We start from the raw sequence: 57,671 nt of genomic DNA on the forward strand, positions 1-57,671 counted from the left end.
TTATACACCTTCTCTCTTTTACTTATCTTTATATTTCTCATCCACTTCTTCATATTTCTGTAAAAATTCTATCAATGCCATTTCTACAATTTTAGATTTATGCATCCCTTTGGAAGCAGAGACAACGTCTAATTTCTCTAAAATTTCCGTACGAATAGAGAAAGTGCGTTTTTTCTTTTCATTGCTTATAATCGGTTCCGTTATGATTGGTCTCTCTCGTTTTCGAAGCAATTCGTAAATTTTTTGCAATTGTTCATATATTAAAACTTGATAATCTGTTTTTACATATTGAAGTGCAGTAGCTTCTTGAAGATACAAATGCCGCGGTTCTTCTCCCTCTCCAATGAATATTCGTTTCTTCAGTTCGCCGTCGTATTCATATCCAAGCACCCTTAACTTTTTTGACAATGCATATGGGCTCATGTCGAGGCGTTTCGCAATAATAGCAAGTGGTTCCCGTTTGTTTAAGCGATCTATAATTTCTCCAACTGTCACTTTCTTCCCCCTTCTCTCTGAGCGCTCATAGTTGAAACATAGCCTACATGTTATGATACAATAATTTCTTAACAGTATATGCAAAATTGTACATCCGTGCGATACATGCCATTAGAGAAAAGGAGGTTTTTTTATATGCTTTTTCGTAGCTACACTCCACCGTTTTGCGACGAATTAAAAAATCCAATTTCAAATAGCGTTGCTACGATAGAAAGCGTTACGATTAACAACCGTCAACAATCTCTACTTATTCGTGGTCAAGACGTAAATCAACCTATTTTATTATGCTGTCACGGTGGCCCTGGTATGGCACAAATTGGGTTCATTCGTCATTTTCAAGAAGACTTAGAAAAACACTTTATTGTTGTCAATTGGGATCAAAGAGGAGCAGGAAAATCCTTTTCCTGGCGGGATATAAAAGCACCTTTTACAATTGAACAATTTGTTTCAGATGCATTCGAAGTAATAAAATATCTTCTTTCTCGTTTCAAAAAACAGAAGCTATTTCTCGCTGGACATTCTTGGGGAAGTATTATCGGCTTACAAATTGCAAATAAATATCCAGACTATATCGAAGCTTATATTGGTATAGGTCAGATTGTACATATGAAACAAAATGAAGAATTGCTCTATCAACATTTAATTCACTCCGCAAAAAAACATGGACACGAACGTGCATTAACATCTCTAACCAAACTTGGAAAGCCTCCTTTTCTAGATATGCGGCGCCTTATTATTCAAAGAAAATGGCTTGGTACGTTTGGAGGAGCGGTTCAAAATGGGACTTCCTTTTCTTTCATTCGAAAAGGGTTGTTTTCTTCAGAATATACATGGTTAGATTGGGTGAGATTTCTCGCAGGAAATATGAAATCTGGGGCATTATGGGAGGAAATGCTCACAGTAGATTTCTTTTCTACAATCTCAAAACTTTCCGTACCTGTCTATTTCTGTTCTGGTCGTTTCGACTACCAAACACCTTATGCACTCGTTCAACAATATTGTGATACAATTCAAGCACCCATCAAAAAAATGATCTGGTTCCCAAACTCTGCTCATTCACCAAATTTAGAAGAACCTGAACTGTATGCACAATCTATATGCTCTATCAAACAAGAGTTACCTTTTCAACATAGGTAACAATCGTTATGTCTTTTACATTTCATAGAAAACATTTTATAATTACATGTCGTAACTTTACTTGGTTCGTCTATATACTTACCTAGGATAAGTTACAAAACAGAAAAAAATCAGGGAGATTACATTTATTATGAACGCTGTACTCGTCGCAGTAGCAATGATGCTGCTGCTTAGTTTATTACGTGTCCAAGTCATTGTCGCTATTATCGTCGGCGCCTTAACAGGTGGACTAATTGGCGGACTTGAGATTTCAGAAACAATCTATACTTTTACCACAGGTCTTGGAAGCAGTGCTCCAATCGCTTTAAGTTATGCCATGCTCGGGGGATTCGCTATTTCGCTTTCCAAAACGGGGCTACCCGACGCGATGATTCATACTGCACTGAATGTAATTGGCAACGAAAAAGACACAAAAAAGCAAACATATTCCAAAGTACTTATTTTATTTATCATTTTAGCAATGGCTTGTTTTTCGCAAAATGTTATACCGGTTCACATTGCTTTTATCCCTATTTTAATTCCAGCGCTTTTAAAAGTTTTAAATGAATTAGAAGTGGATCGTCGTCTTGTTACATGTCTCATTACATTCGGATTAATTACTCCTTATATGTGGATTCCAGCTGGATTTGGAAAAATTTATCACGACGTGTTACAAACGAATGCACAGCAAAGTGGGCTTACATTTGATGTAACCCTTATTCCAAAAGCGATGACAATTCCAGCAATAGGTATGATTATCGGGCTATGTGTCGCTGTTTTCATTACGTATCGTAAACCACGCACCTACTCTACCGAACCGATTCATTCTTCAACTGATGAAATAGCTCCTTACACAAAAAGAAGTATTACGTTCGGATTGTTATCTATTATCGCAACATTAAGCGTGCAATTAGCAACAGAATCAATGATTTTTGGTGCATTAGCAGGGATTATTGTATTATCAATTAGTGGGAGTCTCCCGCTAAAAGAAGCTGATGCTATTTTAACAAGCGGTATGCGTATGATGTCATTTATCGGTTTCGTTATGATTTCTGCCGCTGGATTCGGAGCAGTTCTTCGGAAAACAGGGCATGTTGCATCACTCGTTCAAACAAGTGCGGATTTAATTGGGAACAGTAAGCCACTTGCTGCATTTCTTATGCTTGTTATCGGTCTACTCGTTACAATGGGAATCGGTTCTTCCTTTTCCACCATTCCGATTTTAACAACAATCTTCGTTCCGCTATGTATGCAGCTTGGCTTTAGCCCAATGGCAACCATTGCTATTATCGGTACAGCTGGTGCATTAGGTGACGCTGGTTCTCCAGCATCTGATAGTACGCTAGGACCTACTTCAGGTTTAAATGCAGATGGTAAGCATCATCATATATGGGATACATGTATTCCAACCTTTCTTCACTACAATATTCCGCTACTTATATTTGGGTTTATTGCTGCCATAACATTATAAAAAAGGTGTGTTTTACTTGGACGCACCTTTTACTTTGTCGATTCTCGTTCAATTAATAGAAACTCTTCTTGCTGTACTTCTTCAAAGTTTACTTGTTTCTTTTTTATTTTTCCTACCAACTTTTGTACAGCTACCACTCCTTGCTTTTCAAAGGGACTTCCAATCGTTGTTAAAGATGGCGTAACCCATTCACCTTGTAAACTTCCTTTAAAACCAACGACTTGCAAATGCTCCGGTATATGAATACCAAGATAACTTGCTGCACGAACGGCTGCAATTGCAGCAGCATCACTAGAAGTGACAACACCGTCAATATATGGATACTTTCGTAATAATTCAATAATTTGTTTTTCTTCAGGCCCTTCTATTTTTTCTTCTCGATAAGCAAGCCCTTCTTCCCAAACTCCATCTAAAAATCCAGATACATGTTCTTCCATTGTCTCATCTTCTGCCTCTTCCCCAATATAAGCAAGAAAATGACAACCTTTTTCTTTTAGCAAAACAACTGCCTTTTTAGCACTGTCATAATACGTAGAAAGCGCTCCTGCTTCATCAAGTACAACAAATGGAATAGAAAGATTATCTAGACGCTTATATATGTCTTTTGTCATAATTACACCAGCAATATTATTTTGCATCAGTATATCTATATAACCACTCTTATTTTCTATATTACAAATAACAATTTGATATCCCTCTTTATATGCAGCCTCTTCTACTGAACGAAGCAATGTTATATAGGATGGATCTTCTAAATTTGATACTAATACGGCAATCATTGTCGAAGATTTTTTAAATAACGCCTTTGCTACGGCATTCGGTTTATACTGTAACTCTTCAATTGCCTGTTTTACTTGTTTTACTGTATCCTCATGGACATACCCTTTTTCATTAATAACTCGTGAAACGGTTGCGACTGAAACACCGGCCAATTTTGCAACATCACGTATGGTTGCCACATCGTCACCCCTTAATATGGTAATCGTTTACAATTCAAACCTAAAACAAAGTAGATCATTCGTCAAGGTTATTGTTTTATATTTCTGAAAATTGTTACATAAGATTCTCTTACTTCTAATTCTCCCCATATATACAAACTGATCTTATATATTCATTTTTTCTAATTGAATTTCATGTGAAATCGCGATGTTATCATAGCCAATGAACGGAATTTCTTTCTTTATCCTTCTCGCTTCCTTGACCGCATCTATATATAAGTTAGTCATTATAAAACCACGTTTCTGATAGAAGCGAAGTGCATTCGTATTATCGTTTGTCGTAATGAGCCACACCTTTTTACAACATTGTTTTTTCGCAATATCAATTACACACTCTATAAGTTTCGTTCCGATTCCCTTTTTCTCCTTAAAGCTATCTAATGAAACAATCTCACAATCATTTTCGCTTATTTCATATGTAATAATTCCTATTATTCTGTTATCTTCAATTGCAATAAAACCGGGTAATTGATCTAGCTGATGCACTCTTCCACGTGAAACCATCAGCGCGCTTCCCCAATTTTCACGCATAAATAACGCAATTGTTTTTCTCATTTCTTCTGTAATTTTTTGCATTTGAACCATGCTCCACTCTCTCCCCTTTTTACATCATTATGATACAATATAAGCGTATCACATGTAGAGGTATTTGGAGGATGAGGTATGAAACGTTTTTTTACAGCATTGCTAACCATAATAGGAGTATTAATTGGTATCGGTATTTTCTTTACGAATAAAGTAATGTACTTAAAGAAAAAAACAGAAGAAGAAATTTTAGAACGTGAAACGAAAAAACATTTTCGCTTAGAGGATTTTAATGCCATTCCAAAAGAAGAAGTTTGTATTCCATCTCAATTTAAATATGATATTCACGGCTATTACATTTCTGCAGGTAATTCTAATAAGTTTATGATTTTTTGTCACGGTGTAACCGTAAATAAAATAAACTCTGTCAAATATGCAAATTTATTTTTAAACAGAGGATATAACGTATTTATTTATGATCACCGTCGCCATGGTAAAACAGGTGGTAAAACGACAAGTTATGGCTATTACGAAAAATATGATTTAAAGACGGTAGTTGATTGGCTAAAGAACCGTTTTGGAACAAATATTACACTTGGCATTCATGGAGAATCGATGGGGGCTGCCACACTCCTTCAATATGCAGGAATGGTGGAAGACGGCGCTGATTTTTATATTGCGGACTGCCCTTTCTCTGACTTTTATGGTCAGCTACAGCATCGCTTAAAAGTCGAATTTCATTTGCCAAAATGGCCGCTGCTACCATTAGCAAATGCCTTTTTAAAGGTAAGGGACGGTTATACAATAAGCGAAATTTCTCCAATCGATTGTGTAAAAAACATAAATAATCCAGTCCTTTTTATTCATAGCAAAGACGATGACTATATTTTATGTGATATGACAAAAGCTCTTTATGAAGCGAAAGAAAACCATAAACAGCTCTTTATTGCGGAACACGGTGCACACGCTTGCTCTTATAATGAAAACAAGCAAGAGTATGAAGCTGCCGTGGATCGATTCTTAAACACATATGTGAAAGATACAAAAAACAGGCTTGCATAAGCCTGTTTTTTTCACGTTATTGCGCTAACACGTCTGTAACTTGTTCCATATTTTCAGAAATCCATTTTACCGCTTCATCAAGCGTTTGAAATTCTGTCGTTTGAAATGTAACTTCGTCTTGAAGAAGCCACACATCTTTTGGTTCTTGTCCTACACCAGCAATTGACCAATGCAGTAAACTATATGGATGATTATCATTTAAAAAAGATGCCCACGTGCGCTCATTTGCAATATTTTGCAGTGTACGTAATTGTTTATTCATGTTTCGTCACCTTACTATATGTCAACTATAAACGTTATTATAACACTCTCTTCTTCTACATACAAAGTACTGTTTTTTATTGTCAAGCACTTCCTGTAATTATATGATGAACATAAGCGTTTTGGAAGGAGGGATACCGTTGGCTAAAGTACAAATTAAAGTGAATGATAATGGTTCGTTTCGCATTACAGGGGATGTGGAACTAATCGACTCACAAGGGAATGCTTTCCCGGCAAAACCTGCATTTTCTTTATGTCGCTGTGGGTTATCAAAAAACATGCCTTATTGCGATGCTTCGCATAAGGGAAAATTCGAATCTATCGTTCGAGCACCAAAGGAAGAATAATAATACGAGAAGCACGCACAATGATTTGTGCATGCTTCTTATAAATGTCCTATATAAAAACCTATCAGTGCAGAAAAAATACCTAGCATATAACTCATTACTAAATATAATAGCGCCTTTTGTCCCTTACGTTTATGTATCAATTGAACAATTTCAAGCTTACATGTTGAAAATGTCGTAAATGCCCCCATAAAACCTGTTCCACATAATAATAACCACGTACTATCCACATCAACTCCATACAATAGACCTAATAAGAATGAGCCGACTATATTTACAAATAATGTTTCATATGGAAATAAACTTCCGTACTTTTCTTTTATTGCACTACTAATAGAAAATCTAGCAATAGTTCCGAAAAAACCACCAATTCCTACAAGCAAAATATTCATCGTGCTCCTTCTTTCTTCACGCTTTTTTCATATAATGCATTTCCAAGGTAAAATCCAAATAAAGATAAGAGCAATCCTCCGACTATACTCGTACTTACATAATAAAACGCCATAAAGAATGCTTCGTGTTGCATTAGTTTCAATGTCTCTATGCTAAATGTTGAGAAAGTAGTAAAAGAGCCAATTATTCCTATTCCAACGCTATTCATTACCACTTGTGAAACTTGTTTCATACGAAAGAAATACATCGTTAAAAATGCCAATAAAAAACTACCAATCATATTCGCTAACCATGTTGCCAGCGGAAAAGCGTCGACTGAAGGAGTACCAATCCATTGCTCTAATCCATACCGCACTAAAGCTCCCACGATACCACCGATTCCCACTGCAATATATTTCATATCTCCACCTCATTTATGTCTATACTGAAATCTTTCCCATACTAGTATAACAAACTTTATTCTCCCCTTCATTTTCATACAATTCTTCACATTCGAATATTTTTTACTATCCTTTTTTCTTTTTTGTGCTATAATGTGAGCAAACAGCATCCTTCGGGGTCGGGTGAAATTCCCAACCGGCGGTGATGAAGTGCACACTTCTAAGTCCGTGACCCGTTTCTAAGCTTAGAAACGGTGGATCTAGTGAAATTCTAGGGCCGACAGTATAGTCTGGATGGGAGAAGGATATGTTTTCTAGTGCTTATATAGCGAATACACTTTTATTTTGGCGTACACATTTTTACTGATTCGTTTTAAATAAGTGTATATGTTTTATTTCATATACCTATTTTCCTATGCTAAAATAAAAAGATACGACTAGCGTATAAAAAATTGATAGTTTGCTAGGTTTTTTCTCGTGCAAAAATATCAATCATCGTTAGGTTTCTTTCCTATACTCTCGTATTCGAACTATATTTCTAGAAATCACGTCTCCCAAACCCCAAGGATACTATTATCCTTGGGGTTTTTTGATTTTTCTTAGGAGAGGTGAAAAGAATGACTGATCAAGAATATATGAAGATTGCCTTACAGTTAGCCAAAAGTGCTACAGGGCAAACAAGTCCAAATCCAATGGTCGGTGCTGTTGTTGTAAAGGATGGAAACATCGTAGGAATGGGAGCGCATCTACGCGCAGGTGAAGGACATGCTGAAGTCCATGCCCTTCGTATGGCTGGCGAAAAAGCAAAAGGATCCACTGTATACGTGACACTAGAACCATGTAGCCATTTCGGAAAAACGCCACCGTGCTGCGACCTACTCATTCAAAAAGAGGTGAAACATGTTGTAATCGCTACCCTTGATTGTAATCCGCTTGTTTCAGGTAACGGTGCAAAACGTTTGCAAAAAGCAGGTATTCATGTAACTACTGGCATTCTCGAAAAAGAAGCTATCCAATTAAACCGATATTTTTTCCATTACATGAAAATGAAACAGCCGTTTGTAACAATAAAAACTGCAATGAGTTTAGATGGAAAAATAGCAACTGCTACTGGAGAAAGCAAGTGGATTACAGGTGAAGATGCTCGCGGGGATGTTCACCAATATCGTCATACGCACGATGCCATCCTTGTCGGAGTGAATACTGTTATAGCTGATGACCCATCTTTAACAACACGTCTTCCAAACGGTGGCAAGCATCCGATTCGAATCATTTTAGATACACATTTACGAATGCCACTTTCCTCTCGTGTCATTACAGACGGGATTGCACCAACATGGATTATTGTTGGAAAAGATGTACAGAAAGAAAAAATAGCAAGATATGAATCTCAAGGAACATCTGTACTTCAAATGCAGACGAGCCAAATTGAAATACGCGAGCTTCTCCTCCTTCTCGGTGAGAAACAAATTCTTTCACTCTTTGTTGAAGGAGGACAATCGATACACGCGAGCTTTTTAGAAACAAAGTGTTTTAATGAAATTGTAACTTATATAAGCCCTAAATTAATTGGTGGAAAAGATGCCCCAACTATGTTTGGTGGCACCGGCTTTAACAAGCTGCAAGATGCACTTTCCTTGCAAATTCAAGAGATGAAACAAATTGGCGATGATATAAAAATCGTTGCTACAGTGCGAAATGAGGTGCCTGCATGTTTACAGGAATTGTAGAAGAGCTTGGAACTGTTTCGAATATAAGGCAAAGCGGAGAAGCAATGAAGCTAACAATTACAGCAAATACAATCTTATCAGACGTAAAGCTAGGAGACAGTATTGCTGTAAATGGAATTTGTTTAACTGTTACTTCTTTTACAGCGTCTTCCTTTACTGTTGATGCCATGCCTGAAACGATGCGAGCAACATCACTACGTATGCTTGGCAACCGTTCTAAAGTAAATCTAGAACGGGCAATGGCTGCAAATGGGCGCTTTGGTGGACATTTCGTCACAGGACATATTGATGGAATTGGAACCATTGTAAGTAAAAAACAGCACTATAATGCGATATATTACAAAATTGAAATTCCAAATAATTTGCTCCGTTATTGTTTACACAAAGGATCAGTATCTATTGATGGAACAAGCTTAACGATATTTGATATAGATGAATCTTCCATTACCATTTCACTCATTCCGCACACTGTAAGCGAATCTATTATCGGTGAAAAAGTAGCTGGAGACATCGTGAACATTGAATGTGACATGATTGGAAAATATATTGAGCGTTTTATTTCAAAGCCCGCGAAACAGAGCAATTCAGTTACAGAAAGCTTTTTACAAGAAAATGGATTTCTATAAGGGGGAAGCACAATGTTTCATCGTATTGAAGAAGCACTAGAAGATTTAAAACAAGGAAAAGTCATTATTGTATGTGATGATGAAAGCCGTGAAAACGAAGGAGATTTCATCGCTTTAGCAGAGAACATTACACCTGAAACAATTAATTTTATGATTACACATGGCCGTGGTCTTGTTTGTGTACCGATTATAGAGCAATATGCAGACCGCTTACAGCTAGAACCTATGGTTTCTCATAATACAGATTCTCATCATACTGCGTTCACAGTAAGTATCGACCACATTTCTACAACAACAGGTATTAGCGCTTACGAACGTGCGACAACTGTACGCGAGTTATTAAATCCAGCATCAAAAAGTACAGATTTTAATCGCCCAGGCCATATCTTCCCCTTAATTGCGAAAGAAGGCGGCGTTCTGCGCCGCGCTGGCCATACAGAAGCAGCGGTTGATTTAGCAAAATTATGCGGTGCAGAACCAGCAGGAGTCATTTGTGAAATTATAAAAGAAGACGGCACGATGGCACGTGTTCCTGATTTAGTACAAGTGGCAGAACAATTTGATATAAAAATGATTACGATTGAAGATTTAATTGCTTATCGTCGCCATCATGAAACACTCGTAACAAGAGAAATTGAAATTACATTGCCGACAGACTTCGGTACATTTCATGCAATTGGTTATTCCAACTCGCTTGATCAAAAAGAACACATCGCTCTCGTAAAAGGAGACATCTCTACTGATGAACCTGTTCTCGTTCGTGTTCATTCAGAATGCTTAACTGGCGATGTTTTCGGTTCATGCCGCTGCGACTGCGGTCCACAGCTTCATACTGCTCTTGCGCAAATTGAACGCGAAGGAAAAGGTGTTCTTCTTTATATGAGACAGGAAGGTCGCGGCATTGGATTGCTTAATAAACTTCGTGCATACAAGTTACAAGAAGAAGGATTCGATACTGTGGAAGCAAATGAAAAATTAGGCTTTCCAGCAGATCTTCGCGATTACGGTATTGGCGCACAAATTTTAAAGGATTTAGGTTTACAACAACTACGATTATTAACAAATAATCCAAGAAAAATCACCGGCTTGCAAGGGTATGATTTAGAAGTTGTCGAACGCGTACCATTGCAAATGCCAACAAAAGAAGAAAATAAAGCATATTTACAAACAAAATTAGAAAAATTAGGTCACTTACTAAGTTTATAATATATAAAGGGAGAGATAAAATATGGTATTCGAAGGTCATTTAGTTGGTACAGGATTAAAAGTTGGTGTTGTTGTTGGACGTTTTAATGAATTTATTACAAGCAAGCTATTAGGCGGTGCATTAGACGGGTTAAAGCGCCATGGGGTAGAAGAAAACGATATTGATGTCGCATGGGTTCCAGGTGCATTTGAAATCCCATTAATCGCAAAAAAAATGGCTAGTAGCGGTAAATACGATGCTGTCATTACACTAGGAACAGTCATTCGTGGTGCAACAACTCATTATGATTACGTTTGTAATGAAGTTGCAAAAGGCGTTGCCTCTTTATCACTACAAACAGACATCCCAGTTATTTTCGGCGTATTAACAACTGAAACAATTGAACAAGCCATTGAACGTGCGGGTACAAAAGCTGGTAACAAAGGATATGAATCGGCAGTTGCTGCAATTGAAATGGCTCATTTATCAAAACAATGGGCATAAAAAAAGAGGCTTCGGCCTCTTTTTTATTTCCTCACTTTTTTTCGCACATCTTTTATCAATTCCTCCATCGTTTTTCCTTCTGTTTTAATACGAAGATTTTGAGCGGTTCTCCACACATTTTCCCGCTTCTTTTCTTCCTCTACAATATGAAGCTCTTTCCGCACTTCCTTTAAGTCTTTTCCCTCTGTCTCAATTCCAAAATGCTCGGCTTTCGTTCGAAAATGTTGTTCAATTCTTTGCTGCATTTCTTTTTGCGCCGGATTTTCAGCTGCTTTTACTGGATCAGAACTAATTGCTTTTAACAAAATAAGAGTAGTCATAATGGCTAGTATGTATTTGTGCATGTAAGATCCTCCACCCAAGATAAATTACATCTTTACTATGTACAATTACTGGGTGGAAAATTCGTCCACGCAATTAATTTTTTAGTACAAAAACGCTTACTTAAAAGCTTGAAGGTACTTTATTACATTTTATTTACAAAAGTAAAATATATCCAAGTTAGCATATATTTTATTCATTACGGAATGGAATAATGTTCTTAAGAAATATGGATTAATTATGCTGTTTGTTAGTAAAAAGGTGCTTGCACAAAAAGAGGAATATTATATTTTCCCTATTAAAAACAGCCACTCTTCCACGGAATATCCATGAAAGAATAGCTGTTTTGGTATAACCTTTATTCGATTATTTTTAGTCTACTAAGGGTCTTCCCCCTCATTTTTCTACAGCGCACATTCCTCAATTTCAAATCCTAAATCTTCAATCATACCCCAGTCAGCTGTTGGCTCTTGTCCTTCTGTTGTTAAATAGTCACCAACGAAGATCGAATTTGCTGCAAATAAGCCAATTGGCTGTACAGAGCGTAAATTAATTTCGCGACCACCGGAAATACGGATTTCTTTTGATGGATTCACAAAACGCATCATCGCTAGCACTTTTAAACATTCCACTGGCGTTAATTCTTTCTGCCCTTCAAGCGGTGTCCCTTTTACAGCTACAAGAAAGTTACATGGAATAGAGTCCGCATCTATACGTTTTAATTCAAGCGCAATTTCAACTTGTTGCTCTTTCGTTTCTCCCATACCAAAAATCGCACCAGAACAAGGAGAAATCCCTGCTTGCTTTGCTTTTTCTACTGTATCTACGCGATCATCATACGTATGTGTTGAACAAATGCTATCGTAATTATTTGCATGTGTATTTAAGTTATGGTTATAACGGTGAACACCCGCTTCTGCTAAGCGCCCTGCTTGATCTTCATTTAAAAATCCTAAGCAACAACAAATTTTCAAATCTGTTGTTTCCCGAATTTCTTTCACTGCACCAATAACATGATTTACTTCTTTATCCGTCGGACGACGGCCAGATGCAACAATGCAGTATGTACCTGCTTTACGGCGAATTGCTTCGTGAGCTCCCGCTACGATTTTTTCTTGTGTTAACCATGCATACTTATCTATTGGTGCTTCTGAAACGATAGACTGTGAGCAATATCCGCAATCTTCTGGACATAATCCGGATTTCGTATTAATAATCATATTTAATTTCACTTTTTTACCAAAGTAATGATGACGAATGATATAAGCTGCGTTCATAATTTCCAATACTTCTGTATCGTCAGCTTCTAAAATTGCTACAGCTTCTTCTTTCGTTATACTTCTGCCCTCTACTACTTCAGATGCAATTTTCTTCCAATCTGTTTTTGTTTGTACTTGTTTCATTTCTTCTCTTCCCCTCTTTTTCAATATACGCAAATAAAGCATGGTACGTTGTTACAATTTGCCCTTCTTCCGTGAAATCTCTTTCGTATATACGAAGCATGGTTCGAAAGATAGAAGGACTTTGACAATAAGACTCTGCATTACTATTCGTTGCTCCCACCTTCCGAATGGATTGTAGAAACTCCCGAACTGTAGCAAATTTCTCTATGTAACATGTTTCAGAAACATGAACATCCCCTGTTATACTTTCACATACATCTTGCAACTGTTCTCTCATTAAAAAACGTTGTCCAACAGATGAACTACTTTGTATATTTTTTTCTTCTTTAGCACTCTGAAATGCTGTATGAAGTTCTTGGAACGTTTGCTCCCCAAATGTTGAAAATAACAATAAACCACCTTCAAACAAATAACGATATAAGTTTTTCAGCGTTATTTGCAAATCATTTAGCCATTGAAATGTTGCGCTTGAGATGATGACATCAAATGACTCACTTAATGTAAGGTGTTCGATATCTTCACATCTAAATGTCACAGATTCTACGTGATTTCTCGTTTTAGCAACAGCAATCATACTTTCAGCAAAATCAATTGCTATAATTTCTGCATTTGGAAAAAAAACGGCTAATTGCTCAGTCAAATAACCTGTGCCACATCCGAGTTCCAAAATACGGATGGACGACATTTTGTGGTAGTGTTTTTTCATTATAGAAAGTAATTGTTGCGCCATCTTTTTTTGTACACTTGCATATTGATCATAGGATACAGCTGCTCCATTAAATCGTTTTTGTAATAACGTTTTGTTGATCATTTTGTATCCCCTCTATAAACTGAATCATTTCATTTGCACAATATTCAAAATTAGTTACACAAAGCGCATGCCCAGCCCCACTTATTACTTTAAGCGCTCCATTCGTATTTTCTTGTATATAGCGAGCAGCAGATAGTGGACATATGGCATCCTGTTCTCCATGAATAAGTAACATCGGCATCTTCACCTGCTTTAACTGACTTCTCATATCCATCTCTATTAAATAATCAAGCCCGAACTGTAAAGATTCTATAGAATCACCTTGAAAATGCGCTACAATACTTTCAAATTGTTCACTATCTTTTATCTCCTGTTTTGCAAACATACTTTTATAGAAGCACTTCAATGTATCTTCCTTTCGTTTCAACAAACTTCTTTTCATCCGCTCTACAAAAGGAAGTTTCCATCCACACTCATAAGTTTCATCCACTGTAAACTTTGCTGTACCACCTATTAAAATCAATCCTTTTGTTTGTATCCTGTCACACACTTGAAGAGCGGCTAATGCACCGAGTGACCATCCAATCAAAATTACATCTTTTCCTTGTGCGGCTTCTTCTACACGCTCTGCAAAATCAGTACGTTCTGTTACACCACGCCATTCAACATGCTGGACAGAATATTCTTGAAAATACGGAAGTAATGAATCCCATACTTGTTTTTCCATCCCCCATCCGGGAATAAAAATAAGCTCGGGCTGTTTCATCTCAAGACCCCCTCTTCTTTTCCAATTCGAATGATCTGCCTAGTAGCCCATTGCAAGTCAGTTTTTGTATGTTCAGACGTAACTGCAAATCGAATTCGCGAACTATTATGTGGAACCGTTGGTGGTCTGATAGCAATTGCAGCAATTCCCGCTTCCTGCAACTTTTCGCTAAAACGCATCACCACTTCATTTGATTTTGTAATAACTGGAACAATATGCGTTGCACTATCACCAATATGAAAACCCGCTTCCTCTAAAGTATTACGGAAATACATTCCATTTTCTAAGAGCTGCTGTCGTCTTCCCGCATCTTCCTTCACAATTTCAATTGCACGTTTCATTGCACCGAGCGTCCCTGGTGGCAATGCTGTTGTGAAAATGAAACTTCTCATCGTATTTTTCATATAATCCATGCAAATTGCATCACCTGCTAAATAAGCTCCATAACATCCTAACGCTTTACTAAACGTTCCCATATGAATGTCAATTTTCTGAGAAAGCCCTTGTTCGATGTGAGCTAATCCTGCACCATTCCTACCATATATTCCGCCTGCATGCGCTTCATCAATCATCAATAAAGCTTCATACTTTTCTTTCAGCATAATCAACTCTTTTAAATGAGCAACATCTCCATCCATACTGAAAACCGTATCTGTAACGATCAACTTCCGCTTTGCAGAAGGCGCTGCTCGCAGTAATGTTTCCAAATGTTCCAAATCATTATGTCGGTATCTTTTATGTTCTGCACCACTGAGCATAATTCCATCGACTATGCTAGCATGATTTAACTTATCGCTAAAAACAATGTCGTGACGACCTACTAAAGAAGAGATTGCACCTACATTTGCTGAATACCCACTGTTCACAATGATTGCTTTTTCAGTTTCTTTCCAGTCACAAACACTCTGTTCGACCTCTTCATATAATGAATAGTTTCCTACAACAAGCCGTGACGCCGTAGCTCCTGCTCCATATTGCATTGTCGCTTCTATAGATGCTTCTTTTAATCGTTTATCTCCTGCCAAACCAAGATAGTTATTCGAGGCTAAATTCAACATACGCATTCCGTTCCTAATCAACCACGATTCTTCAGCTTGCTCAGTTACTACTACATGTCGATATTGTGATTTCTCCTTTAAACGATTTAAGCTAGAGTGAAAGTGTCGATCCCACATTTGATCCATGTTTGATAAGCTCCTCTAAATTTGAAATCATAATATTCTCTTCTGCTGCTGTTAATAGTTCATCACGTGTAAATCCTTCTTGAAGTTCAGGTAGTAAACCTAAAACCGGCACGCCACTTAATTCCTCAATCATCTCTTTATTTTCTTGTACACGCTCTTTCTCACATTCTTTACAGCCCGATAAAATAACACCAGCAACTGTTAAGCCATGTTCTCTCGCATAAGAGATTGTTAAAACGGTATGATTAACAGTACCTAGCGCTGGACGCGCGACAATAATAAGTGGTAATTTCAATTTCTTTGCAAAATCAACCACTAATGCGTCTTCTGTATACGGAACAGCAAGACCACCGGCACCTTCTACAAATAAACTATCAAACTCTGCCATTAACTCATTATAATGAGCTGTAATTTGTGCTAGCTTCACAGTTCTTCCTGCTCGCTGCATTGCCAATCTTGGCGCAAGAGGTTCTTCAATAGAATACGGACAAATTTTATTCGTCTCTGTCGTTACTCCTGATGCAACTTTCAATCTAGCTGCGTCACCTTCTGGATTCGAATCGACATGACCACTTTGCAATGGTTTATATACACCTATATTATATCCACGATTTCTAAGCACTCCTGCTAATGCACCTGTAACAACTGTTTTTCCAACTTCTGTATCGGTTGCAGTTATGAAAAAGCCGCTCATTATTCTACCTCCGTAACATCTGCAATTGCTTCATATAAAATGCGCAGCATTTCGTCAATCTCATCTATCCGAGATGCTAACGGTGGCATAAATACAATCGTGTTACCAAGTGGACGTATAATCATTCCTAATTCTCTAGATCGTTTACACACTTCCACGCCTACTCGCTCCGTCCAATCAAACGGCTCTTTCGTTTCTTTATTTTTCACAAGCTCAATTCCTACCATCAATCCGCACTGACGAATATCCCCAACATGCTTGTATTCGTAAAGTGCTTCCAATTGTTTCCCTACATATTCTGCTTTATGTGCAACATCTTTTACTAGATTTGTTTTTTCATACAGTTCTAAATTAGCGATCGCTACTGCGCAACCTAATGGATTTCCAGTATAACTATGACCATGGAAAAATGTTTTCTGTTCTTCATAGTCACCTAAAAAAGCATCATAAATTTCATCTGTTGTCACAGTAATAGCTACTGGTAAATACCCACCTGTTAAGCCTTTTCCAGCTGTTAAAATATCCGGTGTAACATTTTCATGTTCACAAGCAAACATTTTTCCAGTACGCCCAAATCCCGTTGCTACTTCATCTGTAATAAATAAAACATTATATGTTGTACAAAGATCTCGAAGACCTTTTAAATACCCTTTCGGCATTGTAATCATACCGCCTGCACCTTGCATTAACGGTTCTACAATAATCGCTGCAATTTCATTGTGTTTTTCTTTTAATAACTCTTCCATTTCGTCCAAATGTTTTTGAACAATTTTTTCTTTGTCATCCCCATAAGGAGAACGATATGTATATGGATATGGCATTTTTATCGCATCAAATAAGAGCGAACTATACACTTGGTGAAACAAGTCAATTGCTCCTACTGAAACAGCCCCAATTGTATCTCCATGATATGCTTCTTTTAATGTAACAAACTTTTGTTTTTTAAGTTTCCCTTTATGCTGCCAATATTGAAAAGCCATCTTGATTGCAATTTCAACAGCTGTAGAACCAGAATCTGAATAAAATACTTTTTTTAAGCCTTCTGGAACAACTTCAATGACCTTTTCTGCAAGTAAAATCGATGGTACATTGGCAAGCCCTAACATAGTAGAATGTGCAACCTTATTTAACTGTTCACGAATCGCATCATCCAATTCTGGCACTTGATGTCCATGAACATTAAGCCAAATTGATGAAACACCATCCCAATAACCATTTCCATTTACATCATATAATTTACGCCCTTCTCCTCGTTCAATGATAACGGGATCTTCAGCTAAATAATCTTTCATTTGTGTAAATGGATGCCATACATACGCTTTGTTTTTTCCTGCTAACTCTTCATATGTATAAGCTTTCTTTTCACTTTTATTACGACTAACAGTCACAATTGTCACCCCTAATGTTAACTTTTATATAAATATAGTTAACATTAAAAACGAAGTACTGTCAATTTTTTTTAGATAATTATGTTCTCAAAAAAGAACGACTTATCATAAGATAAGTCGTTTTATTTGCCATGTTGAATCTTTCCAATTTCCAAAATAATCTCTTCATCTGTTTTTCCTTCCGTATCAATTCCAAGTTGTTTTGCGTGTTCTATTAACAATTCATGCCGCTTCTCAAATCTAGCCTTATCTAAATCTTTTTGAATCTCTTTTTCCGTTTTCCCTTCAAGAGAAACTCCTAATTTAGCAGCTGTTTTCTCTCTACTCTTTTCCTCTTTGACTTTCTCTAATTCCTTTGTTTCTGCCTTTTGTACATTCTTTTGCTTCGGCTGATCTGGTGATGCTGCAAATGCTGTATAAATACCAGCACCACCACCTAAAATAAGTAAGGTTGTAAAAAGAAATATTTTTTTCTTCATTCACTCCCCTCCTTTCTATTTTCATTATAACGCACAAATTAAGAATTAAAAAAACATTCTCCCATTATTTTCTTGAAAAAAAATAATCAACATATATGTTGACATAAGAGCCCGATGTGTGATAAAAATTTAACTAACATCATATGAATCGGCAATGATAGGATTTAGTAGTATTTCGTTTTTTGCTTTCAGAGAGCTGGTGGTCGGTGCGAACCAGTACAGAACGATTTATGAATTACCCCCTGGAGCTTCTTTTACGAAACGTTTGGAGTAGTGAAAGACGGTTATGGACCGTTATTTCTACAGAGTGGTGAAATGAAACTGTTTCACAATTTAGGGTGGTACCGCGATTTTTTCGTCCCTGCATGTATTGCAGGGGCGTTTTTTATTTTCTGTTGGTGCATATTATACGACCCTTTATTTTGTGCTACGTTCATTTCACAAGCTAGGGTGGTACCGCGATTTTTTCGTCCCTGCATATTTATATGCAGGGACGTTTTTTTATGATGTTAAACAATTACCGGTAATTTGTCACAAAATTCTAAATTTTAGAAGGAAATACACAATATTGGCGAATTTTATATAAAAAAGAACTATTTTAGATTATTAGGAGGGACAAACAATGGTTTCAAAAATCGAATCTATTCTTTTAACATTTTTAATCTTTTTCTGCATTGGCTTCAGTGTTATTCAATTAGAAACATCACCACACATTCCAATTTTATTTGGTATTATTGTATTGTTAGCATTTGGATTTATAAAAAAAATCTCTTGGTCTACTATGGAAAAAGGAATGATAAGTAGCATTTCAGCTGGCATTCCATCCATCTTCATTTTCTTACTTGTTGGTGTATTAATTAGCGTTTGGATTGCAGCTGGAACGATTCCAACATTAATGGTATACGGCTTCGAACTTGTATCACCAAAAATTTTCATTCCGACAGTCTTTGTTGTTTGTGCAATTGTTGGAACAAGTATTGGTAGCGCCTTTACAACCGCAGCAACGGTAGGTCTTGCCTTTATGGGAATGGGCACTGCTCTTGGATACGATCCAGCGCTAATTGCAGGAGCAATTATTTCCGGAGCTTTCTTCGGAGATAAAATGTCGCCTTTATCTGATACAACAAACTTAGCGCCTGCTGTAACAGGGGTGGATTTATTTGAACATATTCGCAACATGCTTTGGACGACGATTCCCGCTTTCATTATTGCCTTTATTGCATTTTTCATTTTAGGAAGCGGATCTACAGGAGATGTTGATTTTACTACTTTTACAAGTACATTAGAAAAGAATACAACAATCTCGATTGTCACTCTGATTCCGATTTTATTACTGTTCTTATTTGCTTTTAAAAAGGTACCAGCTGTCCCAACTTTACTTGCTGGCATTGTAGCTGGCATTATCATCCTATTTATTTTCAAGCCAAGTACTTCACTTGCTGATTTAATGAAAATTATGCAAGATGGTTATGTATCTAAGACAGAGATAAAAGATATTGATAGCTTATTATCACGCGGTGGCCTACAAAGTATGATGATGTCCATTGCACTTATTTTCCTTGCACTTTGTATGGGTGGACTATTACAAGGAATGGGTATTATCGCGCAGCTTATGAACATCATTTCTAACTTCGTTAAAACAAGTACACGTTTAATTGTTTCTACTGCATCAACAGCAATTGGTGTTAATTTCTTGCTTGGTGAGCAATACTTATCCATCGTATTAACAGGACAAGCATTTGCCAACAAATACGATGAAGTTGGTTTAAAACGTCGTAATTTATCACGCGTACTAGAAGACGCTGGCACAGTTATTAATCCGCTTGTACCATGGGGCGTAAGTGGTGTCTTCTTAGCAAACGTACTAAGCGTTCCAACAATCGATTACGTTCCATACTCAATCTTCTGCTTAGCGTGCCCAATTGTTACAATTATCGTTGGATTTACAGGATTTGGACTTTCATGGCAGAAAGAAAAGCCTATTACTGTTTCTTAAATTATATAAAAGAGGATTACCGATACTGGTAATCCTCTTTTACTTTATCGACTTGTTTTTTTTCTTCTAAAGAGCATGAAAATACCTGCTCCAATAAACGCAACTCCTGCTCCAATTGTAGAAAAGACGTTTGCTCCTGTTTTCGGAAGATCTCGTTCTACTTTGTTTGTTTCTTTATCTTCATTTACATTTGTAGGTACTGTTGTATCTTTATTTTCACCTTCACTAGGTGATGTTGGTTTATCCCCATCGTTTCCTTCGCCTGTTGTTGGCGGTGGTGTTGGGTTTTCTCCATCGTTTCCTTCACCTGTTGGCGGTGTTGGTTTGTCTCCATCATTCCCTTCACCTGTTGGCGGTGTTGGTTTGTCTCCATCGTTTCCTTCACCTGTCGTTGGTGGTGGTGTTGGGTTTTCCTCATCATTCTTTCTCGTTAAATCAATGGCATATTTCGCAAACTCATTTTCAGACGGACCAACATATGAGATTTTTCCATCTTTCGTAATATATTTCTGCGCATTTGGTGAAGAGTCAAATGTAGTATTTAATTTTTCAGCAGCAATTGGTTTAAACGCCCAGTTTTGGTCTGCTTCCGGATTAATAACAGGTGTTTCTTGCATATATTTCACAATGATTTGACGCGTTTCATCTTGAGATTGATATACAACTTCACCTTTACTTACTCCAGGGAATGTTTGACTACTACCACGATAATTATTTGTAGCAACAATAAATTCTTGGTTATCAGCTATCGGCTTTCCATCATATGTTATATTCACGATGCGATTTGCATTTTGGTTTACTACTTTTCCATCTTTATCATATTTTGCCGGTTGTGTAACATCAATTTCGTATTTTACGCCATCTAAAATATCAAAGTTATATGTAGGATAGTTTATATTTACTAATGACTGTTCTTGTACTTTAGTTGGATCAATTTGATTGAACTGACCTGCAGACATTTCAAGCCATTCTTTTATTTGTGCGCCGTTTACTTTTACAGCATAAAGTGTATTTGGGTACACATATAAGTCAGCAACGTTTTTAATCGCTAAAGTTCCAGCTGGAATATCTGTATAATAAGTTGCACCATTTCGGCCCCCTGCTTTAAAAGGTGCCCCTGCAGATAATACTGGGAGTCCCTTATATTTGCTGTACTATCCATTTTCAGCAAATAACTTTTCTACATACCATTTCTGAGCATTCGTAACGAGTTGGACAGATGGATCATCTTGTACAAGTGAAAAATAACTATTGATTGGTGCTGTTGTTTTACCAACAGGTGTATTTACATATTTAATTGTCGCTTCATGATCATCTTTGATTTCATCAACTAATCTCTTATCAGATTCTACTAACGCATTTCCTTTGCTATCAGAAATTGGACGAACACTTGGAACCGATTTATCTTTTTGTACTTCCCACTTGTCGTTTACCTTTTTCAGTTCCATATCAATGATACCTAAATTACTTCCAAAAACACCTGGCATCACAACTGGAACACCGTTAAAATTGTCCGTTATTACTGTATGTGAGTGTCCCATTAACACTGCATCAACGCCAGGAACTTCCGTTGCTAAATAATACGATGCGTTTTCCATACCAGCATTATAACCATTTTTATCGACGCCAGAGTGCGCTAATGCAACAATGATATCCGCACCCTCGACTTTCATTTTTGGAACCATTTTCTTCGCCGTTTGCACAATATCTTTCGCTTTTACTTTTCCTTCTAAATTCGCTTTATCCCACCCCATAATTTGCGGTGGTACAAAGCCCATTACACCGATTTTCACTTTTTGCTTTTGACCAGACTCATCTTCTACTTCTTTTTCAAAAATATGGTATGGTTTAAAGTAATTTTCATCGTTTTCTTCATTATTATCGCCATCTTCTTTGTATACATTTGAATTAATAACTGGGAACTGTGTTTTACTAATTGCCTTATTTAAGTAGTCCAAGCCATAGTTAAATTCGTGGTTCCCAAGAGAAATGACGTCATACTTCATTAAATTCATTAAACGATATAAAGGGTGAACATAGTCTCCATCCAAACCTTTTTGCGCCACATAATCCCCAAGTGGTGTCCCTTGTATCGCATCTCCATCATCAAATAACACAGAGTTCTTCGCTTCTTCACGTGCCTTGTTAACAAGAGTCGCAGTTTGAACAAGGCCTACTTTATTATCCGTTTTTGTTTGATAATAGTCGTAGTTCATTAAGTTAACATGAATGTCAGAAGTTTCTAAGATTCGTAATTTAACTGTACTCCCCTCTGCTTTTCCCTCTGCATGAGCAACTGTTGGCAACACTTGCGGAGCCATAATACCTAATGCAAGAGTTGTCCCCGCTAGCACTTTCTTTGACTTCTTCACAAAAAATCCCCCTTATAAAATTGTCCCTTAAATACAAATAAAATGATTTTCTCATCAAACTCTAATAAGGTAGTCTCTCTACATTACTTCTCTTCTTTCTTCATATTAGAGTGACGTATCTTCACTTATCTGACATTATCATATCTAACACTCTTTCATAACGTCAATAATTTTTGACATACTTCTACAAATTTTCTGTAAAGTTATTGTAAACTTTCCATAAAGATATAATAAGCCCTTCCATTGCTTATACAACTGAATATGATACAATTACCAATCATAAGGAGGATGGATTTATGAAAAAAGTCATCTTAATTATTGTTTGTCTCCTCCTTCTAATCATTTCTTATTCGCATTTTGAAAAGAACGATGAGACAAAAAAACAAAAAGAAAAATCAGCATCATCTACTCCTCATTGGATTGATAAACAAACGAATGACTCGTTTTATCATCTTGTGTTAGGTGATTCGCTTGCAAAGGGATATGGCTCGACACAAGGAGGGTTTGCTGAATTAGCTTCCAAACAAATAGAAGAACAAATTCATAAACCGATTAGAGTGGAAAACCTTGGAGTAAACGGACTTACAACAGATCGTCTCGTTCAAAAAGTTCAGGCAGAAGAAGTGCAACAAAAAATTAAAGAAGCGAATATAATTACCATTAATATTGGAGGAAATAATTTATTTCGTTTAAATCGCGATGTAGGTGTTATAGATGGTATTAAAATGTTAAATAAAGAAAAGGCTCATTTTGAAACAGACGTAAAAAACATTGTAAAGACTGTTCGGACCCTGAATCCGAATGCTTTACTCATTCTATCTGAACTCTATAATCCTTTACAACTCGATGATTCAATTGCTTCTTATGCAGATATGTTTTTAGATGGCTGGAATGATGCAGTTTACGCAATTTCGAAAGTGAATCAACCATCCATTGTTTTACCAATTCGAAAGTTAATATCAAATGATAAGAAAGATTTGCTATACGACCAAGTACATCCAAATGATAAAGGCTATGAGATTATCGCTAATGCATTTAAAAAGCAAGTATTATCCTATAAATATTGAGGCTAAGCCGAACAATTCTATTTTTATACGATACCTTTTTTGTTACAATGATAATGGAAGGGGGCCTTTATATGGAATCACGTGAGTGGGAACGTATTGTTGATCATCTTCTTTCGTTAGTGCCTCTTTTTTATCGCAAATTTATGCTTCCTGGAGAGTTTTCTTCACAAAGGCACATGCCACCGTCACATACACAGGTGTTACTGCTATTGCATGAACGTGACACATTAGCAGTGTCAGAAATCGGAAAGCGGTTGGCGATTTCAAGGCCAAACATGACACCTCTATTAAATAAATTGATTCAGGAAGAACTCATAGAGCGTCATTATAGCGAAAAAGATCGACGGGTCATTTTAATTTCTCTAACGGCTGAAGGGAAAACATTAGTAAGTCAATATCAACAATTTATTTTAGACAAATTAAAAGAAAACTTTCAAGCATTATCTGAAAGCGACCGTGAACAACTCATTCACTCGCTTCAAACCATTCAAAATTTAATTTTGAAAACAAATATGTAAAGCTGCTTCCAAAAGAAGCAGCTTTACGATTCATAATAATTTCCATAATATGAGTTTGAATATGGCCATGTCATTAAATATGGTCGTCTTGCCTGAGAAGGTTGTGCCTGCTGATATACTTGAACCTGTTGCCGTGTATAAGGAGCGGGATAATAATTCACATATCGATATACTTGAGGTACATAGTAATAATACATTTATCTTCTCCCCCTTTTTCTTAAACATATTCAAGGTAGAAAATGAATGTGACATTCTTTATATTTGTACAAGTAATTTACATACTATAACATGTGTTTTTTCATAAATTATATACGGAAGCCCCCCTCTATTTAGAAATTCCTTTCGCATTTTGAAATAAACTTACCAATAATGCTTTCTGAGCGTGCAATCGGTTCCCCGCTTGCTCAAAGACAACGGAAGAAGGCCCGTCTATAATTGCTCCTGTTACTTCCTCTTCACGATGAGCAGGTAAACAATGTAAGAAACGATACGTCGCTTTCGCATGTTGAACAAGTTTTTCGTTCACTTGAAACGGCTTGAATACATTATATTTCCCTTCCATATCTTCTTGCCCCATACTCATCCAAACATCAGTATAGATAAAATCCGCATCTTTCGCTGCCAACTCCGGTTTATTCAAAATTTCAATATTCGCTCCCGTTTCATTTGCAATTTCTAGTGCACGCTTTACAATTTGTTCATTTGGTTCATATCCTGGAGGAGTGGCTACTGTCATATGCATACCGACTTTTGCACTTGCCAAAAGTAAAGAGTGGCATACGTTATTTCCATCACCTACGTAAGCTAGTTTAATTCCTTTAAATGTATGGACTTCTTCATAAATTGTCATCAAATCTGCTAATGCCTGACACGGATGATGATCATCTGTCAATCCATTGATAACAGGAATACTTGCTTCTTTCGCAAGCTCCTCTACATCCGCGTGTGAAAATGTACGAATCATAATTCCATCAATGTAATGAGATAATACTTTCGCCGTGTCTGAAACACTTTCTCCTCTGCCAAGCTGCATTTCTTTTCCACTTAGAAACATTCCATGCCCACCGAGTTGTACCATCCCTGCTTCGAAAGAAACACGCGTACGAGTTGAATGTTTATCAAAAATGAGTCCTAATATTTTCCCGTCCAATAAAGGTTCATGTTTATTCTTTTTCAAATAAATAGCAAATTCAATTAGCGCAATTAATTCCTCTTGTGTTAGTTCTTCCAATGTTAAAAGATCTTTCGTTTGTAATTTCGGTACTTGAATAGTTGACATAGAAAATCCCCCTTATACTATTGATGATTTTTGCGAACACATGACTTTTTTCATTATATTTATTGCTTTATCTATTTCTTCATTCGTTACAATAAGCGGTGGTAAAAGTCGTAAAACATTGGTTCCAGCTTGTAATACAAGTAGCCCTTCTTGTTCTAACTGTTCTATCATTGATGCGACGTCACACTTACAAACGACTCCAATCATAAGGCCTTTTCCGCGAATAGCAGTAATCCATTCCATATCATGTAATTCTTTTTTTAGTTTTTGTAATAAATATTCCCCCTTTACATTAACTTCTTGTAAAAAAGATGGTTGCTTTATAATTTGTAGCACCTCTTTCGCTGCTGTCATTGCCATATAATTTCCACCAAAGGTAGAGCCATGCACTCCGGCTGTAAATGCATCCATAAGCTCTTTCCTTCCAAGCATTGCCCCAACCGGAATACCATTTCCAAGTGCTTTTGCCGCTGTAACGATATCTGGGGATGTTCCCGTCTGTTCATAAGCAAACAATGTCCCTGTTCTTCCTATTCCAGTTTGTACCTCGTCTATTATATAGAGAGCTCCATATTGTCTACATAACTGTTCTATCTCTTGTAAAAAAGAAATATCAGCAGGTAAAACGCCACCCTCTCCTTGAACAACCTCCACCATAACTGCAGCTACTTTTTCATTCATTGCCTCCTTAAGCGCTTCTATATCATTAAAAGGAATATGTAAAAAAGACGGTAGAAGTGGTCCGAACCCTATTTTAACCTTCTCTTGTCCAGTTGCACTCATTGTTCCAAACGTTCTACCATGAAAAGACTGCTGAAATGTTAAAACAAGAGATTTCCCTGTATGCTTACGTGCTAATTTAAGTGCTGCTTCATTCGCTTCCGCTCCGCTATTACAAAAGAACACATAATCTAAATCACGTCCCTCTGTTAATAGTGCAGCTACCTTTTCTTGTACCTTGTGTGGAAAAAGGTTAGATATATGCCAAATTTCCTGTAATTGCTTTGTCATTGCTTCTACAAGCACAGGATGACAATGTCCTAAATTACATACAGCGATTCCAGAAGTAAAATCTAAATACTCTTTCTCATTTTCATCTATAACCGTTGCTCCAGTTCCTTGAACAATTTCAATACTGCGCCTCCCATATGTCGGAAATATATGGCTACTCATCCGATACTCACCCCTTTTGTTACTGTCGTTCCAATCCATTCGCCCGATGTTCCGATAAAAATTTTTGTACCATTTACAATGCTGGCATGCTTGACTCCCATCTTTATTGAGGTAAGAGCAGCCTGTATTTTCGGAATCATTCCCCCTGTAATAACTCCTTCTTCTATGAGCTGTAAAAGCTCTGTTTCATCCGTATTTTTTAATAATTCTCCTTCACACAATACACCGTCTACATCCGTAATAAAGAGCAGTTCTTTTGCTCCAAGCGCATATGCAATTCCTGCTGCAGCAGTATCTGCATTTATGTTATAAACTTGATCTCCTCTTATTCCAATCGGAGCAATGACCGGGATATAATTTAAATCTAGTAATCCTTTTAATAGAGAAGTCTCTACACTGCTAACTTCACCAACATATCCAATCCCCTCATCAAGCGGCTGAACTTGAAGTAATTTCCCGTCACAACCAGATACTCCAATTGCATGCAAACCATGCTTTTGAAAATTCATCACTATTTTTTTATTCGTACTTCCACATAAAACCATTTGAACAATATCCATTACTTCTTTTGTTGTCACACGTAACCCATTCTTTTTTTCAATTGGAATATTAACTTGTTTTAGCTTTGCATCAATGTCTGGCCCACCACCGTGAACAACAATAACTTGATATTTTTTCTTCAGTTGCTTTATACAATCAAAAAACATATGGTCTAAACGATCTAACATACTACCACCACATTTTACTACGATATACTCGCTCATCTTTTCTCTCCTTACGTACGATAACAAGCATTTATTTTCACATATTCATAACTTAAGTCGCAGCCCCAGGCTCTCCCTTTTTCCTCTCCAAGATGCAAATAAACATCAATAACAATTTCAGATTGCTTTAATTTTTGTTTCATTTCCTTTTGGGAGAATATTTGTGGCTCACTGCTTTGTAAAACAAAAATAGACTGAACAGCAATATCGACAGCATGAGGTTCAATAGCAACTCCACTTTGCCCAATCGCACTAATAATGCGGCCCCAATTCGCATCTTCACCGTACATTGCTGTTTTCACAAGACTTGATCCAACAATTTGTTTGGCAACCTTATTCCCTTCTTCTACTGTTCGTGCCCCATATACATTCACTTCCACTAACTTAGTAGCACCTTCACCATCTTTAGCAATTTGCTTCGCTAAATCCTCACATACCTTTTGCAAAGCAAACATAAATTTTTCCCACTCTGCATGATCGGCATGAATAACAGTTGTTCCTGATAACCCACTTGCCATCACAACGACCATATCATTTGTGGATGTATCTCCATCCACAGTAATTTGATTAAATGTATGATTCGTAACTTGTGATAATGCTAGTTGGAGTGCTTCTTGCTCTATATTTACATCTGTTGTAATAAAACTAAGCATCGTCGCCATATTCGGATGAATCATACCAGAGCCTTTTGCTGCCCCTGCAATTGTTACTTCTTTTCCTTCAATCATTAACTGATAACACGATTGCTTTGTAACAAGGTCCGTTGTTACAATCGATTCATAAAATGCAGTTGCTTTCTCTTTTTCTTTCGATGGTATGAGAGAGAGAATACCAGGACGAATTGCTTCCATTGGTAAAGGAACTCCAATAACCCCTGTTGAAGCGACTGCCACGTGATTTTCTTTTACATGGAATTGTTTCGCAGCCAACGTTCTCATTTCATACGCATCTTGTAATCCCTGCATTCCTGTACAAGCATTTGCATTTCCGCTATTTACAACAATTGCTTGCAATTTCCCCTCCGCCCCTATACTTTCTTTTGTAACTTGCACTGGTGCAGCTTGAAATGGATTTGTTGTATATACAGCTCCGCAATTAGCAGGAACATCACAAACAATTGCTCCCATATCTTTTTTCCCTTTTTTCAATCCAGCCTGAATCCCAATCGCAGAAAAACCCTTTGGTGTTACAATTGATCCACTTACAACTTTTATAATGGAATCTGCTCCAATCATCATTCTTCCCCCTTATAGATAGAGCGGTATATATTCTAATCCCTCTGTTTCCTCTAGTCCTGCTAATAAGTTTGCGTTTTGAACTGCTTGCCCAGCAGCTCCCTTCATCATATTATCGATAACAGAAACAATTGTAATACGTCCTGTTCGTTTATCATAAGCTGTTCCAATATCACAATAATTTGAACCTCTCACCTCTTTTGGACTTGGAAATTCCCCTTTAGGACGGATACGAACAAAAGGAGCATGACAATACGTTTCTTCATATAGCTTCTGTAATACCTGTGCACTGATATCCCGTTTTGCTTTTGCATAGAGAGTAACCATAATCCCTCTTGATATCGGAATTAAATGTGTGCTAAATGTAATTGGTTTTGCCTGTGCATTCCACTCGGTAAGCATTCGCTCAATCTCTGGAACATGCTGATGCTCATTTACCTTATAGATACGGAAATTATCATATAGCTCTGGAAAATGAGTCACTGTTGTCGGTGTCTTTCCCGCTCCTGACACCCCTGATTTTGCATCGATGATAAGTGATTCTTCCTCTATCATCCCGCCTCGCATTAATGGTGCGGCTGCTAATAGTGCCGCTGTTGCAAAACATCCTGGATTTGCAATTAATTCTGCACCTTGAATAGCCGATTTTTTCCATTCACTCAATCCATACACTGCCTTTTGAAGAATTTCTTCCTTTGCAGCAGGCTTTTTATACCATGTTTCATATACATGAGGATCCAGCATACGAAAATCACCAGATAAATCAATAACTTTTAAACCAGCCGCTAGCAAGCGCGGCGTCATATGCGCCGAAACTCCTGCCGGTGTCGCTAAAAATACAATACTAGCCTCCTTCGCTATCACTTCTACGTCGATTTCTTGTAATGTATGGACAATAACATTTCGTAAATGCGGATATGTATTTGTTATTTGTTCTCCTACTTGTGAAAAAGAGTGAAGAGATGCTATCGAAAAATATGGATGGTGATGCAACAACCTGATTAACTCAATTCCTCCATATCCAGTTGCTCCAATAATCGCGACTTTCATACGCTCCTCCTTATATCGATTCTTTAAATTAAGTATAATTATAATATTGTATATTTATAAAGTCAATTAAATATTTATTAATTTTAAAAGTTTTAAATTCTTAATTTTTCTAGAAAAATAATAAACATATATGAATTTTTATACAAAATAGATGTATACTAGTATTTTTTATATACTTCAAGTACAATAAAAACAATACATTTATACATGCGAGCGGGGAAAAAGATGAACGAAAAATTAATCGAAAAGATGTTAATAAAAAGTTTTCGGCAATATCAATGTAAACCTGTTTCAAAAGAAGATGAGGAAATTTTAATTCAAAATATCCAAACAATGATTCATTCGGAACCTACTATCGATGTATATGAAGCAATTGAGGACATTGTTTATGAATATATTACAGGAAAATAAAAAATAGGAGATTTCCATTTGGAAATCTCCTATTTTCTACTTAATGATTTACCTGCTACACGTTCAAACACCCCCGGAAATAGTGCAAAAAGTTTGGGTCCAACACTCATCCATTTTGGTAAATTCACTTCACGTTTTTTCGTTTGCATTGCTTTTACAATTTGCTCTGCCACGTATGTTGGCTTTAACATGTAACGCCCCATGTTTTTTACATATGTACCGGATTGATCCGCAATATCAAAAAAGTTTGTGTCAATTGGCCCTGGATTAATTGCTGTCACATGAATATTTGTACTTGCGAGCTCCATGCGTAAACTATTCGTAAACCCTAATACCGCATGTTTCGTTGCGGCATATGCACTAGATTTTGGCGTTGCAATTTTCCCTGCTAACGAAGCAACATTAATAACTTGGCCATTATTTCTCTCTAGCATATGAGGTAATACCGCTTTCGTACAAGCGACTAATCCAAATACATTAACCTGAAACATATCTTTCACTTCAGCCATAGATGCTTCTTCAAACGTTTTGAAAATACCAAAACCCGCATTATTTACCAATATATCAATTTGCCCTGCATCTTTTAATACTCTTGCAAAAACAGTATCAACCTCTGCTTCGTCACTTACATCTAATACATAATAATAGCAAGGCGTATTGTAAGTCGTTTTAATCTTTTCTGCTAATACTCGTAGTTTTTCCTCTGTTCGCGCTATTAAGACAGGAATCGCGCCCTCTGCTGCAACTTGCATCGCAATTTGTTCACCAATTCCACTAGAAGCACCTGTAATGACGATTACTTTTTCTTGTAAACGTCTTATCATTGCTGTCACCTACTTTGCATAATAAATCAATTGTGGCGACGATTCATCAATCATCACTTGTTGATTATATGCTAAAAAGTCTAATTGTCCAACTGTTTCTGAAATCGTAAGTGGCAATTGTTCTTTGTATAATACTGGAAATAACTTCACACATACTTCAAAGGCTGTCATCGGTTTTTCTTTTAATAATTCTAATACTTTAAACGCACGCGTTTCTTGCTTTTGCAATCTTCCCTCTATCAGCCCTTTCACATTCACAATGTCTTCTCCATGACCTGATAAAATCCGTGAAATATTCATGTTACTTAAGCGTTTTAATGTTTGATTATATTGTAATAAAGGCTGCGCTCGTTCCGTCTGTCCTTCATACGGTGGTTCTAATATTGGATTCGAAGAAATATGGCTAATTAAAGCATCTCCCCCAATTAACAACCCATCTCGCTCTCTATATAACGAAATGTGAGTTGAAGCATGCCCAGGTGTTTCAATGACTATAAACTCAGGTAATGATTCAATTCTATCTCCTTCTCTTACAGTATGCGTTAATGATCTATTACAAGAATACTTAAGCGTCTTTAAGACAAGTGACGCATCATCTTTCAAAAATACTTCTGGAACTCCAAACTGTAATGAGGCCTCTTTAAAAAAACGTTGATAACGCTTTAGAAACTGAGAATCTTGCGTAATCCATGGTTCATTCCAAGGATGCCCCACAATGTTCGTCTTCTCAGAAAATGCATTTAACAGTCCACAATGGTCAGCATGATGATGTGTAATCACGACTGTCTCAATATCTTCAACCTTATATCCTAAATTCCCCAATTGTATTTCTAACGCCGCCTTAGCCCCTTCTGTATTTGTCCCTGTATCAATTAGTGTTAATGACTCCCCTTCAACTAAAAATACATTAACTGTCTCAACTGCAAATGGAACAGGAATCTCCATTCGGTGAATTGCTAGCATATTTATGCCCCCCTGTCTCTCTCCGTTTCAAAAATGAATCTCTCTTCAGTTTACAACTTCTATAAAAATTTGTCATTATTTTCAGATAAAAAGAAGGTGTTTTCTATAATAAAACGAATGTATGTAAATTCATAAGTTTTTCTTACAAAAATGAAGGAGGCTTCATCATGTCTATTCAAAAAATTTCCTTTCTCGGTGCTGGATCTATAGCTGAAGCAATCATCGCTGGTTTGTTAGATGCGAATGTCGTAAAAGGTGAACAAATTACAGTAAGTAACCGCTCCAATGAAACAAGATTACAGGAATTACATGCAAAGTATGGTGTTAAAGGAACCCACAACAAACCAGAACTGCTAGCTCATGCAGATATTATCTTTCTAGCAATGAAGCCAAAAGATGTAGCAGAAGCCATTGTACCTCTCAAAGAATATATAAAGAGTAATCAACTCATCATTTCATTATTAGCAGGTGTTTCTACAAATTCTATTACAAGCCTGCTTCAAAAGAAGGTTCCGATTATCCGTGCGATGCCAAATACTTCAGCAGCTATTTTAAAATCAGCTACGGCTATATCTCCATCCTTGCATGCAACAGAGCAGCATGTTCATCTGGCCAAATCTTTATTCGAAACAATTGGTCTTGTTTCAGTGGTAGAAGAAGAACATATGCATGCTGTTACTGCACTATCTGGAAGCGGTCCTGCATATGTATATTACGTAGTTGAAGCAATGGAAGAGGCTGCAAAACAAATCGGCTTAGAAGAGGATGTGGCTAAATCACTTATTTTGCAAACAATGATCGGTGCGGCTGAAATGCTTAAAGTGAATACAAAACATCCTTCTATCTTACGAAAAGAAATTACTTCTCCTGGTGGAACGACAGAAGCCGGCATTGAAGTGTTACAAAGCTTTGATTTCCAACAAGCACTTATCTCATGTATTACACAAGCTACAAAACGATCTCATGAACTTGGAAAAACATTAGAACAATTAACAAAAGAAAAATAATAAAGGAGCTCAGAAAATACATCTGAGCTCCTTGTATCACAACTACGTTCTCTTATTTACTACTCTTTCCAAAAATCTCTTCTTGGAGGCGACGACCTGTTGGTGTTGCTGCAAGTCCACCTTCTGCTGTCTCACGAAGAGCAACTGGCATCGTTTGCCCAATTCTAAACATCGCTTCAATCACTTCATCGCACGGAATTGTACTTGTTACACCAGCTAGTGATAAATCTGCCGCAATCATCGCATTTGAAGCTCCTGCTGCATTACGTTTTACACAAGGGACTTCTACAAGTCCAGCGACCGGATCACATACTAACCCTAGCATATTTTTTAAAGCAATCGCCATCGCTGTAGCTGCTTGTTCTTGTGTTCCACCAGCCATTTCAACAGCTGCCGCAGCTGCCATTCCACTTGCTGAACCAACCTCAGCTTGACAACCTCCAGCTGCACCTGAAATACAAGCATTGTTCGCAACAACCATACCAAATGCTCCAGCTGTGAATAAAAACTCAATCATTTCTTCACGTGTTGGCTGTAATTTTTCTTTGAGTGCAAACAGTACGCCTGGTACAGTTCCAGCTGATCCAGCTGTTGGTGTTGCACAAATAATCCCCATCGCTGCATTTACTTCATTTGTTGCAACCGCTTTGCTCACTGCATCCAAAATTGTATGCCCAGATAAGCCTTTCCCGCTCTTCATATACTCTTGTACTTTCACCGCATCACCGCCCGTTAAACCCGTTGGTGATTTAACACCGCGAATACCACGTTCTACTGCTTGTTCCATCACGACTAAGTTCTTTTCCATTCCAGCAAGTACTTCTTCGCGAGATATACTTCTTGTTTCCATTTCACATTGAATCATAATTTCTGCAATTTTTACATTTTGTTCTTTAGCTTGTGCCACTAGTTCCGCTGCGTTCCGAAACATGGTGCGTCCCCCCTGCAATTAGTCCATAATAGTTACTTGACAAATATTTGATTGTCCTTTTATTTCTTCAATCACTTCATCTGCTAATAATTCATCTGTTTCAATGACCATAAGCGCTCTTCTTCCCTTTTCCTTACGTGAAACGCTCATTGTACTAATGTTAATTTCATGTTTCGCAAGTATAGAAGCTACAGATGCGATTGCTCCAAAGCGATCATTATTCACGATAAGGAGTGCCGGGCTTGTTCCTGATAACTGTAAATCAAATCCATTTAACTCCACCACTTCAATCTTACCGCCACCAATTGAACAAGCAACCACTTCAATCTCCTCTTCTCCTTTATACAAACGAATTCTCGCTGTATTTGGATGTGGCGCATTCGCGTCTTCTTCAATAAAGTCCACTTCAATACCACGCTCTTTTGCAATTTCTAACGCACTTGGGATACGTGTATCATCTGTTTCAAATCCGAGTATTCCACCAATCAACGCTACATCCGTACCGTGACCACGATATGTTTTTGCAAATGAGCCATATAACGAAATCGTAACTCTTTCTGGTTCATGACGGAAAAGTTGACGAGCAACTTGCCCCATTCTTGCTGCACCTGCTGTATGTGAGCTGGACGGCCCAATCATAACTGGACCGATAATATCAAATACTGAGCGATATTTCATCATGATTCCCCCTAAATCTTTTATGAAAAATTGCTTAATACTATTCTATTAAGCTGCCGACTCTGTTGCCTTTCCTCCCGTACCACGAATTTGCTCCGCTGTACGAATTGGATAGTTTTTGAATAGAAGTGAGCCAATATATCCTGAAATAATACCCGACACCATAATACATAAGAAACATAGCGTTACTTGCATCGGATCATTAAAGCCATACATAACCATAAGTCCGGCGATTGGTGTTGCTGTTCCTGTTGCATTATTTACAAAATCGAACATGGAAATAATAATACCTGCTGTCGCACCACCCATAAAGTTTGTCACATAGACTGGAATTGGATTTGCTGAAATTAAATCAGCTTGCGTAAACGGCTCAATTGCAACTGCAATTGTCGTTCGTTTATCACCAAACTTCATTATAGCTTGTTTTTTATGAAACGCTTACTTTTGTTGAATTTTAAAAATTCTAATTTTTAAACTCTTTATCCTTCTTGTATTAATGATATACAAATTTACTTATATAACAGTTCCTTAAAATAACCTATACTTTGCATTTCTCTCCAGCACATTCAAAATTTGTACAGTTTCTGTATCACCTCAGATAACTATCAAATAATAACAGATCCATCTATTTAATAGAGAAAAATTTTTTATTACAAATAAAACAATGGCAAACCTACGTTGCCATTGTTTGTAAAACATTACCGTTCTACTGGAAAACATTTTAAATCCATTGCAATTTCTGTGTTCGCAAACAATGCTTGTGCTTCTTTTAATAATTCCTTATACGTATCTCCTTGATAACGAGAACTAATATGAGTTAAAATTAACCGTTTCACATTTGCTCGCACTGCAATACGAGCTGCCTGTTCTGTTGTAGAATGAAAATAATCATGTGCTTGCCTTTCATCTTCTGCTGCAAACGTCGCTTCGTGTACAAGTACATCTGCCTCTTGTGCTAGCTGGTTACTAGCTTCACAATAACGCGTGTCTCCTAAAATTGTGATAATTCTTCCTTTTTGAGGTGGACCGATAAAATCCTTACCATGTAAAACTCTTCCATCATCTAATTCTACTGTCTCACCATCTTTTAAACGTTTAAAGATTGGACCTGGCTTCACGCCTTCTTCTAACAATTTCTCAACAAGGAGATGTCCTTGTATATCTTTCTCTACTATTCGATATCCAAAACATTCAATCCCATGTGATAATCGCTTCGTTTCCACAGAAAACTGCTTGTCTTCAAAAATAATGCCTTCCTCTGTAATTTCAACAATTTCAAGTGGGTACTTCACATGCGTTGTACTCACTGACAATGCCACTTCAATAAATTGCTTAATACCTTTTGGACCGTACACTGTTAAAGGCGTTGTTCCACCCTGAAAAGAGCGGCTTCCTAACAAGCCAGGTAATCCAAAAATATGATCTCCATGTAAGTGCGTAATAAATATTTTTTCAATGCGACGCGGTCGCACAGATGTATGTAAAATTTGATGTTGCGTTGCTTCACCACAGTCAAATAGCCACGTTTCTCCTCGTTCTTCTAACAACTGTAAAGCAATTGCCGAGACATTCCTTCCTTTTGAAGGGACGCCTGCACCAGTTCCTAAAAATACAAATTCCACTTTCTTTCCTCCAGCTCTTTATAGGATCTACCTTTCATCTTACGGAATGTTATTTCAAATGGCAAATGAATTTCTATGAACTACTCATCTAGACGACTATATTACACGAACGATACGAATAAAAAAATAGGAATCATTCGTGTTTTGTAGTAAAATAATGGTACCATAAATAAAGGGAGCGTTTAACTATGAAAGAAATATTTCGTTTACAAACTGATTTTTCATCTTCATTTGATCGCTGGGTAAGTTCTTTCGTTTCTGATCATCCAGCACAACTAGAATGGACGACTTTAAAAGAGTTAATCCATGAGTACACAACATTGCATACAAATCAAATGTTACCGGAATATATTTCTTCCTCTATCACATATTATGCACAGCGCATTTCAACAGCAAGCAATTCAGAGATTGTGATTTATGAAAATCCTTCAATCTCATAATCTATAAAAATGTAAAAGCATCGAAAATCGGTGCTTTTTTTATTTTTATAAATAAAACCATATCCTCTCCTTTCATTATGCATAATAAATAGCCAACTGGTCATTTTAAAAACATAGTATTACAAAGGAAGGATATCATTGAAAAAATTAAAGATTTTTCCAATCATTTTTTTAGCGATGATTTCATTATTTGGATGCGCAGGAAAGCAAAAGGAAGAAGCGTTAGATAATCGTGAAAACAATGGCGTACGAAATATTAGATACGAAGAGAACAACACTGATCTTCAAAGGGTAAGAAATAATACAAACAATGTCACGAACAACGAAACACAACTACACATAGCAAATAAAGCAGCAGATCGAATCGTTGAACTAGAAGAAATAGACAAAGCAAATGTAATCGTCACAAATAGAAATGCCTATGTGGCAGTTGTGTTACGCGAAAACGTAAAGGGCCAAATCACAAAGCAATTAGAAAAGAAAGTTGCGGATCAAGTTAAAGCTACAGATCCAGATATCCGCAATGTATTTGTATCATCAAATCCTGATTTTGTAGACCGTATGAGAGACTATGCGAACAAAATTAACGCAGGCAAACCAGTAACAGGGTTGTTTGAAGAATTTACCGAAACTGTTCGAAGGGTATTCCCTAACCCTCGATAACAAATCAAGCAACCTTAATTGAAAAAGTAGTAAGTCGAATGCTTTTTGAATCTAGTCTAACAGCTATCGGATGGAAAACTTCATTCGATTTACAAGCTAACTAAACATAAAAGGTGCCATGATAATTCAGTATCATGACACCTTTTACATAAATTTATTTTCTAATTTCTGCTGAAATGATTTTTCCTGGTTTCGAAATAGCTGACTTCCTCTTTGTAACATAGGAGCCCCATATTTATCATTGATCTGATCAATTACAGTTAACAGTGGCTCTTCTTTCGCATCTTCTTCAAATGAAAATAAATCCAGTTGCTTCATTGATTCTGTCTTCCACTCTAATTCAGTAGCTGTAACACCAAGCAACCTAATCGGATCTCCATCCCAATGTTGTTTCCACAAACGTGAAGCTGCTTGAAAGATGTCATGCTCTTGCCAAATTGCATTTTTTAATTGTTTACTTCGTGTTATTGTACGCCGATCATAGTATTTGATCATAATTTGAATGTTATAGCTGACAAGGGTACGTTTTTGTAATCTTTTACTAACCGATTTCGATAATCGCTCTAACATATCGAGCAATTCTTTCTCTTCATCCATATCTTTTGAGAATGTTGTGGAATTCCCAATGCTTTTATGTTGCCCCATTTGATTTGGATCAACTTCTCTATCATCCATGCCTTTTGCTCGTTTTTGTAAATCAACGCCATGCTTTCCTATTTTCGTACGTATCACATGTTCTTCTTCCTTTGCCAACTGTTCAATGGTATGTATGTGGATTTCTTTTAATTTTTCCGCAGTTTTCTCACCAATTCCATGCATCGCTTCAACAGGACGTGGCCAAAGTAATTCCTGAATATCTCGTTTTCGAAATACTGTAATGCCGAGCGGTTTTTTCATATCCGACGCAGTCTTCGCTAGAAAGAGGTTTGGCGCTATTCCAATGCTGCATGGCAACTGTAATTCTGTTAATAACGCTTGTTGGATTATTTTAGCAACCTCGAGAGGCGAACCTAATCCGTAACAATCTGTTATATCTAAATAACCTTCGTCTATAGAAACTGGCTGTATCTTTTCAGTAAAGCGTGAAAGAATTTGAAACATTTGAAATGAGGCTTCGCGATATAATTTAAAATTCGGATGCTTTACAACTAACTCTGGGCATAACCGCTTCGCTTCCCAAAGTAGCATTGTTGTCCGCACTCCGTATTCCCTTGCTTCATAACTGCACGTTACAATGATTCCCTTTCGCTCTTTTTCATTTCCTGCAATTGCTAACGGCTTCCCTTCTAACGATGGGTCATGTGCAATTTCAACTGATGCAAAGAAACAATTCATATCCACATGCAAGATGACACGACCGTTTTTCGGATACATTTCTCTCATATTTCTCCCCCAACCAAGAACATTTGTTCCTTTCATTATATCAAATTAAAGAAAACAGTGAAACTTCCCTATTACAAAAACCATGTTTTTCCTATCATATTTTTGATCTACTGAAATTAATAATGGATAATTATGTAAAGGAGAGGGTGATATGAAAAATCATAGTAAACTTAATCAAACATTTCTAGTCATTATATTAATTATTGCTATTAATTATTTGTTACTTCCAATTTTCAATATTAATTCCGCTGAACTTCTCCCTCACGTAGTACACGTCGCAACAACATATATACTCCCATGGATTTTTCTCTATTGGCTCATTCGCCTTGTGAAAGCAATTGAATCAAAATGAAAAAGAGCATGTAACCTTCTACAGGCTACACGCTCTTTTAGTTTTCTTACAATTATTTCGCTACTTCCTCAACAATTGCCACAACTAGTTCAGCTGTTTTCGCTAATTCCTCAACAGGAATCTTCTCATTTGTTGTATGAATTTCCTCATATCCAACTGCTAAGTTTACCGTTGGAATACCGTGCCCTGCAATTACGTTTGCATCACTTCCGCCACCACTTTGGTGAAGAGAAGGCGTACGACCAATTTTTTCAGCAGCACGTTTTGCAACCTCTACAACATGATTGCCATCTGCAAATTTAAACCCTGGGTACATAACTTTTACTTCAACATCTGCTTGACCGCCCATTTCTTTTGCAGTTGTTTCAAATGCTTCTTTCATTTTTGCAACTTGTTCTTGCATTTTTTCATCTACTAAAGAGCGAGCTTCTGCGAAAATTTGCACATGGTCACAAACGATATTTGTTTGTGTACCACCTTCGAAACGACCGATATTTGCAGTTGTTTCAGAATCAATACGACCAAGTGGCATTTTTGCAATTGCTTTTGCTGCGATTGTAATTGCAGATATACCTTTTTCTGGTGCTACACCAGCGTGAGCTGTTTTCCCGCGAATAATCGCATTTACTTTCGCTTGCGTTGGTGCTGCAACTACGATCTCACCAACTTTGCCATCACTATCTAATGCATAGCCATATTTTGCTGTAATACGTTCACGATCTAATGCTTTCGCACCAACAAGACCTGACTCTTCACCTACTGTAATAATGAATTCAATTTTCCCATGAGGAATATTCTTTTCTTTTAAAACGCGAATTGCTTCAAACATAGATGCTAATCCAGCTTTATCATCTGACCCTAAAATTGTAGTACCATCAGATACAATATACCCATCTTTAATAGAAGGCTTAATTCCTTTACCAGGAACTACTGTGTCCATATGAGAAGTGAAGTAGATTGTGTCTACACCTTCTTTTGTCGCAGGTAACGTACAAATTAAGTTACCTGCGCCGTGTCCAGTTACACCCATTGTGTCATCTTCGAATACTTCAACACCTAAAGCAGTAAACTTTTCTGTTAACACTTTGCAGATTTCAGCTTCAAATTTTGTTTCAGAATCTACTTGTACAAGTTCCATAAATTCATTTACTAAACGTTCTTGATTAATCATAAGACTGCGCCTCCTGCACTACCATTATGTATGTAACAACATTCATTATAACAGAATTCCGCAAAAGTTTCGAAATACAAGACAAAAAACAGATGGTTCACACATCTAGATAACCATCCGCTTACTTCTACTCATTTAAAAGCACCCAACGCATATGATCTTCCCAAACTCCATTTACCATTAACATTTTCCGAGATACCCCTTCATATTGAAAGCCAATTTTCGTTACAACTTGTATAGATGCTAAATTACGTGGCATAATTGGAGCTTCAATGCGGTGTAAACGAAATTCTTGAAAAGCCACTCCAATTGCTTTTCTAAGCGCTTCTGTCGTATACCCTTTATTTAATTCATCTTTATCTAATTTATATCCAAGAACACAGGACTGATAAATTCCACGAACAATTAAATTGAAAGAAATACAACCGATAATATTTGTATTATCGCCTTTTTTAAAAATCCATAATCGGATAATTTTCCCTTCCTTAAACTCCTTTCTATCTTTTAGTAATCTTCTCTTTTGATAGTCTAGTGTAAAAAAATCATCTGGTCGATATTCTTCCCACGCCTTTAAAAATTCACGATTTTTGTCGTAATATTGAAGAACTTGCTCTGCATACGACTCATCGATTCCCCTTAACTGCAACCGCTCTGTTTCATATATTTTCATCATCGTATCTCCATTCTTCATCTTGTAACCCTTTTTAAAGGCACCGAAAAAACTTGTGTCCCACCCCTTTATATTCTCTATGCACTTTGAATTTTCCTGTTCTATTTTATATACACTTCTCGAATTTTGTCCTCCCTCTCCCCTTGTCCATACTTTCTTTTCTCGTTACAATAAAGTTGTAATAATTGCAAGGAGGCCCATTATGAATAAAAAAGCACAAAAAGTTATGATTTACGTTATGCTAATTTCCATGCTTGTAACAACCTTGCTTACTGGAGCAAGTATGTTTTGGTAAAAAGGACGAATTGCTCGTCTTTTTTTATTTCCTATGTATATGCAAACAGGCTGTTTATTCTCCTGAATAGAAAATAAACAGCCTGCTCAATCACCATTATTTTAATGAATCATATGTATTTTATTTTATTAGTACAATCGCTACGATAATAAATGAAAAAGCCATCACAAGTGCCATAACAAAGCTTGTATAATGTTTCTGCTGAAACGCTCCTATAACAAAGGTTACATTCAGAAGTGCCATGAATACAATAGATACGAGAAAAGAACATATATTAAAAGTTGCCAATATGAAGGTAACAACGAATAGAAAACCAATACAAAATTGCATATAAGAAAGCCTTGGATTCAAGTACATATAAGCAACCCCTTTTCCTATTATCTTTGTATATTCTCATTAACGCATGGTTATGTACACATGTCAAGACATCGTAGAAGAAAAGAAAAAGCCAACTTGTAGGTTGACCTTTTCATAAGCGATAGCCCCTTTTTCTTTCGCAAGTTGCTGGAACGTTTTTTTTGATTTCACAATCGACACTTTTGTTCCAATCGGAATACGATCAAATAAATACTCCACATCTTGTTTCTTCATCCGAATACACCCTTGCGAAATATATTTTCCAATTGAACTTGGCTGATTTGTGCCATGGATACCATATTTACTCCCATCAGTCCCCCGCGCGTTAAACCCTATCCATCTAGATCCAAGGGGATTTTTAGGCGATCCACCAGGGATATTCTTTGCAATATAATAAGGATTTTTTGCTTTCATTACAACATCAAATGTCCCTTCTGGCGTTAATTCATTTGTTTTCCCTGTCGCTACAGGAAAGATTTTTTGGATTTTTCCATCATTAATGTAAGCAAGCTTATTCGTCTGCTTATTTACAATAATAAATGGATCTCCGACCCGCGGGTTATCTCCAAGAGGCCAAATCGGTGAAAGAGAAAAACATAATAACAAGGACAGAAAATACGACATAACCCATTCCTTCCCTCTCTATATAAATCCATTTTGATTTTTCGACATAGTAGCTGTGGCTATGAAAACAAAAACAGTTCTCCACTTATTTACTCTTTTTGTTTTCACACAGCATGGGGCTAAAAAAGCACTGACCGCTTCTATGCATGGCCGGATCCTCTCGCCCACCTAAAAAGAATGGTTTGATGTTGTTTTTTATTTGGATTTATATAAGTTCTTTCACATTATCCTTCCCCTTAAACCGACTTTTAATGAGTAAATATTGCTCCATTTCATAAACAAGTTGAACGAGCTTCGCACGCATTTCAAATTCTTCACGAGTCTCAGGAAGTGGCATTTCTCTAAAAATCTCTCGCATTTCTTGTAATTGTCTAAGTGAAATAAGCCCCGTACTTTCAGGACGAATCGAAGTCCCCACATTTTCAATTACTTCCGCAATCATACCTGCCTGCTCATATGACCACGATAACGAAGCGGCGAGAGGCATAATCCGCTCTAAAATTTCAAATTGTTGCATACGCATATCAAAATATCGATAATAATAATCATCTTCTCGCATAAATTGATTTTCAAGTTTTTTAAAAGATAACTCTTTTGCTTCCTTCAAAATATCCTCTGTTTCAATTAGTTCTTTCCCAGACCATGTACTATCCCTGTTTCGTAAATATACAGCCATCTCGAATAAAATGGTTTTAAAATTCCATTCTACTTTTTCCTGATAGCCTTTTAATTCCTTTTCCACACTTGGCATATACATATTTACTAATAAAGCCACACTAATGCCAATTGTTAAAATTGCAATTTCATTTTCAATCGCTGACCACGTAATCTGTTTTAATGAATACAAATGCATGACAATAACGGAACTTGTAACAATTCCTTCTTGAATTTTAAGCATAACGGCGGTCGGGATAAAAGTAAGTAATAACAAACTAATTGCAAGCGGTGTATAACCAATTGTTTCAAAAATACAAAACGAGAATACCATCGATAATAAGCAAGCTAAAAACCGATGCAAAGATGCTTGAAGCGATTTTCGTTTTGTATTTTGCACACACAAAATAACAAGAATCCCCGCAGAGCTATAAAATTCTAAACCAAATAGCTGTGCAATAAAAACTGCCGCACCTGTTCCCACTGCTGTTTTCACTGTACGATATCCAATTTTAAACATATCATTACTCCTATATATACTCATTTTGATTTTCCGATATACAAGTCCCGGCTATGAAAACAAAAAAGAATCCTGCACTCATTTTCTCCCTTTGTTTTCACTTGGCATGGGGCTAAAACAGGTACTGACCGCTTCTATGCATGGTCGGATCCTCTCTTCCACCTAAAAGGAAAGGTTTTATGCTAGGTTTTCAATCTGTATTTATCCCGCATTAACGGGCAGTAATACTCCCACCTCAAAATTCGGCGGGAGCAAAGAAGTTAGGTGGGAGATCAACTGCCCGTAAAAGCCCGATTGGTTCAACTAATAATCAGTGGGGGATGAAGAAAACCCCCACTGATTAAAGTTTCACTTTATATATGTATAAACGTAGTTACGATAAGTATAAAAAAAGGATGACAAACTGTCATCCTTTTCTCCTTATTATTCACGTAACTTTTACATGTTACAATATTTTTTGTAAAAATTCTTGTGCACGTTTACTTTTTGGTTCTGAAAAAAACTGTTCTGGGCTTGCATCTTCAACAAGCTTTCCACCATCTAAAAAGAGCACACGATCAGCTACTTCTTTTGCAAATCCCATTTCATGCGTTACAATAGCCATCGTCATTCCTGTAGTTACTAAAGATTTCATTACTTCCAATACTTCTTTTACCATTTCAGGATCAAGTGCCGATGTCGGTTCATCAAAAAGCATAACTTCCGGTTCCATCGCCAAAGCTCTGGCAATTGCTACACGCTGCTTTTGCCCTCCTGAAAGACGATTTGGATACGCGCCCTTTTTCTCGAGTAATCCTACTTTTTCAAGGAGCTCCTTCGCTTTTTTCTCCGCTTCTTGTTTTGCCACTCCTTTTACATTTACCGGTGCATACATAATATTTTCTAAAACTGTCATGTGAGGGAATAGGTGAAAATGTTGGAACACCATTCCAACATTTTCACGAACGCTCATAATGTTTGTTTTTGGATTCGTTACTTCTTCATTCCCAATCCAAATGTTACCACTTGAGGGTGTTTCTAATACATTCATACAACGTAAAAATGTTGATTTCCCCGATCCAGATGGTCCAACAATCGCAACAACTTCTCCCTTTTCAATTGTTGTCGTAATTCCTTTTAATACTTCATTTTGTCCAAATGATTTATGAAGGTTTTCAATTTTAATCACTTTTCTTCATTCTCCCTTCAATCGCCTTCCCAACAAATGTAAGAATAATTACTAATATATAATAAACAAGTCCAACAAATAATAGCGGTTCAAGATATTTAAACGTTTCACCGCCTACAATATAAGCACGACGCATTAAGTCTGTAGCACCAATTACTGTCACTACAGCCGATTCTTTCGTAAGTGTTGCAAATTCATTCACAAGCGCTGGTAATATATTTTTTAGTGCTTGTGGCAAAATAATATTTCTCATCATTTTTCCATATGGAACACCTAATGCCATCGCAGCTTCTGTCTGTCCTTTATCAACAGCTTGAATACCTGCACGAATGATCTCTGACATATATGCACCCGAATTTAAGCTAAATGCAAGTACCGCTGCTAAAAATGCAGGTATATCATATCCAATCATTTGCGGAACACCGAAATAAATAATCATTAATTGCAAGACGAGCGGTGTACCACGAAATATCGATGTATATAAATCAGCGGCGATATTTAATACCTTTATTCTAGCAATTTTGCAAAGTGCTAATAACGTTCCTAACACAAAACCAGCTAAAGCAGATACTGCTACAATTTTCAGGGTAACTTCTAAGCCCTTTAATATATATGGTATCGACGGAGTAATTGCCGAAAAATCTAAGTTCATTTGTTGTCCTTCCTCTCACAGAAAATAGAAAGGCAGCTTACTTCCCGCTGCCAAACCATTTCTTCACTAATTTATCCATTTCACCATTCTCTTGCATTTTCTTGATTACTTTATTAAACTCCGCTGTTTTATCACTATTTTTCGGAAGAGCGATTGCTGCCCCCACCTCTTCTGGTGCTTCCGGAATTTCAATTCCTTGTAAACCTTTCATTTTTTCTAAATAATTTTTAGCAACTGTATCTTCTAAAATAGCAGCATCAAAACGTCCAGCTTGAATTTCTTGCACGATTTCTGGGATACGGTCACGACCTTGCGCCTCGAATTTCACTTGTTTTTGGAAGTCCTCTGCTTTTTCCTCTTGAATAGAACCTGTTTGTACTCCTACTTTTTTATCTTTTAAATCTTGTAATGATTGGATACCAGAATCCTTTTTCGAAACGATCATATTTTTAGCAACAAAATATATATCTGTAAAATCCGCATTCTTCTTACGATCTGGAGTTGGTGTCATACCTGCCATCACAAAATCAACTTTTCCTGAGTTAAGAGATGCTAATAATCCCCCAAAATCCATATCTTTTATTTTCACTTCATAACCAAGTTCTTTTCCAATATACTTTGCAATATCTACATCAAACCCGATAATTTCATCACTCTTTGAAGCTTCCACATATTCATAAGGTTTATAGTCTGCTGAAGTACCCATCACGAGTACTTTCTTATCTTTCTTCGTATTCGATTCCTTTGTTTCTCCCTTACTACAAGCACTAAACATACTTACGATTAAAATAAGTGCAAATGAAATTGATAATAACTTCTTCATATTTCTTCCCCCTAATAATGTATATTTAAAAGTTTTATAGAATTTCTATTCGATGTTTGTATTGTAGCAGTGTTTTTATTTTTATGCAACTATCAAAATAAAAATAAATTATAAATTCCTTGAAAACAGTGATTATCAATTATTAGATGTATAAAATATTGTATAAATAATGATTTTTATGTATATCCTTCCTCATTATAAATGATTAAAAACAAATATTTTCAATTTCATCTACTAGTAAATAAAACAAATAAAAAAAACGGTATGTGCACTTATCAGTGTACATACCGTTTTTATCGCCTTATTATAGCTCTTCACAATTCTCTTCAAAATACGATTGTAATTTTGCAATAACTTGCATTGGGTCATGTCCTTCAATTTCGTGACGTTCAACCATCGTTACAATCTTTCCATCTTTTAATAATGCGAACGATGGAGAAGATGGTGGATATCCTTCAAAATATTCACGTGCGCGAGCTGTCGCCTCTTTATCTTGTCCTGCAAATACTGTAACAAGGTGATCTGGGCGTTTATCATAATGTACAGAATGCGCAGCAGCAGGACGAGCAATACCACCTGCACAACCACATACTGAGTTTACCATTACAAGTGTTGTGCCATCTTTCTTAAATGCTTCCTCCACTGCTTCTGGTGTTGTTAATTCTGTATAACCGGCAGCTACGATTTCCTCACGTGCTTGACGAACAACGTCATTCATAAAAAAGTTAAAGTTAATCAAGGTTTTCCCTCCTCTAGATCTATCTATTTGTATCTTACCAGTATCCATTTCAGAAATACAAGTAAACTTACTTGCATAAAAGAAAACACGTCTTAGAGCAAATTCTAAGACGTGCTTTTGTATCTCTATATCCATTATATCGTATTTCTACTTCCTTTTTCTATCTTCTCATATGCTTCAATCATTTTTTTATGTGATCCTACAATATAATCCGGTAGTTCTGTTATTGAAAAGAATTTGAGCTGGACTGCTTCTTCTTTATTCACAGATAGTGCTCCTTCATACTCATTTGTATAATAAGCAGTCGTCACAGATTGAAACTCATCACCGTTCGCTAATTTTGTAAAGTAATTTGCACCAGAAAATACATTAATGAGCTTTAAATTCTTCACATGAATCCCTGCTTCTTCATACACTTCGCGGTAAGCTGTTTCTTCTGGTGATTCGCCAAGCTCCATTAAGCCGCCAAGCAAACCCCATTTCCCATACGGTTCTGTTCGTTGTTGCAGCAAAACATGTCCATCTTCATTCAATACGAGAACAACAGCACCAACCAAAATTAAAGGGCGATGACCAACTACTTTTCGTAATTCTTCTACATATCCCATCGAAACAAACCCTTCTTTTTTTATTTCGTTGTCCACACTATTGTATCATATGCAAGAAATGGTAAAATGCGTTTATTATTTACTTTTTTTAATAGATTCATTTGGTATAATGCTGGAGCTAAACCTTTCTACGCATGGTCGGATGCTCTCTCCTACCTAACAATCGATTTTTCAGTTTGATATGTAAAAAGCTGATTCGCATAAGAACGAATCAGCTTTTTTATCTATGAATCGGATTTAATCAACTGAGAACATATACTTTTTATACGTTTTTCGTACCGACAATACAAGCCCCATCATCATCATATTGGAAAACAAAGAACTTCCTCCATATGATAAAAACGGAAGCGCAATCCCTTTTACTGGCATTAATCCAACAATCATACCAACGTTTTGGAAGATTTGGAGTGTCAAAACACCAATTACACCCGCACATAATAATGTACCGAACAAGTTATCTGCTGAATACCCAATTATAATTGTACGGTAAAGAAGAAGAAGGAACATAAACACAATAAAAGCAGCTATTAAAAATCCACCTTCTTCAGCAATCGTAGCGAAAATAAAATCCGTATGTTTTTCTGGAATATAGACGTTTCCATATCCAAATCCTTTTCCGTCCATTCCCCCACTACCTACTGCTAAAATAGATTGCTGGGTTTGGTACCCTTGATCTGCATGTTCAAATGGATCTAACCAACCTAAAATACGTGATTGTTGATGTGGCTTTAACAGAGTAACTAACTTGTTAAAAAATATGTCTGGATATTTTACATATATAAAGATTAGCGTAGATAATACAGTCACAGGAATGACTGTACATAATGCAATTAATTTCTTTTGAATACCTGACATAAACAAAATACATGCAATTCCTGCAGCGTATAAGAAAACCATCCCTGTATCAGGCTGGCTATATACAAGTAACGCTGGTGGAATCGACACTAAAATAATTTTACCTATTAAGATTAAATCGGTTTGAAATGTTCGTATCATATATTTTTCATTATGTTTCACTGCTAAACTCGCAATTAAAATAAGCAATGCAATTTTAAAAAACTCCGATGGCTGGATGGCCCCAAGAACTGGGACCCTAAACCATCTTTTTGCCCCTAATATTTCAGGCGTTAGCGCTTTAAACGGTGAGATTTTAAGTATTATAATTGAAGCAAATCCAACAATATAAAATGGCCACGCTAATTTTTGCAATTGATCTAAATCAATACTTGCAACAAGTAGTAATAACACAATACCAATTACATAATTAATCCCCTGTTTCATTGCAAAGTTTGAATCTCCGTATTGCCCGGTTTGTTGACTACTGTATATGGCAACTATACTCGTGACGCATAATATACATAGAATCAAAATTAACTTAACATCTAAACTCTTTAGAAACTCGGTACTTCTCTTCATGACATCCTCCTGAAACATTATTACGGCAAAATAAAAAACCAGGAGTCAACATTCTTTATGTTTTGACGACTGATTGCACATTAATCGATAAAATACTTATATAGAATAACTTTCTTTTTCAAACAATACAATACATTATACTGCAGTTTCATCAGTAAGATTTGCCAAAAAAGCATTCTTTTCTTATTGTATATCCATATACAATATAGCAGCAATGTATTTTTATAAATTCATAATACATTGTAGTCCATTGTCAGATTACTGAAAAATATTTTATTGAGGGAAATAGCGGAGAGAACTGGTCTTTTAGAGAATATAAAAAAAGCTCGCAAACGCGAGCTTTTTTATTAATATACAGATGTATTATCCGCTGATACATTTTCAAGAATTTCTTTTACACGTCCTAAGAACTTACCACAAATTAAGCCATCCAATACACGATGGTCTAATGATAAACATAAGTTAACCATATCGCGTGCACCAAACATACCGTTATCCATAATCACCGGACGTTTTACAATAGATTCTACTTGTAAAATAGCTGCTTGTGGATGGTTAATAATACCCATCGATTGAACTGAACCAAATGATCCTGTGTTATTAATTGTGAATGTACCGCCCTGCATTTCGTCCGCTTTTAATGATTTCGTGCGTACTTTCCCTGCAAGTTCTGTAATTTCACGAGCGATACCTTTAATTGTTTTCTCGTCCGCTTGTTTAATAACTGGTACAAAGAGTTCACTTTCTGTTGCAACAGCGATAGAAAGGTTAATATCTTTTTTCTGAACGATTTTATCGCCAGCCCACATTGAATTAATTTGTGGGTATTCTTTTAATGCTTGTGCAACTGCTTTTACGAAGAATGCAAAGAACGTTAAGTTGAAGCCTTCACGTTTTTTGAACTCACCTTTAATTGAATTACGGTATGATACAAGGTTTGTTACATCTACTTCAATCATCATCCATGCATGTGGTGCTTCATGTTTACTACGTAGCATATTTGCAGCGATTGCTTTACGCACACCAGTCACTGGAATTTCGATATCCCCAGGTACAGTCGGTACAGACACTGGTTTTGCCGCTTCTGCTTTTTGTGCTACCGGTGCTGTCGTAACTGATTTTGTTGTTTCCTGCATTGTTGGTACAGAGACAGGTGCTTCTTCTTTCTTTGCACCAACAACTGGGATATTGCCAGACTCAACTAGCTTTAAAATATCTTTACGCGTAATACGGCCATTTGTCCCCGTACCTTCTACTGCATCTAAATCAATATTATGTTCACCTGCAAGTTTTAATACAGCTGGTGAGAAACGTGGTTTACCATCAGTTGGTGGCTTCACTTTTGGTGCTTTTTCAGCCGGAGCAGTTTCTACTTTTGGTTCCTCTTTTGTTTTCTCTTCTACAGCTGTCGCAGCTACTTCATCTGCGCCTTCTACTTGAATGACACAAACAACCTCACCTACAGCTAACGTATCACCTTCACCAGCGATTAACTCTTTCACAATACCAGTGAAAGAAGATGGTACTTCGGCATTTACTTTATCAGTCATTACTTCTGCAAGCGGATCATATTTATTTACGTGATCGCCAACATTAACGAGCCATTTACTAATTGTACCTTCTGTAACGCTCTCCCCGAGCTGAGGCATTGTAATATTTTCTACAGCCATGTATAGTCCCCCCGATTAAAATTCCGCAAGTTCACGCATTGCTTTTTCAACTTTATCTGGATTTACCATAAAGAATTTTTCCATTGTTGGTGCATATGGCATTGCTGGAACGTCTGGACCTGCAAGACGTGCAATTGGTGCATCTAAATCAAACAGGCAATTTTCAGCGATAATTGCTGCTACTTCACTCATAATGCTTCCTTCTTTATTATCTTCTGTTACAAGAAGAACTTTACCAGTTTTTGAAGCAGCTTCAATAATTGCTTCTTTATCTAATGGATATACAGTACGTAAATCAAGAATGTGTGCAGAGATGCCATCTTGCGCTAACTTCTCAGCTGCTTGAAGAGCAAAGTGAACACATAATCCGTATGTGATAACAGTAATATCATCACCTTCACGTTTTACATCTGCTTTTCCAATTGGTAATACATAGTCATCTTCTGGCACTTCACCTTTAATTAAGCGATATGCACGTTTATGTTCAAAGAATAATACTGGATCTTCATCACGAATTGCTGCTTTTAGTAAGCCTTTTGCATCATATGGTGTAGAAGGGATAACAATTTTTAAACCTGGTTGGTTTGCAAACATCGCTTCTACAGATTGTGAATGATACAATGCACCGTGAACACCGCCACCAAATGGTGCACGCACGGTAATTGGGCAAGTCCAATCATTGTTAGAACGGTAACGAATTTTTGCTGCCTCAGAAACAATTTGGTTTACTGCTGGCATAATAAAATCAGCAAATTGCATTTCAGCAATTGGACGCATTCCATACATCGCAGCTCCAATTGCTACCCCGGCAATTGCAGATTCTGCAAGCGGTGTATCAAGCGCACGATCCTCACCAAATTGATCATATAATCCATTTGTCGCTTTAAATACGCCACCTTTTTTACCAACATCTTCTCCTAATACAAATACTTTCTCATCGCGTTCCATTTCCTCGCGCATCGCTAATGTAATTGCGTCAATATAAGACATTACAGCCATGAAACGTTCCCCCCTATTCTGCGTATACGTGCTTCAATGCATCTTCAGGTGCTGCATACGGAGCATTTTCTGCATATTCTGTTGCTTCGTTTACGATATGCATAATTTCGTCTAACATTTGTTTTTCAGATTCCTCTGTTAACACGCCAACCTCTTTTAAGTAAGCAGCAAATGTAAAGATCGAATCTTTTTTCTTCGCTTCTTCTACTTCTTCTTTATCACGATAGACACGATCATCATCGTCACTAGAATGTGCTGTTAAACGGTATGACACTGTTTCAATTAAAGTTGGACCTTCTCCGCGGCGTCCACGGTCTGCTGCTTCTTTTACAGCTTTATATACTGCAAGTGGATCATTTCCATCTACTGTATACCCTGGCATACCATAACCAATCGCACGATCTGATACATTTTTACATGCTAATTGTTTTTCAACAGGGATAGAAATTGCATATTTGTTATTCTCACACATAAAAATAACAGGCAATTTGTGTACACCAGCAAAGTTTGCACCTTCGTGGAAGTCACCTTGGTTAGAAGAACCTTCACCAAATGTTACAAACGTTACTAAATCTTTCTTTTCCATCTTTCCTGCTAATGCAATACCTACTGCATGAGGCACTTGCGTTGTAACTGGTGATGAACCTGTCACAATACGGTTTTTCTTCTGACCGAAGTGACCTGGCATTTGACGTCCACCAGAGTTCGGATCGCCTGCTTTTGCAAAACCAGATAGCATAAGCTCTTTTGCTGTCATACCAAATGCTAGTACAACACCCATATCACGGTAGTATGGTAATGCATAGTCTTTTTCACGATCAAGTGCAAACGCTGCGCCTACTTGTGCAGCCTCTTGTCCTTGACAAGAAATTACGAATGGAATTTTTCCTGCACGGTTTAATAACCACATACGCTCGTCGATTTTACGTGCAAGCAACATTGTTCGATACATTTCTAATACTTGCTCATCACTTAAGCCAAGTTCTTCATGGCGCTTTTCTTTTACTTCTGCCATTTTCATAACCTCCTAAATCCACATTTTTATGCGTGTAACGCTTTTCCATCTACTGCTAATGCAGCTTCACCAATTGCTTCAGATAAAGATGGATGCGGATGAATTGTATGTGCAACTTCCCAAGGTGTTGCATCAAGGACTCTTGCAAGACCCGCTTCAGAAATCATATCCGTTACATGTGGGCCGATCATATGAACACCAAGAATATCATTTGTTTCTTCATCAACTACAAGTTTCACAAAGCCATCTGATTCTCCGTATACAAGCGCTTTTCCAATTGCACGGAATGAGAACTTACCTACTTTTAACTTATAGCCTTTTTCTTTTGCTTCCTGTTCCGTTAAACCAACAGAAGCTACCTCTGGACTACTGTATACACATTTCGATACCATTGAGTAATCAATTGGCATAACTTCTTTGCCCGCAATATGTTCTACAGCTACAATCCCTTCATGAGAAGCAACGTGAGCAAGTTGTAAGCCACCAATTACATCACCAATTGCGTAAATATGCGATTCTTTCGTTTGATAAAATTCATTTGTTTGAATGTATCCTTTTTCCACAATAATATCTGTATTTTCTAAACCGATATTTTGCGTATTGGCTTGTCTTCCGACAGATACAAGCATTTTTTCTGCTTTAAATTCTTTATTCTCACCGTTATGTTCAGCTTGAATTGTTACTCCATTATCTTTTACCAATGTTTCTGGTAATACTTTTGCACCAGTTACCACTTTAATACCTTTTTTCTTGAATAGACGTTGCATTTCTTTTGAAACGTCACTATCTTCTAGTGGTAATATATTTTTCGCATACTCTAATACTGTAACTTCTACACCGAAGTCAGCAAGCATAGATGCCCATTCAATTCCAATTACCCCGCCACCGACGATAATAATCGAACTCGGAAGCGTTTCCATTTTTAGGGCATGATCTGATGACATTACATACTCACCATCTAATTCTAATCCTGGTAATGAATTAGGACGAGATCCTGTTGCAATGAGAACATTTTTTGGAATCAACATTTCATTCTCTTCTCCACTTGCAAGTTCAATCGAAATTGTTCCTGGCATTGGAGAGAAGATAGATGGTCCAAGAATTCGGCCGATACCTTCAAACACATCAATTTTACCTTGCTTCATTAAATGTTGAACGCCTTTGTGAAGCTGCGTTACAATCTTTTCTTTACGCTCTTGCACTTTTGCAAAGTTTAATTCTACATTGCTCGTTACAACGCCAAACTCTTCACTCTTTTTCGCAGTTGCATATACTTCAGCACTACGTAGCAATGCTTTACTAGGAATACAACCTTTATGCAGGCAAGTACCACCAAGATTATCTTTTTCAACAAGTGCTGTTTTTAGCCCTAATTGTGATGCACGAATAGCGGCAACATATCCACCAGTACCGCCGCCAACGATGACTAAATCATATTCTTTTGCCATTATCTCAACCCCTAGCTACCGTTTCTTTTTCTCGTACAACATACTCTTTTGGATCTTCTTCTTCACGTAATACGCGAAGTGCTCCCTCTGCTAATGCTTGTAATTCATCTTCTCCAGGATGTACAATCACATCTGCAATCCAATGAACACGATCTTTAATCTCATCAACAAGAATTTTACTGTATGCAAGTCCTCCAGTTAAAACGATTGCATCGATTTTCCCATGAAGCACCGCGCTAGCTCCACCAATTTCTTTCGCTACTTGATACGCCATTGCTTTATAAATAAGAGTTGCCTCAGGGTCACCTTTTTCGACCATGTTTTCAACTTTAATTGCATCGTTTGTACCAATCAAGCTCACTAATCCGCCTTGCCCAACAATCTTTTTCATCATTTCATCACGGTAATAGTCACCAGAGAAACACATTTCTATTAACTGACCAACCGGCACTGTTCCAGCACGCTCTGGACTAAATGGACCTTCTCCATTTAAACCATTGTTTACGTCAATAACTTTCCCTTGCTTATGAGCGCCAACTGTAATTCCACCGCCCATATGTGCAATTAATAGGTTTAAATCTTCATATTTACGGCCAAGTTCTTCTGCAACTTTACGCGCCACTGCTTTTTGGTTTAACGCATGAAAAATACTTTTTCTCTCCATGCCAGAAATTCCGCTAATGCGAGCGATTGGCTCCATTTCATCAACAACAACTGGATCAACAATGAAAGCTGGAATATTTAACCCAGAAGCAATTTCATACGCCAAAATACCGCCAAGATTTGAAGCGTGATGGCCACTATATCCATTTTTCAAATCTTCTAACATATCTTCATTCACTGTATACGTACCGCCTTCAATCGGACGAAGTAATCCTCCGCGTCCACAAACAGCGTTTAATTTTGAAATATTAATACCGTGAGAATGTAGAACCTCTAAAATTGTTTCTTTTCGAAATTCATATTGATCAATAATTCGTTTATATTCCCCGATTTTATCTACATCGTGACGAATTGTTTCTTCTAAAACAGGTCTTTCATTATCAAAAACACCTATTTTTGTAGATGTACTACCAGGATTAATAACAAGGATTCGATTTAAAGACACTGTTGCTACCTCCACCTTTAAAAATTCAAAAGGCAGTGGAGACCTCAGAAGAGGTATCCACAGCTTTTGTAGAAGTTGTATATGATAAGATTAGCGACGGCTAATAATGTCATGTCCGTTGCGTAAGTACGTGCTGCGAGTATTTTTCAAGCTTGCAATACGCTCTTCAGCTAGACGATCTGCTGCAACATAAGTTGGTACACCATCACGTTTTGAAATCTCAATTACTTTTGCAATTGTGTCATAAATTGACTCTACTCGTTTTAATGCACGTTCTCTATTGTATCCATATAATTCATCTGCTACGTTAATTACGCCGCCTGCATTAATTACATAGTCTGGTGCGTATACAATTCCCATTTCATGAACGATATCACCATGACGATCTTCTTTTAATTGGTTATTTGCAGAACCAGCGATTACTTTCGCTTTAAATTGTGGAATTGTTTCGTCATTTACTGTTGCACCTAGTGCACATGGTGCATAGATGTCACATTCTACACCGTAAATTTCATTTGGTTCAACTGGTGTTGCACCAAATTCTTCTACTGCACGTTGTACCGCTTCTTTATTAATATCTGTAACGATTAGTTGTGCTCCTTCAGCATGTAAATGTTTGCATAAATGATATGCTACGTTACCAACACCTTGAACAGCAATTACTTTACCTTCTAGGCTATCTGTTCCAAATGCTTCTTTTGCTGCTGCTTTCATACCACGGTAAACACCATAAGCAGTTACTGGAGATGGGTTACCAGAAGAACCGAATGAAGGTGAAATACCTGTTACAAAGTCAGTTTCTTCATGGATAATATCCATATCATCAACAGTTGTACCAACATCTTCTGCAGTAATGTAACGTCCGTTTAATCCTTGAATGTAACGTCCTAGTGCACGGAACATCGCTTCACTTTTATCTTTACGTGGGTCGCCGATGATAACTGTTTTTGCACCACCTAAGTTTAAACCAGCTGCTGCATTTTTATATGTCATCCCTTTTGCAAGGCGCAATGCATCTTCAATCGCCGCTTCTTCAGAATCATATGTCCACATTCTTGTTCCACCAAGAGCTGGTCCAAGTGTTGTATCATGAATTGCAATGATTGCTTTTAATCCAGACTCTTTATCTTGACAAAATACTACTTGCTCATAATCATATTTTTCTAAGTATTCGAAGATTTCTAATGTCATTGTCATTTCCCCCTAATTGTTTTACCCTTTTGGTTTATTTAGAAGCAGTCGTAACTGCTAAAGCTAATGAATATACTTTTGTTTCTGCTGAATCAGCACGAGATGTTAACACAATTGGTGCTTTCGCGCCAGCAATCATCGCTCCTACCTTTGCATTTGCAAAATAAACAAGCGATTTATATAGCACGTTTCCAGCTTCAATCGTTGGGACGAGTAAAATGTCTGCCTTACCTGCTACATCACTTACAATGCCTTTATGCTCTGCTGCAATTTGTGATACAGCATTATCTAAAGCAAGTGGTCCATCAACGACACAATCTTTAATTTGCCCACGACGATTCATTTGTGTCAACATCGCCGCATCGATTGTTGCCTGCATCGCTGGATTAATCACTTCCACCGCTGCAATCGGAGCCACTTTTGGCAATTCAATTCCTATTGCCCGGGCAACTTCAACTGTATTTTGTATAATAGCAGCTTTTTGCTGTACATCAGGTGCAATATTCATCGCTGCATCTGTGACAAAAATAAAGCGATCATAATTCGGAACTTCAAACGCCGCAACATGTGATAACACACCACCTTTTCGAAGTCCCCACTCTTTATTTAACACTGCTTTTAAAATACTGGCTGTTGGGATATTCCCTTTCATAAGTACATCCGCTTCACCATTTCTTACAGCTTTAACAGAAAGTTCCGCAGCCTCGCCATCTGATGATGCTGCGATGACTTCAAGATCTTCTGAAGCTTGTAATCCATGCTCTTGTAGCATGCCCATAATTGTTTCTTGATTTCCATATAGACGAAATTGAGCTAACTGTAATTGAATCGCTTTCGCTACTGCTTCAATTACTTCAAGATCTTCAGCTACTGCTACAGCCACAGTTTTCTTCGGCTGTCCTGCCACTCGATCAATTAAGTGTTTTAACTTCATATTTTGCAATCAACCCTTTCCGTCGTCCCTCGTCTATTTTAATAAGCAAATACCGTGCCAACTTTTAAAAGTGGTCACACTAATTATGAAAACGCATACAAAATGCAGTAAAATCAATACTTTATAAATTTACATAATATTCTGTCTTGATTTGTCGTTTTTTGTATACCATGCAATAAATTGCACAGTACGCAATTTATTGCATGCTATTTTTTGCATGGTCATACTTTTCTAACTTGTAATATAAATTTCGAACCGAGATTCCTAATGCTTTCGCTGTCTTCGTTTTATTCCCATCAAATCTCTCTAAGTATTCATGTATGATGTTCCCTTCAAACTCCGCGACTAAATGTTCAAGGGACTTTTCCTCTAATTCCGGCAGCAAATCATTTCCTTTTGACTCCACTTGGTCTTCCTTATGCAAAGAAGGCAAATGCTGGACATCCATATACATCTCATTGTAGTTCATAAAAATAATTGCCCGACCCAGAATATTTTCAAGTTCTCTGACATTCCCCGGCCAATCATACGATTGCAAATATTCAATAGCCGATTCCGTTAACCCTTCTACATTCCGGCCATAATCTTGATTGATTTTTTGAATCAATCGTTCTGATATCACTGGAATATCTTCCTTTCGCTGGCGAAGAGAAGGAATTTGAATTGGAATTTTATTTAAGCGATAATATAAATCTTCCCGAAATTCACCTTCCAAAATCGCTTTTTCTAAATTCACATGTGTCGCTGCAATAACCCTAACATTGATAGGAATTGGTTTTGTTCCTCCAACTTTCACAATTT

Annotated in this window: 62 protein-coding genes, 2 pseudogenes, 1 riboswitch and 1 other annotated feature (1 of these 66 running past the window's edge); of the genes and pseudogenes, 17 read left to right on the plus strand and 47 right to left on the minus strand. The window is 37.0% G+C overall.

The features are described 5' to 3' along the window. Positions 1-18: 18 nt before the first annotated feature. The gene (locus LOK41_RS00005; protein WP_241814644.1) at positions 19-495 is read right to left on the minus strand and encodes a ribbon-helix-helix domain-containing protein; all 477 of its coding nucleotides are present in this window, start codon (positions 493-495) and stop codon (positions 19-21) included. Positions 496-630: 135 nt separating this feature from the next. Here LOK41_RS00005 and LOK41_RS00010 point away from each other — a divergent pair, with 135 nt between their 5' ends. Beyond that, positions 631-1,632: an alpha/beta fold hydrolase gene (locus LOK41_RS00010; protein ID WP_241814646.1), complete on the plus strand. Its 1,002-nt coding sequence runs from the start codon at positions 631-633 to the stop codon at positions 1,630-1,632. 130 nt (positions 1,633-1,762) lie between these two features. Continuing rightward, complete coding sequence (locus LOK41_RS00015) at positions 1,763-3,082, plus strand: Na+/H+ antiporter family protein (protein WP_241814647.1); 1,320 nt, start codon at positions 1,763-1,765, stop codon at positions 3,080-3,082. Positions 3,083-3,111: 29 nt separating this feature from the next. On the opposite strand, the gene LOK41_RS00020 is transcribed toward LOK41_RS00015, so the two are convergent. Together LOK41_RS00020 and LOK41_RS00025 are read right to left on the minus strand one after the other, a co-directional pair. Continuing rightward, positions 3,112-4,041 carry a LacI family DNA-binding transcriptional regulator gene (locus LOK41_RS00020; RefSeq protein WP_241814648.1) on the minus strand — a complete coding sequence of 310 codons (930 nt, stop codon included), beginning with the start codon at positions 4,039-4,041 and terminating at the stop codon, positions 3,112-3,114. A gap of 144 nt (positions 4,042-4,185) precedes the next feature. Next, positions 4,186-4,665 carry a GNAT family N-acetyltransferase gene (locus tag LOK41_RS00025; protein WP_241814650.1) on the minus strand — a complete coding sequence of 160 codons (480 nt, stop codon included), beginning with the start codon at positions 4,663-4,665 and terminating at the stop codon, positions 4,186-4,188. A 78-nt stretch (positions 4,666-4,743) separates the two neighbouring features. Here LOK41_RS00025 and LOK41_RS00030 point away from each other — a divergent pair, with 78 nt between their 5' ends. Then, a complete protein-coding gene (locus LOK41_RS00030; RefSeq protein WP_241814651.1) occupies positions 4,744-5,667 on the plus strand; it encodes an alpha/beta hydrolase in 924 nt (307 codons plus the stop codon). Between the two features lie 16 nt (positions 5,668-5,683). On the opposite strand, the gene LOK41_RS00035 is transcribed toward LOK41_RS00030, so the two are convergent. After that, positions 5,684-5,929 (minus strand): DUF2552 family protein, encoded by a 246-nt coding sequence (locus tag LOK41_RS00035; RefSeq protein ID WP_174099124.1) that lies wholly within the window; start codon positions 5,927-5,929, stop codon positions 5,684-5,686. A gap of 103 nt (positions 5,930-6,032) precedes the next feature. Here LOK41_RS00035 and LOK41_RS00040 point away from each other — a divergent pair, with 103 nt between their 5' ends. Next, positions 6,033-6,275 carry a CDGSH iron-sulfur domain-containing protein gene (locus tag LOK41_RS00040; protein ID WP_174099123.1) on the plus strand — a complete coding sequence of 81 codons (243 nt, stop codon included), beginning with the start codon at positions 6,033-6,035 and terminating at the stop codon, positions 6,273-6,275. A 38-nt stretch (positions 6,276-6,313) separates the two neighbouring features. Here LOK41_RS00040 and crcB read toward each other — a convergent pair whose 3' ends face one another. After that, positions 6,314-6,667, minus strand: a complete 354-nt coding sequence (gene crcB, locus LOK41_RS00045) for a fluoride efflux transporter CrcB (protein WP_241814652.1) — start codon at positions 6,665-6,667, stop codon at positions 6,314-6,316. Then, the gene (locus LOK41_RS00050; protein ID WP_174099121.1) at positions 6,664-7,068 is read right to left on the minus strand and encodes a fluoride efflux transporter FluC; all 405 of its coding nucleotides are present in this window, start codon (positions 7,066-7,068) and stop codon (positions 6,664-6,666) included. Before LOK41_RS00050 ends, crcB begins: the two co-directional genes overlap by 4 nt. A 145-nt stretch (positions 7,069-7,213) precedes the next feature. Continuing rightward, a riboswitch (FMN riboswitch) is annotated at positions 7,214-7,358 on the plus strand. A gap of 307 nt (positions 7,359-7,665) precedes the next feature. Here LOK41_RS00050 and ribD point away from each other — a divergent pair. From ribD to ribH, 4 genes are read left to right on the plus strand one after another with little or no spacing between them, the layout of a single operon-like run. After that, complete coding sequence (gene ribD, locus LOK41_RS00055) at positions 7,666-8,778, plus strand: bifunctional diaminohydroxyphosphoribosylaminopyrimidine deaminase/5-amino-6-(5-phosphoribosylamino)uracil reductase RibD (RefSeq protein WP_241814654.1); 1,113 nt, start codon at positions 7,666-7,668, stop codon at positions 8,776-8,778. Beyond that, the gene (gene ribE, locus LOK41_RS00060) at positions 8,760-9,404 is read left to right on the plus strand and encodes a riboflavin synthase (protein WP_241814656.1); all 645 of its coding nucleotides are present in this window, start codon (positions 8,760-8,762) and stop codon (positions 9,402-9,404) included. The genes ribD and ribE overlap by 19 nt, the downstream gene beginning before the upstream one ends. A gap of 12 nt (positions 9,405-9,416) precedes the next feature. Further along, positions 9,417-10,610, plus strand: coding sequence for a bifunctional 3,4-dihydroxy-2-butanone-4-phosphate synthase/GTP cyclohydrolase II (locus LOK41_RS00065; RefSeq protein WP_174099118.1), 1,194 nt, complete (start codon positions 9,417-9,419; stop codon positions 10,608-10,610). 22 nt (positions 10,611-10,632) lie between these two features. Beyond that, positions 10,633-11,094 carry a 6,7-dimethyl-8-ribityllumazine synthase gene (gene ribH, locus LOK41_RS00070; protein ID WP_000230897.1) on the plus strand — a complete coding sequence of 154 codons (462 nt, stop codon included), beginning with the start codon at positions 10,633-10,635 and terminating at the stop codon, positions 11,092-11,094. 23 nt (positions 11,095-11,117) lie between these two features. Here the strand turns inward: ribH and LOK41_RS00075 are convergent, their stop codons facing one another. The 8 genes from LOK41_RS00075 to LOK41_RS00110 form a co-directional block, all read right to left on the minus strand. After that, on the minus strand, positions 11,118-11,438 hold the full coding sequence (locus LOK41_RS00075; protein ID WP_241814657.1) for a hypothetical protein: 321 nt from the start codon (positions 11,436-11,438) through the stop codon (positions 11,118-11,120). 381 nt (positions 11,439-11,819) lie between these two features. Next, positions 11,820-12,818: a biotin synthase BioB gene (bioB, locus tag LOK41_RS00080; RefSeq protein ID WP_241814658.1), complete on the minus strand. Its 999-nt coding sequence runs from the start codon at positions 12,816-12,818 to the stop codon at positions 11,820-11,822. Continuing rightward, positions 12,772-13,629, minus strand: coding sequence for a malonyl-ACP O-methyltransferase BioC (bioC, locus tag LOK41_RS00085; protein ID WP_241814659.1), 858 nt, complete (start codon positions 13,627-13,629; stop codon positions 12,772-12,774). The genes bioB and bioC overlap by 47 nt, the downstream gene beginning before the upstream one ends. Beyond that, complete coding sequence (locus LOK41_RS00090; protein ID WP_241814660.1) at positions 13,595-14,335, minus strand: alpha/beta fold hydrolase; 741 nt, start codon at positions 14,333-14,335, stop codon at positions 13,595-13,597. The genes bioC and LOK41_RS00090 overlap by 35 nt, the downstream gene beginning before the upstream one ends. Further along, positions 14,332-15,519, minus strand: a complete 1,188-nt coding sequence (bioF, locus tag LOK41_RS00095; RefSeq protein WP_241814661.1) for an 8-amino-7-oxononanoate synthase — start codon at positions 15,517-15,519, stop codon at positions 14,332-14,334. Before bioF ends, LOK41_RS00090 begins: the two co-directional genes overlap by 4 nt. Next, a complete protein-coding gene (gene bioD / locus LOK41_RS00100) occupies positions 15,485-16,213 on the minus strand; it encodes a dethiobiotin synthase (protein ID WP_241814663.1) in 729 nt (242 codons plus the stop codon). Before bioD ends, bioF begins: the two co-directional genes overlap by 35 nt. Continuing rightward, on the minus strand, positions 16,213-17,610 hold the full coding sequence (bioA, locus tag LOK41_RS00105; RefSeq protein ID WP_241814664.1) for an adenosylmethionine--8-amino-7-oxononanoate transaminase: 1,398 nt from the start codon (positions 17,608-17,610) through the stop codon (positions 16,213-16,215). The genes bioD and bioA overlap by 1 nt, the downstream gene beginning before the upstream one ends. 113 nt (positions 17,611-17,723) lie before the next feature. Next, positions 17,724-18,080 carry a hypothetical protein gene (locus tag LOK41_RS00110; protein WP_241814666.1) on the minus strand — a complete coding sequence of 119 codons (357 nt, stop codon included), beginning with the start codon at positions 18,078-18,080 and terminating at the stop codon, positions 17,724-17,726. Between the two features lie 145 nt (positions 18,081-18,225). Then, positions 18,226-18,446 (plus strand) — a binding site (T-box leader). A gap of 256 nt (positions 18,447-18,702) precedes the next feature. Between LOK41_RS00110 and nhaC the strand changes: the two genes are divergently transcribed. After that, complete coding sequence (nhaC, locus tag LOK41_RS00115; RefSeq protein ID WP_241814671.1) at positions 18,703-20,076, plus strand: Na+/H+ antiporter NhaC; 1,374 nt, start codon at positions 18,703-18,705, stop codon at positions 20,074-20,076. 44 nt (positions 20,077-20,120) lie between these two features. Here the strand turns inward: nhaC and cpdB are convergent. Then, positions 20,121-22,448: pseudogene (gene cpdB, locus LOK41_RS00120) on the minus strand (bifunctional 2',3'-cyclic-nucleotide 2'-phosphodiesterase/3'-nucleotidase). A gap of 296 nt (positions 22,449-22,744) precedes the next feature. Between cpdB and LOK41_RS00125 the strand changes: the two are divergent. Beyond that, positions 22,745-23,515 (plus strand): GDSL-type esterase/lipase family protein, encoded by a 771-nt coding sequence (locus tag LOK41_RS00125; protein ID WP_241814673.1) that lies wholly within the window; start codon positions 22,745-22,747, stop codon positions 23,513-23,515. A 71-nt stretch (positions 23,516-23,586) separates the two neighbouring features. After that, the gene (locus tag LOK41_RS00130) at positions 23,587-24,033 is read left to right on the plus strand and encodes a MarR family winged helix-turn-helix transcriptional regulator (protein ID WP_241814678.1); all 447 of its coding nucleotides are present in this window, start codon (positions 23,587-23,589) and stop codon (positions 24,031-24,033) included. A 23-nt stretch (positions 24,034-24,056) separates the two neighbouring features. Here the strand turns inward: LOK41_RS00130 and LOK41_RS00135 are convergent, their stop codons facing one another. The 6 genes from LOK41_RS00135 to argC all read right to left on the minus strand — a co-directional run bounded on the left by LOK41_RS00135 (position 24,057) and on the right by argC (position 29,534). Beyond that, the gene (locus LOK41_RS00135; protein ID WP_241814679.1) at positions 24,057-24,230 is read right to left on the minus strand and encodes a hypothetical protein; all 174 of its coding nucleotides are present in this window, start codon (positions 24,228-24,230) and stop codon (positions 24,057-24,059) included. Between the two features lie 128 nt (positions 24,231-24,358). Next, positions 24,359-25,312, minus strand: a complete 954-nt coding sequence (gene argF / locus LOK41_RS00140; RefSeq protein WP_241814681.1) for an ornithine carbamoyltransferase — start codon at positions 25,310-25,312, stop codon at positions 24,359-24,361. Between the two features lie 12 nt (positions 25,313-25,324). Next, positions 25,325-26,485: an acetylornithine transaminase gene (locus LOK41_RS00145; RefSeq protein WP_241814682.1), complete on the minus strand. Its 1,161-nt coding sequence runs from the start codon at positions 26,483-26,485 to the stop codon at positions 25,325-25,327. Next, positions 26,482-27,249, minus strand: coding sequence for an acetylglutamate kinase (gene argB / locus LOK41_RS00150; RefSeq protein WP_241814683.1), 768 nt, complete (start codon positions 27,247-27,249; stop codon positions 26,482-26,484). Before argB ends, LOK41_RS00145 begins: the two co-directional genes overlap by 4 nt. A gap of 11 nt (positions 27,250-27,260) precedes the next feature. Further along, on the minus strand, positions 27,261-28,484 hold the full coding sequence (gene argJ, locus LOK41_RS00155) for a bifunctional glutamate N-acetyltransferase/amino-acid acetyltransferase ArgJ (protein WP_241814685.1): 1,224 nt from the start codon (positions 28,482-28,484) through the stop codon (positions 27,261-27,263). Between the two features lie 12 nt (positions 28,485-28,496). After that, positions 28,497-29,534 (minus strand): N-acetyl-gamma-glutamyl-phosphate reductase, encoded by a 1,038-nt coding sequence (argC, locus tag LOK41_RS00160; RefSeq protein ID WP_241814686.1) that lies wholly within the window; start codon positions 29,532-29,534, stop codon positions 28,497-28,499. A gap of 225 nt (positions 29,535-29,759) precedes the next feature. On the opposite strand from argC, the gene LOK41_RS00165 reads away from it, so the two are divergent. Beyond that, on the plus strand, positions 29,760-29,945 hold the full coding sequence (locus LOK41_RS00165; protein WP_174099100.1) for a YqzH family protein: 186 nt from the start codon (positions 29,760-29,762) through the stop codon (positions 29,943-29,945). 29 nt (positions 29,946-29,974) lie between these two features. On the opposite strand, the gene LOK41_RS00170 is transcribed toward LOK41_RS00165, so the two are convergent. Then, on the minus strand, positions 29,975-30,769 hold the full coding sequence (locus LOK41_RS00170) for an SDR family NAD(P)-dependent oxidoreductase (RefSeq protein ID WP_241814687.1): 795 nt from the start codon (positions 30,767-30,769) through the stop codon (positions 29,975-29,977). 9 nt (positions 30,770-30,778) lie between these two features. Next, positions 30,779-31,732 (minus strand): MBL fold metallo-hydrolase, encoded by a 954-nt coding sequence (locus LOK41_RS00175; protein WP_241814689.1) that lies wholly within the window; start codon positions 31,730-31,732, stop codon positions 30,779-30,781. A 167-nt stretch (positions 31,733-31,899) separates the two neighbouring features. On the opposite strand from LOK41_RS00175, the gene proI reads away from it, so the two are divergent. Next, a complete protein-coding gene (gene proI / locus LOK41_RS00180; protein ID WP_241814691.1) occupies positions 31,900-32,739 on the plus strand; it encodes a pyrroline-5-carboxylate reductase ProI in 840 nt (279 codons plus the stop codon). Between the two features lie 52 nt (positions 32,740-32,791). Here proI and sdaAA read toward each other — a convergent pair whose 3' ends face one another. The 4 genes and pseudogenes from sdaAA to rnz form a co-directional block, all read right to left on the minus strand. Beyond that, positions 32,792-33,670: an L-serine ammonia-lyase, iron-sulfur-dependent, subunit alpha gene (gene sdaAA, locus LOK41_RS00185; RefSeq protein ID WP_098336210.1), complete on the minus strand. Its 879-nt coding sequence runs from the start codon at positions 33,668-33,670 to the stop codon at positions 32,792-32,794. An 18-nt stretch (positions 33,671-33,688) separates the two neighbouring features. Beyond that, the gene (gene sdaAB, locus LOK41_RS00190; RefSeq protein WP_174099095.1) at positions 33,689-34,348 is read right to left on the minus strand and encodes an L-serine ammonia-lyase, iron-sulfur-dependent subunit beta; all 660 of its coding nucleotides are present in this window, start codon (positions 34,346-34,348) and stop codon (positions 33,689-33,691) included. 48 nt (positions 34,349-34,396) lie between these two features. Continuing rightward, positions 34,397-34,762 (minus strand): annotated as a pseudogene (locus LOK41_RS00195) (PTS sugar transporter subunit IIC); the annotation flags it as partial. Positions 34,763-35,046: 284 nt separating this feature from the next. Then, on the minus strand, positions 35,047-35,970 hold the full coding sequence (rnz, locus tag LOK41_RS00200) for a ribonuclease Z (protein WP_241814693.1): 924 nt from the start codon (positions 35,968-35,970) through the stop codon (positions 35,047-35,049). Positions 35,971-36,158: 188 nt separating this feature from the next. Here rnz and LOK41_RS00205 point away from each other — a divergent pair, with 188 nt between their 5' ends. Next, positions 36,159-36,410: a DUF3932 family protein gene (locus LOK41_RS00205; protein ID WP_174099093.1), complete on the plus strand. Its 252-nt coding sequence runs from the start codon at positions 36,159-36,161 to the stop codon at positions 36,408-36,410. A 138-nt stretch (positions 36,411-36,548) separates the two neighbouring features. Then, positions 36,549-37,073 (plus strand): YhcN/YlaJ family sporulation lipoprotein, encoded by a 525-nt coding sequence (locus LOK41_RS00210; protein ID WP_241814695.1) that lies wholly within the window; start codon positions 36,549-36,551, stop codon positions 37,071-37,073. Positions 37,074-37,217: 144 nt separating this feature from the next. Here LOK41_RS00210 and LOK41_RS00220 read toward each other — a convergent pair whose 3' ends face one another. After that, the gene (locus tag LOK41_RS00220; protein WP_241814697.1) at positions 37,218-38,456 is read right to left on the minus strand and encodes a DNA polymerase IV; all 1,239 of its coding nucleotides are present in this window, start codon (positions 38,454-38,456) and stop codon (positions 37,218-37,220) included. Positions 38,457-38,607: 151 nt separating this feature from the next. Here LOK41_RS00220 and LOK41_RS00225 point away from each other — a divergent pair, with 151 nt between their 5' ends. Then, on the plus strand, positions 38,608-38,808 hold the full coding sequence (locus LOK41_RS00225; protein ID WP_241814699.1) for a hypothetical protein: 201 nt from the start codon (positions 38,608-38,610) through the stop codon (positions 38,806-38,808). Between the two features lie 52 nt (positions 38,809-38,860). Here LOK41_RS00225 and LOK41_RS00230 read toward each other — a convergent pair whose 3' ends face one another. Both LOK41_RS00230 and LOK41_RS00235 read right to left on the minus strand, forming a co-directional pair. Further along, on the minus strand, positions 38,861-39,979 hold the full coding sequence (locus LOK41_RS00230) for a tripeptidase T (RefSeq protein WP_241814702.1): 1,119 nt from the start codon (positions 39,977-39,979) through the stop codon (positions 38,861-38,863). Between the two features lie 127 nt (positions 39,980-40,106). Further along, the gene (locus LOK41_RS00235) at positions 40,107-40,652 is read right to left on the minus strand and encodes a GNAT family N-acetyltransferase (protein ID WP_241814924.1); all 546 of its coding nucleotides are present in this window, start codon (positions 40,650-40,652) and stop codon (positions 40,107-40,109) included. 199 nt (positions 40,653-40,851) lie between these two features. Here LOK41_RS00235 and prli42 point away from each other — a divergent pair, with 199 nt between their 5' ends. Then, positions 40,852-40,944 carry a stressosome-associated protein Prli42 gene (gene prli42, locus LOK41_RS00240; RefSeq protein ID WP_018780796.1) on the plus strand — a complete coding sequence of 31 codons (93 nt, stop codon included), beginning with the start codon at positions 40,852-40,854 and terminating at the stop codon, positions 40,942-40,944. A gap of 120 nt (positions 40,945-41,064) precedes the next feature. Here prli42 and LOK41_RS00245 read toward each other — a convergent pair whose 3' ends face one another. The 17 genes from LOK41_RS00245 to LOK41_RS00325 all read right to left on the minus strand — a co-directional run. Beyond that, complete coding sequence (locus tag LOK41_RS00245; RefSeq protein ID WP_241814704.1) at positions 41,065-41,301, minus strand: DUF3894 domain-containing protein; 237 nt, start codon at positions 41,299-41,301, stop codon at positions 41,065-41,067. A 63-nt stretch (positions 41,302-41,364) separates the two neighbouring features. Then, positions 41,365-41,925 (minus strand): L,D-transpeptidase, encoded by a 561-nt coding sequence (locus LOK41_RS00250; protein WP_241814706.1) that lies wholly within the window; start codon positions 41,923-41,925, stop codon positions 41,365-41,367. A 205-nt stretch (positions 41,926-42,130) separates the two neighbouring features. Next, positions 42,131-43,099 carry an aromatic acid exporter family protein gene (locus tag LOK41_RS00255; protein ID WP_241814707.1) on the minus strand — a complete coding sequence of 323 codons (969 nt, stop codon included), beginning with the start codon at positions 43,097-43,099 and terminating at the stop codon, positions 42,131-42,133. A 445-nt stretch (positions 43,100-43,544) separates the two neighbouring features. Next, positions 43,545-44,267, minus strand: coding sequence for an amino acid ABC transporter ATP-binding protein (locus LOK41_RS00260; protein WP_241814708.1), 723 nt, complete (start codon positions 44,265-44,267; stop codon positions 43,545-43,547). Further along, positions 44,260-44,919: an amino acid ABC transporter permease gene (locus tag LOK41_RS00265; RefSeq protein ID WP_241814709.1), complete on the minus strand. Its 660-nt coding sequence runs from the start codon at positions 44,917-44,919 to the stop codon at positions 44,260-44,262. The genes LOK41_RS00260 and LOK41_RS00265 overlap by 8 nt, the downstream gene beginning before the upstream one ends. A 37-nt stretch (positions 44,920-44,956) precedes the next feature. Further along, entirely contained in the window at positions 44,957-45,742 is a 786-nt protein-coding gene (locus LOK41_RS00270) for a transporter substrate-binding domain-containing protein (RefSeq protein WP_241814710.1), read from the minus strand. A gap of 304 nt (positions 45,743-46,046) precedes the next feature. After that, positions 46,047-46,460: a BrxA/BrxB family bacilliredoxin gene (locus LOK41_RS00275; RefSeq protein WP_241814925.1), complete on the minus strand. Its 414-nt coding sequence runs from the start codon at positions 46,458-46,460 to the stop codon at positions 46,047-46,049. 155 nt (positions 46,461-46,615) lie between these two features. After that, positions 46,616-47,089, minus strand: a complete 474-nt coding sequence (locus tag LOK41_RS00280) for an NUDIX hydrolase (protein ID WP_217447875.1) — start codon at positions 47,087-47,089, stop codon at positions 46,616-46,618. Positions 47,090-47,326: 237 nt separating this feature from the next. Continuing rightward, positions 47,327-48,505, minus strand: coding sequence for an FtsW/RodA/SpoVE family cell cycle protein (locus LOK41_RS00285; RefSeq protein WP_241814711.1), 1,179 nt, complete (start codon positions 48,503-48,505; stop codon positions 47,327-47,329). 347 nt (positions 48,506-48,852) lie between these two features. Then, positions 48,853-50,175 carry a dihydrolipoamide acetyltransferase family protein gene (locus tag LOK41_RS00290; protein WP_241814712.1) on the minus strand — a complete coding sequence of 441 codons (1,323 nt, stop codon included), beginning with the start codon at positions 50,173-50,175 and terminating at the stop codon, positions 48,853-48,855. A 15-nt stretch (positions 50,176-50,190) separates the two neighbouring features. After that, a complete protein-coding gene (gene bfmBAB / locus LOK41_RS00295) occupies positions 50,191-51,174 on the minus strand; it encodes a 3-methyl-2-oxobutanoate dehydrogenase subunit beta (protein WP_098490143.1) in 984 nt (327 codons plus the stop codon). A gap of 13 nt (positions 51,175-51,187) precedes the next feature. Continuing rightward, entirely contained in the window at positions 51,188-52,189 is a 1,002-nt protein-coding gene (gene bfmBAA / locus LOK41_RS00300) for a 3-methyl-2-oxobutanoate dehydrogenase subunit alpha (RefSeq protein ID WP_017150928.1), read from the minus strand. Positions 52,190-52,215: 26 nt separating this feature from the next. Continuing rightward, positions 52,216-53,637, minus strand: a complete 1,422-nt coding sequence (gene lpdA, locus LOK41_RS00305) for a dihydrolipoyl dehydrogenase (protein ID WP_241814713.1) — start codon at positions 53,635-53,637, stop codon at positions 52,216-52,218. A gap of 4 nt (positions 53,638-53,641) precedes the next feature. Further along, the gene (gene buk / locus LOK41_RS00310; RefSeq protein ID WP_174099078.1) at positions 53,642-54,745 is read right to left on the minus strand and encodes a butyrate kinase; all 1,104 of its coding nucleotides are present in this window, start codon (positions 54,743-54,745) and stop codon (positions 53,642-53,644) included. Positions 54,746-54,835: 90 nt separating this feature from the next. After that, positions 54,836-55,936, minus strand: coding sequence for a Leu/Phe/Val dehydrogenase (locus tag LOK41_RS00315; protein WP_241814714.1), 1,101 nt, complete (start codon positions 55,934-55,936; stop codon positions 54,836-54,838). Positions 55,937-55,970: 34 nt separating this feature from the next. After that, positions 55,971-56,870, minus strand: coding sequence for a phosphate butyryltransferase (gene yqiS / locus LOK41_RS00320; RefSeq protein ID WP_241814715.1), 900 nt, complete (start codon positions 56,868-56,870; stop codon positions 55,971-55,973). 196 nt (positions 56,871-57,066) lie between these two features. Beyond that, positions 57,067-57,671, minus strand: partial view of a sigma 54-interacting transcriptional regulator gene (locus LOK41_RS00325; RefSeq protein WP_241814716.1) — the 3' portion only. It continues 1,468 nt past the right edge of the window; the window shows 605 of its 2,073 coding nt (coding positions 1,469-2,073); its start codon lies off the right edge, out of view; it ends in the stop codon at positions 57,067-57,069.

This window comes from Bacillus sp. TL12 (genome assembly GCF_022625245.1).
Lineage (GTDB): Bacteria > Bacillota > Bacilli > Bacillales > Bacillaceae_G > Bacillus_A.

Excerpts from the sequence above, each read along its gene's own strand:
- LOK41_RS00025 (WP_241814650.1), bottom strand. The coding sequence starts at position 4,665 with ATGGTTCAAATGCAAAAAATTACAGAAGAAATGAGAAAAACAATTGCG.
- LOK41_RS00075 (WP_241814657.1), bottom strand. The coding sequence starts at position 11,438 with ATGCACAAATACATACTAGCCATTATGACTACTCTTATTTTGTTAAAA.
- LOK41_RS00225 (WP_241814699.1), top strand. The coding sequence starts at position 38,608 with ATGAAAAATCATAGTAAACTTAATCAAACATTTCTAGTCATTATATTA.
- LOK41_RS00030 (WP_241814651.1), top strand. The coding sequence starts at position 4,744 with ATGAAACGTTTTTTTACAGCATTGCTAACCATAATAGGAGTATTAATT.
- yqiS (WP_241814715.1), bottom strand. The coding sequence starts at position 56,870 with ATGAAGTTAAAACACTTAATTGATCGAGTGGCAGGACAGCCGAAGAAA.
- bioF (WP_241814661.1), bottom strand. The coding sequence starts at position 15,519 with ATGGATCAAATGTGGGATCGACACTTTCACTCTAGCTTAAATCGTTTA.
- LOK41_RS00015 (WP_241814647.1), top strand. The coding sequence starts at position 1,763 with ATGAACGCTGTACTCGTCGCAGTAGCAATGATGCTGCTGCTTAGTTTA.
- proI (WP_241814691.1), top strand. The coding sequence starts at position 31,900 with ATGTCTATTCAAAAAATTTCCTTTCTCGGTGCTGGATCTATAGCTGAA.
- LOK41_RS00250 (WP_241814706.1), bottom strand. The coding sequence starts at position 41,925 with ATGTCGTATTTTCTGTCCTTGTTATTATGTTTTTCTCTTTCACCGATT.
- bioD (WP_241814663.1), bottom strand. The coding sequence starts at position 16,213 with ATGAGCGGCTTTTTCATAACTGCAACCGATACAGAAGTTGGAAAAACA.
- nhaC (WP_241814671.1), top strand. The coding sequence starts at position 18,703 with ATGGTTTCAAAAATCGAATCTATTCTTTTAACATTTTTAATCTTTTTC.
- prli42 (WP_018780796.1), top strand. The coding sequence starts at position 40,852 with ATGAATAAAAAAGCACAAAAAGTTATGATTTACGTTATGCTAATTTCC.
- LOK41_RS00205 (WP_174099093.1), top strand. The coding sequence starts at position 36,159 with ATGAAAGAAATATTTCGTTTACAAACTGATTTTTCATCTTCATTTGAT.
- LOK41_RS00035 (WP_174099124.1), bottom strand. The coding sequence starts at position 5,929 with ATGAATAAACAATTACGTACACTGCAAAATATTGCAAATGAGCGCACG.
- argC (WP_241814686.1), bottom strand. The coding sequence starts at position 29,534 with ATGAAAGTCGCGATTATTGGAGCAACTGGATATGGAGGAATTGAGTTA.
- LOK41_RS00245 (WP_241814704.1), bottom strand. The coding sequence starts at position 41,301 with ATGTACTTGAATCCAAGGCTTTCTTATATGCAATTTTGTATTGGTTTT.
- LOK41_RS00255 (WP_241814707.1), bottom strand. The coding sequence starts at position 43,099 with ATGTTTAAAATTGGATATCGTACAGTGAAAACAGCAGTGGGAACAGGT.
- bfmBAA (WP_017150928.1), bottom strand. The coding sequence starts at position 52,189 with ATGGCAGAAGTAAAAGAAAAGCGCCATGAAGAACTTGGCTTAAGTGAT.
- LOK41_RS00110 (WP_241814666.1), bottom strand. The coding sequence starts at position 18,080 with ATGAAGAAAAAAATATTTCTTTTTACAACCTTACTTATTTTAGGTGGT.
- argF (WP_241814681.1), bottom strand. The coding sequence starts at position 25,312 with ATGTCAACTATTCAAGTACCGAAATTACAAACGAAAGATCTTTTAACA.
- ribD (WP_241814654.1), top strand. The coding sequence starts at position 7,666 with ATGACTGATCAAGAATATATGAAGATTGCCTTACAGTTAGCCAAAAGT.
- LOK41_RS00265 (WP_241814709.1), bottom strand. The coding sequence starts at position 44,919 with ATGAACTTAGATTTTTCGGCAATTACTCCGTCGATACCATATATATTA.
- crcB (WP_241814652.1), bottom strand. The coding sequence starts at position 6,667 with ATGAATATTTTGCTTGTAGGAATTGGTGGTTTTTTCGGAACTATTGCT.
- bfmBAB (WP_098490143.1), bottom strand. The coding sequence starts at position 51,174 with ATGGCTGTAATGTCTTATATTGACGCAATTACATTAGCGATGCGCGAG.
- LOK41_RS00130 (WP_241814678.1), top strand. The coding sequence starts at position 23,587 with ATGGAATCACGTGAGTGGGAACGTATTGTTGATCATCTTCTTTCGTTA.
- LOK41_RS00065 (WP_174099118.1), top strand. The coding sequence starts at position 9,417 with ATGTTTCATCGTATTGAAGAAGCACTAGAAGATTTAAAACAAGGAAAA.
- ribE (WP_241814656.1), top strand. The coding sequence starts at position 8,760 with ATGTTTACAGGAATTGTAGAAGAGCTTGGAACTGTTTCGAATATAAGG.
- LOK41_RS00220 (WP_241814697.1), bottom strand. The coding sequence starts at position 38,456 with ATGAGAGAAATGTATCCGAAAAACGGTCGTGTCATCTTGCATGTGGAT.
- bioC (WP_241814659.1), bottom strand. The coding sequence starts at position 13,629 with ATGATCAACAAAACGTTATTACAAAAACGATTTAATGGAGCAGCTGTA.
- ribH (WP_000230897.1), top strand. The coding sequence starts at position 10,633 with ATGGTATTCGAAGGTCATTTAGTTGGTACAGGATTAAAAGTTGGTGTT.
- LOK41_RS00040 (WP_174099123.1), top strand. The coding sequence starts at position 6,033 with ATGATGAACATAAGCGTTTTGGAAGGAGGGATACCGTTGGCTAAAGTA.
- LOK41_RS00145 (WP_241814682.1), bottom strand. The coding sequence starts at position 26,485 with ATGAGTAGCCATATATTTCCGACATATGGGAGGCGCAGTATTGAAATT.
- LOK41_RS00125 (WP_241814673.1), top strand. The coding sequence starts at position 22,745 with ATGAAAAAAGTCATCTTAATTATTGTTTGTCTCCTCCTTCTAATCATT.
- LOK41_RS00090 (WP_241814660.1), bottom strand. The coding sequence starts at position 14,335 with ATGAAACAGCCCGAGCTTATTTTTATTCCCGGATGGGGGATGGAAAAA.
- LOK41_RS00280 (WP_217447875.1), bottom strand. The coding sequence starts at position 47,089 with ATGGGATATGTAGAAGAATTACGAAAAGTAGTTGGTCATCGCCCTTTA.
- LOK41_RS00230 (WP_241814702.1), bottom strand. The coding sequence starts at position 39,979 with ATGATTAATCAAGAACGTTTAGTAAATGAATTTATGGAACTTGTACAA.
- LOK41_RS00170 (WP_241814687.1), bottom strand. The coding sequence starts at position 30,769 with ATGATAAGACGTTTACAAGAAAAAGTAATCGTCATTACAGGTGCTTCT.
- LOK41_RS00175 (WP_241814689.1), bottom strand. The coding sequence starts at position 31,732 with ATGCTAGCAATTCACCGAATGGAGATTCCTGTTCCATTTGCAGTTGAG.
- LOK41_RS00285 (WP_241814711.1), bottom strand. The coding sequence starts at position 48,505 with ATGAAGAGAAGTACCGAGTTTCTAAAGAGTTTAGATGTTAAGTTAATT.
- LOK41_RS00235 (WP_241814924.1), bottom strand. The coding sequence starts at position 40,652 with ATGATGAAAATATATGAAACAGAGCGGTTGCAGTTAAGGGGAATCGAT.
- LOK41_RS00010 (WP_241814646.1), top strand. The coding sequence starts at position 631 with ATGCTTTTTCGTAGCTACACTCCACCGTTTTGCGACGAATTAAAAAAT.
- LOK41_RS00290 (WP_241814712.1), bottom strand. The coding sequence starts at position 50,175 with ATGGCTGTAGAAAATATTACAATGCCTCAGCTCGGGGAGAGCGTTACA.
- argJ (WP_241814685.1), bottom strand. The coding sequence starts at position 28,484 with ATGATTGGAGCAGATTCCATTATAAAAGTTGTAAGTGGATCAATTGTA.
- LOK41_RS00135 (WP_241814679.1), bottom strand. The coding sequence starts at position 24,230 with ATGTATTATTACTATGTACCTCAAGTATATCGATATGTGAATTATTAT.
- LOK41_RS00050 (WP_174099121.1), bottom strand. The coding sequence starts at position 7,068 with ATGAAATATATTGCAGTGGGAATCGGTGGTATCGTGGGAGCTTTAGTG.
- sdaAB (WP_174099095.1), bottom strand. The coding sequence starts at position 34,348 with ATGAAATATCGCTCAGTATTTGATATTATCGGTCCAGTTATGATTGGG.
- LOK41_RS00270 (WP_241814710.1), bottom strand. The coding sequence starts at position 45,742 with ATGAAGAAGTTATTATCAATTTCATTTGCACTTATTTTAATCGTAAGT.
- LOK41_RS00315 (WP_241814714.1), bottom strand. The coding sequence starts at position 55,936 with ATGACATTAGAAATCTTCGAATACTTAGAAAAATATGATTATGAGCAA.
- sdaAA (WP_098336210.1), bottom strand. The coding sequence starts at position 33,670 with ATGTTTCGGAACGCAGCGGAACTAGTGGCACAAGCTAAAGAACAAAAT.
- LOK41_RS00275 (WP_241814925.1), bottom strand. The coding sequence starts at position 46,460 with ATGAATGACGTTGTTCGTCAAGCACGTGAGGAAATCGTAGCTGCCGGT.
- lpdA (WP_241814713.1), bottom strand. The coding sequence starts at position 53,637 with ATGGCAAAAGAATATGATTTAGTCATCGTTGGCGGCGGTACTGGTGGA.
- argB (WP_241814683.1), bottom strand. The coding sequence starts at position 27,249 with ATGAGCGAGTATATCGTAGTAAAATGTGGTGGTAGTATGTTAGATCGT.
- LOK41_RS00165 (WP_174099100.1), top strand. The coding sequence starts at position 29,760 with ATGAACGAAAAATTAATCGAAAAGATGTTAATAAAAAGTTTTCGGCAA.
- bioB (WP_241814658.1), bottom strand. The coding sequence starts at position 12,818 with ATGAAACAAGTACAAACAAAAACAGATTGGAAGAAAATTGCATCTGAA.